We start from the raw sequence: 41,906 nt of genomic DNA, 5'->3' as shown, positions 1-41,906 counted from the left end.
GAGTGCTTCAGCACTCCGGCCATGCGCACCCCGGGTGGGTTGACCTCCGGCATGCGGGCCCGAAGCCGTAGCTCACCTCTGTCCGGTCGCGCCTGCCGCATGGTGTTCGCGCTTCAGAGCGGCGGTTCTTCCGGTGAGGTGACTACGCCGACATCTTGGCCGCCACTTCCGGACCAGGATCCCTGATCGTGGGGGCGGTCGTGCTGTTGGCTTCAGGTGGGCCGGACTACCAGCGCAGCAGGACGAGTTCGGAGGCGAAGCCGGGGCCCATCGCCAGGAGCACGCCCGGTGTGCCCGGCGGTGGGCGGTGTTCGGCCAGGGCGTCGCGCAGTACGTCGAGCACCGATGCCGAGGACAGGTTGCTGACAGTGGCCAGGTGACGCCAGGTCACGTCGAGTGCGTGGTCGGGAAGATCGAGGGCTTCGGTGACGGCTTCCAGGAACTTGGGGCCGCCGGGGTGGCACACCCACGCGGTCACGTCCTTCGGCTTCCAGGCCGTGGTCGCCGAGGAACTCCTCGACGTCCTCGGCGAGGTGCCGGCGCACCACCTGGGGGACCTGCGGGTCCAGGACGACCCGGAAGCCGGTACGTCCGATGTCCAGGCCCAGGATGTGTCCGGTGTCCGGATACAGGCGGCTGACGGTGTCCACGATCGTCGGGCCGGTACTCCCGGCTGGGCGCTTGTGGCCGGCCGGGTGGCCGCCACCGTTCGCGACGACCGCGGCGGCGCCGTCGCCGAACAGTCCGGAGGCGACCAGGTAGGCCATGGAGGCGTCGTCGCGCTGGAAGGTGAGCGAGTTCAGTTCCACCGACAGCAGCACCGCCACGTGGTCGGGCCGGCCCAGCAGATAGTCGTGCATACGTGCCAGCCCGGCGGCGCCACCGACACACTCCAGGCCGCACAGAGGCAGCCGTCTGACGTCCGGCCGCAGCCCGAGGCGGCCGACCAGCCGGGCGTCGATCGACGGGGCGGCGATGCCGGTGACGGAGGTGAAGATCAGCAGGTCCACGGCCTCGGCGGTCAGGCCGGCGGCGTGCAGAGCGCCCCGAACGGCCTCGGCTCCCAGATCGGTGGCGGCGGCTATGAAGACGTCGTTGGCGGCGCCGAAGTCGGTCAGCTCCTCGTACCGTTCGAGCGGCAGCGTCATGTGCCGCGAGTCGACCTTCGCGCTGCGGTGCAGCCGGTCCAGGACTGCGCGGTCGGCTCCTTCGGGCAGACAGGCGAGGGCCACCATGTCGGTGATCTCCGACTGGGTCTGACGATGCGGGGGGAGTGCACCGTGAACCGCGGCGATCAGCGTCACGCGATGTCCGTCCGGTTGCCGGGTGGGGCGAAATGCTCCCCTTGATCCGCACTGGATGACGCCTCGACATCAGTGATCGCCTGTCCGGCAGTTCCTCCCCGGGCGCGTCCCGGGCCCGGTGGGGCGGCAGCACCCAGAATCGGCAGGGTGGGAATCCCGAGCAGCCGATGGCCGGTGGCCCGGCGGTGCCACAGGGCCGTCCGGGCGGGTGGCCTGGCCTGACTCCTGCCACGCCTGGCCTGTGGTGGTCACCGCCCTGACGGTCGCGACGGCCGTGACCGCCGGTCTAGAACACTGCGTGCTGTGTACTTTCGTCCGGGCCCACCGACACCCGCACCGAAGGCGGCTCCGGCCTGGTCCAGGACCCTGGGATCGGTGGGAGCCACGCGGGCGAAGGGCCTGGTCCAGGACCCTGCGGTCGGTGGGAGCCACGCGGGCGAAGTCGGTGCCGGCCACGACGCCGGCCTCCAGACGCTCCGCGACCTCGGCCAAGGATTCGGGCGCGATCTGAACGGTGGTCCCGCCGGAGGTGCCGACACCGTTGAGATCACTTGCCGGCGATGCCGGACCGCACGGGCAGGGGAGCAGGGCTCTTGAGCCAACCAGCTCTGCCCGCGGCTTGGACGCCGCGGTGGAAGGCGTCTGCCATCTTCTGATAGCCCGAGTCGTTGGGATGCAGTGCGTCAGCCAGGTCGGCCGTGGTCAAGCCGCTCATGTCGACGTACGCGACGCGCTTGCCTGCGCCCTGGGCGTCGCTGACGACTTGACGGACTGCCTGGTTGTACGCGCCCCGCCACTGCTCCTCCGTGCTGCTGGTGGACACGATCAGGGAAGCGACGAGGACGGTTGTGTCGGGGACGCGGGCGGTGATCCGGTCGACCAGCAACCTCAGCCGGGTGACAGCGGTGTCGACCTCAGAGGCCCGGCGGAGGTCATTGGTACCGATGTGCAGCGTCACGACGTCGGGCCGGTAGCGCGCCAGCGAGGCGTCGGCGAGTGCGGCAATCTGGTCTATGCGATATCCGGAGTGGCCTTCGTTGCCGGGGTCGGCCATCGAACCGTTGCGCACCGAGCCCACGAAGTCCAGCGGATGTCCGTCCGCCGCAAGCTCCTTCCACAACGGTCCCCGGTAGCCGTTGCCCGTACTGCTGCCCACACCCCACGTTATCGAGTCGCCCAACGGCATGACCCGCAAAGGCGTGTCGTAGGCAGGGGCCACATCTGCCGCTGCCACCGCGAGCGTGGCGGCGACAAGCGTGATCAAGGGTAGAGACCAACACTTTCTCATGGAGTTTCCTCCCTTTCGCGAGTGGTTGAGGAGTCAGCGGAGCTGAGACGACGGCCCTATCGGCTTTCCGGCTCTCCGCACACGAGGAGCAGTGCGGCCATCGCCGCTCAGGAAGCCGCCGCGGGCGGGTGTGGCTCCCGCGTGCAGTGGTCGGCCGCGTTGATCGTGGTCATGGCCGCAGCACTGCCAGGCGTACCGGCCGAAGGGCACCCGTCGGTGTCCCAGTCCGTTGTGAGCAGGTCGTGGTGGGTGCCAGGCACCTCGACGGTCACCGGCTCGCGGCCGTGATCCCTTGGCAGTGGCAGTCGGTGCCGGAACCCCGGGGGCACGGCCCTGGACGCTTGCGCCGCTCCAGGCGCCAGGGGTCCGCGCGGTTCGAATGTCGTCGGGCGTAGCGGTCAGCGCCAAGAGGCGGACACCCAGTGACTCACCGCTGACATCGCCGGACTCCCGCGGCCATTTCTGCCGACCCGGACCAGAGAGAACAGGGGCTCCTGAGGACTGGACTGCGAAGCGTCGCCGGTCCGAAACGTCTTGAGGGCCGCCGGAGAACCACAGACCGTCCGTGCGGCCCGCGGTACGACCGTCCGCCGTACCCGGGCGAGGGAATCTTGTCGCGCTTCTGCGGATGCGTTCTACCGGATGTGACGGGCGATCCCGGTCGCTTTGCCCATGAGCCATTCGAGTGGCCCACGCTCAAAGAAGCGGGACCAGAGGGTGGCGAGGACAGTGATGGACGCGATGAAGCCGAGCAGGACGTACAGCGGCGGAACGGCTCGTTCCTCGGCGTTCAGGAGCCAGATGGCCACGATGTGGTAGACGTACGCGGTCAGTGACATCGAGCCGACCGCGATGACGGGCTTGGCCAGGCGGCGCAGCCGGGGGAAGGCGTCCATGGCGGCCAGACACGTGGTGATCACCAGGATCGCCACACCCGTGGCGGCCACGATGGACAGGGTCGCCTCGCTGTGCGGGGCTGAGGCCAGCATCCCGGCAGGGGTGTCGCCGAAGATGCCGATGCTGTCGGGCGAAACGGACGACACGGACGACATGCCCGATCCCTCTTCGGCTTTCCGGACGGCTTCGGCGGCACCGGGTACGAGACGCACCGCCAGCCAGGAGCCGCCGTAGCCGGTGACGGCGAGAGCGACGCCGGTGAGGGCGAGGCGTATCCGGACGGCCGTGGCAGTCAGGTCGCAGCGAGCGACAGCCATACCGGCGATGACGAACGGGACCCAGGTCAGGGCCGGATAACCGCCGGTGAAGAACAGGGAGACGGGGCCGTCGGCCTGGCCGTAGGAGAGGAACACGCGGCCGCCGACCACCGGCTTCAGCGCGTACAGCAGCTGCGGACCCACCAGGGCCCATGCTGCGGCGATCAGCGCCAGTGGTTTGGCGCCCAACCGGTACAGCGGCAGCACGAGCAGGAAGAACAGTCCGTAGAAGGCGAGGATCGGCACCACCGGGGTGCCGGTCAGGGTCAGGGCGGTGCCCAGGGCCACCAGGATCACGGCCCTGATGATCACCTTGGCGACGGCCTGCCGCCCTGCCAGGCCGGTCTTCGGAGTGCGGCGGCCGGTGATGAGGGCGACAGCGAAGCCGGCCAGGACGGCGAACAGGGCGGAGGAGCGGCCTTGCGCCAGCTCCATCAGGAAGCCGACGACCCCGCCCTGGCTCGGGGCGGGGCCCACATGGACCGCGTACATGCCGAAGACGGCCAGGCCCCGGGCCAGGTCCAGCCCGATCAGCCGGCCCACCCCGGGCGCACCGGTCGAGGGCTCGCCACGCTCGTTTTCAGAGGAGGCGGTATCGGCCGTGAGCAGCGTGGAGTCTGGGTGATGGGTCATGATCCCCAGGCTGGAGAACGGGCGGATCATGGACTATCCGGCAGAAGGCTGCCGTGTCCCTGCCGACTGGTGGGTGCTACCCCGCCGTGTGGCTGGAGCTGCCGCTCGCCGGGACGCAGGAGTCCTACGTGGCTTTAGGGTCGATTCGGCATGGGCCGGACGGACGAACGAGGGTGAGGCGGAGCGTGTGATCCGGGTAGTGGTGGTCGACGACGAGGCACTGGTCCGTTCAGGCTTCGAACTCATTCTGGGTGCGTCCGAGGACATCGAGGTCGTCGCGACCGCGGGCGGCGGCCACGCGGTGGAGACCGTCCGGCGGGAGCGGCCGGACGTGGTGCTGTTGGACATCCGGATGCCGGACGTCGACGGGCTCACCGTGCTGCGCGAGCTGCGGACGATGCCGGATCCGCCGGTGGTGGCGATGCTGACCACGTTCGATGCCGACGAGTACATCCTGACCGCGCTGCACTCCGGCGCGGCCGGTTTCCTGCTCAAGGACACCGAGCCGGAGCAGCTTGCCCACCTCGTGCGGACCCTGGTCGCGGGCGGTGTGGTGTTGTCGCCCAAGGCGTCGCGGACGCTGCTGCACAGTCACTCCGGTACCGGGGCGGCGGTCGACGAGGAGGCGGCCCGGGTCCGGCTGCTCACCGCGCGGGAGCGTGACGTCCTGGTCCTGGTGGCGGAGGGATTGTCGAACGCGGACATCGGGGCGCGCGTCCATCTGGGGGCGGGCACGGTAAAGGACCACGTCAGCGCGATCCTCAACAAACTGCGTGTGGCGAGCCGGGTGCAGGCCGCGCTGCTGGCGCAGCGGGCCGGGCTGCTCGACGAGAGCACCCGGTCGGGCACCGCCCGATGAGCCGTGCACGTGCCGTGTGGCAGCGGGTTCCCGCGCCGGTCATCGACATCGTTCTCGTGGCGGTGGCGGCCGTGGACGTACGGGTGGTGAGCATGTGGGAGCACACGCGTCTCGAGGTGGCGCTGGCCGCGGTCGGCTGCCTCGCGTTGGCGTTCCGGCGCCGGTTCCCGCTCGGCGTGTTCCTGCTCACCCTGCCCATCGCGCTGATGCAGGAGGTCGCCGTCGCTGTGCTCGCGGCGCTGTTCACTCTGGCCGTACGCTCCCGCAACCGCCGTCTCCTCGCGGTGTGCGTCGTCCTGGCCGCCGTCGCGAGCAGTACTCCCTGGCCCCTGGCCACGGCGGACCGGACCATGACCCTGGTCTTCTTCGTGTACGGCCTGGCAACCAGCGTCACCCCGGTCCTGTTCGGCCAGCTCCTCCAGGCACAACGGGACCTGTCGAGGCGGCTGGTCGAGGTCGAGGAGGCCAGGGAGCACGAGCGCACCCTGCACGCCCAGGCCGTGCTGGCCCGCGAACGCGCCCAGCTGGCCCGCGAGATGCACGACGTGGTCTCCCACCAGGTCAGCCTGATTGCCGTACGCGCCGGGGCGTTGCAGGTCGCCGCCAAGGACGCGGATGCCAAGGAGGCCGCCCGCACGATCCGTTCGCTGAGCGTCACCACCCTCGACGAGCTGCGCACCATGGTCACACTGCTGCGTGCCTCCGGCGGCAAAACCACCGAGCTCACTCCGCAACCCACCCTGGCCGACCTGCGCAAACTGGTGGCATCCAGCGGAACCCACACGGAGCTGACGGGTGAGCTGCCGCCCACCGTGGGCACACCCGCCCAACGCGCCCTCTACCGCACGGTCCAGGAAGCCCTGACCAACGTCCGCAAACACGCCCCCGGCGCCCACGCCCGCGTCGAGCTGTGGCAGGACGGCGACGGCATCGGGGTGACCGTCACCAACACCCCTCCCACACGCCCCTCCCTCTCCCTGCCCGGTTCGCAGCAGGGCTTGGTCGGTCTGCGGGAACGGGCCGACCTCCTGCACGGCACCCTGGACGCGGGACCGACTGCTCAGGGCGGCTACCGGGTACGGCTGAGGGTTCCTCTCAGCACGGACTGACATGCTGTTCCGTCGGCGCCGACTCGCCCGCGCACGGACGACGGAGCCTGGCGTGACAGGTGGTCGCCGCGTCACTTCAGCAGGGTGCTGACCACCGCCACGGCCACGCCCAGGAGCGCGTCGCCGCAGCCGATCCTGACGGCTCGCCCCCAGGTGCGGCCTGCGGCCCGGGAGGCGAGCAGGCCCCAGCTCAGGAGCAGAACGGTGTTGATCCCGAAGGCGACGTACTCGATGCCTGCGGAGCCCCACCAGCCAAGGCCGGCCCCCCACAGCAGCAATGTCGTGGGCAACGCCGCGACCACCCACGGCCATTCGGCGAGCACGGCACGCACCACACCCCGTATGCCGGGACGGCCCTGCGCGTCGCGGTGGGCGATCTGGTGGGCGTAGCCATGGGCCAGGGCAGAGGCGAGGGCGGTGAACACAGGGCGTCGTCCAAGGGATCTCGCCGGACCAACGGCTGCAACAGCCCTGCGGCGGCCCCGATCAGGGCGCACAGCAGACCGAGGGCGACGGCCCAACGGTGCGGCCGGACATAGGTGTACAGCGCTCGGACCGTCTCCCGGGCAGACAGGGACGTCTCATCCGTCGTCGGGGCGGATGCGGCGTTCACAGCTTTCCTTCCTTCTGCGGTCCGTCCGGCACCGCTACAGGGTGCCGGACGGACCGGGCGTGATCGTGTGGCGGCTCAGCGGACGAGTCCGGCGGTGCCCGAGGACAGGGCGCGCACCAACGCTTCGGGGAGCTCGGGGCGTACGACGAGCAGGACGAGGGCGCCCGCCGCCAGCACCAGGCCGAGGAACTCCAGGAAGTCGCCCCTGCGAGGGACCACGTCTCGCCCCGGTTCGTCGGCCGGTGAGGCGAGGGAGGCGTCGGGCTCCTTGTGTCGCGCACGGTGTGTCATGTCTCCAGCCTGCGAGCCCGTCGGTCCCGCGCCCATCCGGCAACCGTCGGGTCCACCCCCGCCGAGTGGCTGATCAAGGTCGCCTGCGGTCGCACGGCCGGGCGGCCGGGAGGGCTTTCCGCCGGTCGGCAGGGCGGTACCCGCCGATCGGCGGGGGCGTTACCGCAGCCTGCCGGATGGCCGCCCCCCTGACCTCCGAGCGAGGTTCTTCGTATGACGCAGACACAGCCGCCGCAGGAGACGTCAGCTCTCCCGGAGAACCCATCTCCACCGCCCCGCACCTCCCCCGAGTCCGCCGTGCCGGCCTCGCCCGGTCCCTCGATGGGACGCCTCGTCGGGGTGGACCTGGCCCGCGCGCTGGCGGTGTTCGGCATGTACGTCGTGCACATCGCGCCCCCGCTGTCCGCCACGAGCGGCGTCGCCAGCTGGATCCGGTACATAGCGGACGGTCACTCGTCGGTCCTGTTCGCCACCCTCGCCGGGTTCTCGCTGATGCTGATCGCCGGCCGACGCGAGCCGAAGACCGGCCTGGCCGGCCGGCAGGCGAAGGCCCGCATCGCGATCCGCGCCGTGGTTCTCTTGGTGCTGGGCACCGTGCTGGCGATGGAGTACGGGGGAGTGATCATCCTCGGCTTCTACGGGATCTACTTCCTCCTCGCCCTGCCCCTGGTCCGCCTGAGCGCCAAGACCCTCGCGATCATCGCGGCCGCGTTCGCCCTCGTCACACCGCAGCTGGCGTTCGCCCTCACCTCGCTGCTGACTCCCTCGGTCCAGAACGGCATCAACGCCTACGACCCGCTCACCCGGCTCAGCGAGGTGGGAGTGCTCGACCTGCTGCTCACCGGCTTCTACCCGGCGCTCACGTGGATGTCGTTCGTGATCGCGGGCATGGCGCTGGGCCGCCTCGACCTGTCCTCCGGCACCGTCCAGAAGCGCCTCGCCGCGCTCGGCGCCTCCCTCACCGCGGCCGCGTACGGCATGTCCCTGCTGCTCGCCGGATCGGGCGCGTTGCGGAGCATGGCGGAAGACGGGTCGTCGTCCAGTGGTTCCGGTTCGATGCCACTCGACAGCGCCTCGATGCCTTCCGGCGGCGGGTCGTTCCCCGACATGCCGGCGTCGACGCTGCTGACGGCCGGGCCGCACAGCGGCACCACGTTCGACATCATCGGTAGCGTGGGCGTCGCGATCCTCGTGATCGTGGGCGCGACGGTGGCCATGGACCGCCTGCCGCGACTGCGCCGCCTGGCCACACCGGTCATCGCCGTGGGCACCATGTCCCTGACCGCCTACGTCGGCCACTTCCTCGCGCAGTCGGCGCTGTCCGTGCCCGCCGGGACCGGCACCCAGCATTCTTGGGTGCCGCTGATCATGTTCGTCCTCGGGGCGACCGTGTTCGCCGCGATCTGGTCCCGGTTCTTCCGCCGCGGCCCCCTGGAATACCTCCTCAACGCCGCCACCAAGCCGGCGAAGCGCATCCGATGAGACCTGGCCGGGGTGGGACGCCCCCTCGCTCCACCCCGGCACCGAGATGCCCGAGCAGTTCCTCATTCCCTTCCCGGACTCCGGCTCCGAGCCTCGCTCGGCCCTCGGCAGGGCGGTACTGCGGGCCCTGAACAGCCCCGCACCGACATGGAGCACCCGATCTCACTGCCGAGCGGCGGCGCCATCAAGGCCCAACCAGAAGTGGACCTTCTCCAAGACCGGCGACGGCTGATAAGAGGTCAAGGGTGTGGGCGGCGGCAAGCGTCTGGAGGTCGCGGGTCTCTCCCGCGTCGACGGCGGCAACGTGGCCGACTGGGGGAGAGACCAACGCCGCCGGCAGCACTGGGCCGGCCCGTCCACAGGTGACGGCTACTTCTTCCTCATCAACCCGCCCAGCGGGCTCCGCTTCGCCGTCGACGAGGGCAGCACCGCCGGAGCGGACATCGAGCCACAGCCGTACGCGTCACTGACGCTGCAGCAGTGGTGCCGGCCACCGGTGGGCAGCATGGCGGCTCAGGTACGGGGCTCGGGGCCTGCGCACCACCCGCACGGAGGTGCGTCATTCCCCGAAACCGGAAGCCCCCGGGAAGAAGTCGGCACCCTGGACGTAAGCCATCGCCTGGGCCCACTTCGGGTCGCCCGTACGGCGTTCCATCTCCTCCCGGCCATGCGCCCAGGGTGGCCGTTCCGGATGCCGTCACGTGTCTGCCGAGCTGCCGGACCGCCCCCGACAAGTGACGGAGGCTCGCCGAGCCGATCGGCCATCACCGAGGGCAACTCCGGTGCCGAGAGCGGGAGCCGAGATGTGCCTGCATCGTGGCCTTCCAGCCCCTCCGTCCGGGCCGAAAGTTGCGGGCTTTCGTACACGCCGACGACCCGGACGAGCGGTGCCGTTCTCCCGCCCTGGGACAGCCGGCAAGGAGCCGGCGGCTCGGTCACAGTCGTGGTGGGGTCATGACGAAATGGGCTTCGACTTGGGCGGTGACGATCTGTCGTGCGGGTTGCAGGTGTAGGGCGTCCGGCGGTTCGGCTCCGTCGAGGTCCTCGGTGCTGACAGCGCCGTACGGGCCGTAATCGGCTGACGCCGGGGCGCCCAGGCTGCTGTCGGAGAGCTCGACGAGGGCGACAAGGGTGGCGTCGAGGGCTTCGGCGTAGTCGCGGGCGCGACGGACGGCGTCGTGGACGGCGGTGAGTCGTGCTGCGCGGTGGACGGGTGAGTCGGGGCGCAGGGCCCACCAGGGACCGTCGACGCTGGTGAGGTCGAGTTCGGCGAGGCGGGCGCTGAGTTCGCCGAGGGCGGTGAAGTCGGTGAGTTCGGCGGTGGTGCGGACGTGGCCATGGTAGGCGCGGACGCGTTCGCGGCGGCCGCGTTCGGTCAGTTGGGGAGTGATGGCCAGCGTGCCGGTCTCCAGGCGTTCGACGACGTTGCCGTAGCTTCTGACGAGGTCGAGGGCGGCGGTGTTCCGGCGGGTGAGGTCGCTGAGGGTGTCGCGGCGGTCGATGCCGCGGGCGGTGACGGTGATGCTGATACGGGCCAGGTCGGGATCGGCTTCGAGGCGGGCTTCGCCGTGGACGGCCACGCGGGGTGTGGTGGGGGTGTCGTAGGGGCGGGAAGGTTGTCCGGTCATGGTGTCAGCAGGTTCCGCCGCCGCCGCTGACGAGGCGAAGGTTGAGGTCCGGGCCGGCCGTCGGTGTGCCGTGGAGCCCTGCCTGCCACGTCCGGCCGAGAGGGTCTCCGCCGAGCAGGGTCGCGATACTTGGGTAGTACGCGCGGCCCATGTTGCTTGCGCCGTTGTGCCACCGAAGGACGAGTTCGTCGTCGAACGCCGCATGCATGGAGGGGTGCCGCTCAAGGACGATCTTGGCGGTGAACTCTCCGACGAGAGGATTCGCCTTGGTGCGGTTGAGCGGGGCGAGGCAGGAGCCCTTGGCGCCGCGGACGGCCCTGGTCGCGTTGGTGATCTTTCCGGTCAGTTCCCCGTGGACCGGTGACTTGGCGAGTTCGATACGGACGGGGAGCGTTGCCTGGGAGGCGTAGTCACCCTGTCGGGTGCGGACACCGATGGTGCCCTCCATGGCCCGGTCGGCGAAGGCGGACTGCAGGACGGCGTTCTCGTCGATGTCCGCGACCGGCCTGATCTTGGTGACGGTGGCCTGGGAGATCGTCGCGAGGTAGATCGTGTTCGTGTAGGCGGTACGGCCGTCATCGGCGTCCGCTTTCATCAGCTTGGCGACGGCGGCGGCGAGCGGAAGGTCGCCGCCGCGGGTGTGGAACGTCGTTCCGCCGCGCTTGAGGGCTCCGAAGCGCTGTGTGCCGGACGGGTCGTTCGGCAGCCGGATCGGCTTCTTTCCCGGAAAGAGTCTCGTGCAATGCACGATGCCGTTTCGCTGCGTGGAGGCAGCGCAGACTCCGGAGAGGGCCTTCGACGTGGGGTTGTTCTGGTCCGGGGCCATGGCGGCCTGGCTGGTCCCGCATCCGGTGAGCACGAGGGCGGCGAGCGCGCCGGCCGCCGTGAGACGCCTGGCACGGAAGCTTGAGGGGGTCGTTGTCATGGCGGCAAGCGTGCCGGGCGATGCCTGAAACGCTTCTGAAGGCCATCTTCAGGATTTTTTCAGCTCGGATGGCGGAAACTGACCGGATGCGCCTGCTTCTGGTCGAGGACGAACAACGACTCGCCGACGTCATCAAGTCCGGACTTGTGGGCAAGGGTTTCGCCGTGGACGTGGTCGGTGATGGATCCGAGGCCGTCTGGATGGCCGGTGAGCACCGGTACGACGCGATCGTGCTGGACGTGATGCTGCCGGGCCTCAACGGCTTCGCCGTGTGCCGGAAGTTGCGCGAATCCGGCAACTGGACACCGATCATGATGCTGACCGCGATGGACGGTGAACTCGACGAGGTCCAGTCGCTGGACAGCGGCGCGGACGACTACCTGGCCAAACCGTTCTCCTTCGCGGTGCTGCTGGCGCGACTGCGGGCCCTGGTCCGCCGCGGGGCGCAGGAACGGCCCGCCGTCATCGAGGTGGGCGATCTGCAGGTGGACCCGGCGGCGACGTGCGCCCGGCGCGGCGGTGTTCACATCGCGCTCACTCCCAAGGAGTTCGCGGTGCTGAACCTGCTGGCCCGCCGGGCCGGCCAAGTGGTCACCAAGGCGGAACTGCTTCAGCACGCCTGGGATTTCGCCTTCGAGGGCGATCCCAACATCGTCGAGGTCTACATCAGTGCCCTGCGCCGCAAGATCGACGTACCGTTCGCCGTCCGCACCCTGACGACCGTGCGAGGCAGCGGCTATCTTCTGGAGCTTCCGTGAACCGGCTGTCGGTGCGGATGCGGGTGACCCTGGCCGCGACCGTCATCGTCGCCACGGTACTGACCGCGGCCTCCCTCGTGCTGATTCTCACGATGCACGACAGTCTGGAAGGCGGCGTGGCCGAGGAGGCCGCCCGGAAGGTCAGGGCCAGTGCCGCCGTACTCAAGGAGGACCCGCTCCTCGACGCGGCTCCACCCGGCGAGGACGGCAGCGCGACGCCGACACCGCACAAGAGCGAGACCAGCGCCGAGGCGGGCGAGGAGAAGGTGGTCCTGGCCGACGGCTACGCGACCGCCAGCACGGTCGTGGACACCATCGACGGCCCAGTGACGGTGAAGGCCCGGGTCTCGCTGGCCCCCGTCCGCAACGCCCTCGACATGCTCGAACAGTTGCTCCTGGTGGGTGTCCCGGCGCTGGTGGTGCTGATGGCCGTCATGACATGGCAGTTGATGGGCAGGGTGCTGGCCCCCGTGGAATCGATCAGGGCCACCTTCGCCGACATCACCGCCAAGAACCTCCACCGGCGCGTGCCCGAGCCTGTCACCCGCGACGAGGTGGCACGCCTGGCCCGGACCATGAACGTCACCCTGGGCCAGCTGGAGTCCGCGGTCGATCGGCACAAGCAGTTCGTCGCCGACGCTGCCCACGAACTGCGCAACCCCGTCGCCACGCTGAGCGCCCGACTCGAACTCGGGATGACGCAGGCACCCGACCTCGTCACCGAAGCCCTGACCGACGTGGCCCGCATCAAGGAGCTGACCGGTGATCTGCTGCTCCTGGCTCGACTCGACGGCGGCGAACCGCTGATCGGCACCGATGTCGATCTGGCTCAGGTGGCGGCCGAGGCCGCCGCCCGCCCGGCCTCCGTGAAGATCGCGCTGGAGCTGGAGTCCGACGTCATCGTGACCGGATCCCGCGCTCACCTGGAACGCATGGTAGCCAATCTCGTCGCCAACGCGATCCGTCACGCCGCCTCCCAGATCACCATCAAGGTCACGGCCGACGGACTGGACGTCATCGACGACGGCCCGGGCATCCCGGCGGCCTCCCGCGAGCGGGTGTTCCAGCGCTTCCACCGACTGGACGAGGCCCGGGCCCGCGACGCGGGCGGATCCGGACTCGGCCTCGCCATCGCCCGCGACATCGCCACCGCCCACGGAGGCACCCTGACGGTCCAGGACACACCCCGCGGCGCGCACCTGACCTTCCGCATCACCGACACCGGACGGGCCGAACACGTCCACCGGGGCCGTGGCCGGGAGCCACGGCCCCGGTGGGGGAGTGCGGAGGTGTGAACCGCTTCCAGCCCGCCGCCGCAATCCGGGCAGATGTGCCCGCACCCTCGACCGACGACGCCAGGCACCCAACGAGACGAACGGACACGAGGTCCGGATTCGGCCGGCGGAGGTGGCCGACGATGCCCGGTTTGTCATCGGCGCCTGGCTCCGGCGGGCCAGAACCACAGGTCAGGCATGGGCGCGTGGTGCTGCGGGCTCGGTTCACAAAGGAGATGTCCGGTGCCGGTGCGCGACTGCCGTGAACGACTCCTCCTGGGGGTGGCGGCCGACGCGGACGAGCGCCAGGTAGACGACCGAGAACTGTCGCGCGACGGGCCCGACGTACCAGGCGTTGCTCATGGCCGGGATGCCGGACACCACGCCGATCAGGAAGGCGATGAGGACCTTGAGGTTGACCCCGTTGTGGGTCCACGTGGCCGGATCGCTCCAGTACTTTCCGCTGCGGACGTACATGCCGGGGACGTCGTACTCTCCGTGCTGGACGAGGTAGAAGTCCACGAGGTTCACCGCTCCCCAGGGAATGAGCAGCAGGAGCAGGAACGACAGGAACGCCGTCAGGTTGCCGGTGAAGTCCCGCGACGCCGTGACGGCCAGGCCCAGGCCGATGACGAGGGTCGGCAGCATCATCGCCGCACGGGTCCTGAACGAGTTCGGGATCTTGACGAAGGTCGATAGGCCGGTGATCAGGTTCAGCATCCCGCCGTAGAGGTTCAGCATGTTCGTCACGGCCAGGCCCAGGGCGGTCACCACCAGGACGACGGCCGCGAGGGCGCCCCCGCCGAGCGCGGCACTGGCGCTCTGGAAGACGTCCGCGGCCGCGAACTTGGCCGCGAGCAGCACACCGATGACGCAGCAGAAGGTGGAGGACAGGAACACCCCGGCCGCCGTCCACCAGAAGACCGCCCGGCCTGACGCGTCGCTCGGCAGGTAGCGCGAGTAGTCCGAGACGGCCGTCGCGTAGGTGAGCGCAAACGTCACGGCGACCCCGGTGCCGGCGAGGAACGACGCGAGCGACACCGGACCGGACGTCACCGCCACGCCATCCCCTCGGACGAGCGTGTAGCCGCTGAGACGATCAGGCTGACGGTGAGCGGCCACGTCGCGTAGCGGGCGACGACATGGATGGCCCGGTTGCCCATCAGTGCGGGCAGCACGCTCAGCGCGGCGACCAATGACGTGGCCAGGGGCAGCGGGATCCCGCCGTCCGTGGCCACCTTGAGCGCGATACCGCCCGCGAGCGAGACCGAGACCGTGAACCCGACATACATGACGGATCCCACCACGACGCGCACCAGGGCGCCGAGGTAGCCGAACTGGCCGCGGCTCTGGATCAGTTGCGGAATCCCCAACCTGGCACCCTGGATCGAGTGCAGGGCCATGAGGACGGTCCCGACCAGGTTGCCGATGACGGCGGCGAGCAGCGCCAGCGGGATGTTGCGGCAGACCGAGTAGATGATCGCGCCGAAGATGGCGTTGCCGACGTTGAGGTTGGAGGCGAACCACACGTGGAAGAGATCGCGGGGGCGCCCTCGCCGGTGGGATTCGGGCACCGGATCGACGTGGTGCAGTTCGATCCCGGCTTCAGAGGCGGGCGTTCCGGTCACGGGCTCTCATTCCTTTCACTGGCCTTGCCCGGTCGTGGGGTGCCGGTGAATCGACCGGGCCGAGGCCGTGCGGGACTGCGCCCGCTCCTCGAGCACCCGGGTGAACTGGGCGAGGAAGTAGTCGGCGGCCGCTGTGTCGAAGCAGAGGGGCGGCTTGATCTTCAGGACGTTGAGCTCGACTCCGGTGGGCTGGACGACGACACCGAGTTCGAGCATGCGTTCGCACATCTGGCTTGCGGCGGCGGGCGCCGGCTCCTTGTCGCTGCCCGGTACGACGATGTCGACCCCGCGGTAGAGGCCCTCCCCGTGGACGGCGCCGATCTCGGGGAAGCGCGCCGCCAGGGTGTCGAGCTCTCCGTCTAGGTACGCGCCGACCGTGCGCGCGTTCTCCGGCAGGCGTTCGTCACGGAGGACGTCGAGGACCGCCGTACCGATCCGGCACGAGACCGGGCCACCGCCGGTGGAGGAGAAGAACCCGGCTCGTCGGCCGAACTCCGCCGCGATCTCGGCCCGGCACGCCACGACACCGAGGGGATGTCCGTTGCCGGTCGCCTTCGCCGCGGCGACGATGTCGGGGGTCGCGCCCTGACCTTCGAACGCCCAGAAGGCCGGACCGGTCCGTCCCATCCCGACCTGGATCTCGTCGGCGATGCACACCCCGCCCGCCTCGCGCACGGCGGCGTAGGCCCCGGCCAGGTATCCCGGAGGCGGAACGATTCCTCCCTGGCTGCCGAGCAAGGGCTCGGACACGAACGCGGCCACGCCACCGCCCGGGCCGGCTTCGGCGCAGGCTCGCCGCACGGACTCCACATACGGCTCCGCGCGCGCACCGTGCCGTCCCCGGTACGGGTCGGGCGTCTCGGCGACGTGGACGTGTGCGCCGAGTTCCTCGCGCCAACGCGGGCGGTCATGGGGAAGCGTGTCCAACGCGAACACGTCCGAGGTCCAGCCGTGGTAGGAGCCTTCGACGACGACCACCGAGCGACGTGCGGTGTGGACGCGGGCCAGTTGGACGGCGAGATCGACGGCCTCGCTGCCCGAGTTCACGAAGAAGAAAGTGTGCAGTTCCTCGGGCAGGGTGTCGGCGAGCCGTTCCGCGTACTCGCCCATGGCGTCGTACAGGAAGCGGGAGTTGGTGTTGAGCAACGCCATCTGCCGAGCCGCCGCCGAAGTGAGCGCGGGGTGGGAGTGCCCGACGACCGCGACGTTGTTGATCATGTCGAGGTACGGTCGGCCCGCGCTGTCGTAGAGCCAGTGCCGCCAGCCCCGGACCATCTGCACGGGATTCTCGAAGTACGTCGACTGGGCGTCGGCCACGTACTTCGCCCGCCGCTCATCCACACGTTCCACCGCCCTACCGTGCTCCGCCCGGGTGGGCGTCCCGACCAGCGGCGACGGGTCCGCACAGAGCGTCAGGAGGGCCGCACGGTCCCGGACCCTGCCGCGGCCCGGCAGGTCGGGTGAGAGTCCCAGCTGGACGTGGACGTGGGCAGGCAGCGGGCCGTCGGTCGGCGCGACCACCGCGACCTCGGCACCACGGCGCACGGTGTGCCCGACGGGGAAGTGCGCGGCCACTCCGGCGAGCCGGACGAAGAACGTGGTGGCGTCGACGCGGCTCTGCAACACGACGGCTTGAGCCCCGGCCCGGACCACCGTGGCGTCGAACGGGGCGAAGACCTCCGTGCCGACGGGGACGAACAGATCAGCCCCCAGGTGCAGTGCGGCGGGCGCGTGGTCCGCGAGGTCCGGCCGACCGAGGCGGACCTCGTCGAAGCGCCCGACAGCCGTCTCCGTGTCGGATCCGAGCGAGGGGAAGGCCGCGTCATCCAGCCAGTTGCCCGCCGAGAACAGCTCCGACTCGACGCTCAGATCGACCGGCCGGAGCTGACCGAACTCCTGGTCGCGCAGGATCGGGCTCGGCGACTGCCGGGCGACGAGATCGGCCAGGTCGGTCTCCGGCGCGCCGAAGCCGCAGGCCTGGCGCACCACCGCCGTCGCGAGCGCCGGATCGGTCTCCAGCACGGCGTGCAACGCCCGCCAGTCCTCGGCGGCGACCTCGGCCGCCCCCTCGTCGTCCGGATCCTGTTGCGACGCGAGGGTCTGGAGCGCCGCGCAGAGCACGGCACGCGCGCGGACCAGCGTCCAGAGCGCGTCCGCCTCTGCCCCGGACAACGACTGCCGCTCGAGGTAACCGGCGAGGACGGGCAGCGCCGCTCCCAACGGGTCCTCGGGAGCACGCGCGACGGCGGCCAGCATCGGCGTCGCGATCTCGCCGGCCCGCCACGTCCACACCAGGTCACCGAAGTCGATGATCCCGGTCGGCACGAACTCTCCGTCGGCATCGAAGTCACCGACCACGTTGTGCTCGTGGATGTCGGTGTGCACGGCCTGTTCCGGCAGTCGCCCGGCGGAATCCCCGGCGATGAGCTCGGCGACCGGAGCGAGCGCCCGCTCGATGAGCGCGTTCTCCACGTCCGTGAAGTGATCGGTGAGGCCCGACACGGTCCTGACCGCGTGGCGCGGATCCCATGGAGAGCGGCGGTGCAGCCCGGGGTGGTCGAACCCGGCAAGTGCGGTGACCGATCTCGCGGCCAGTCGGCCGAGGCAGCGCAGCGCCCTCGGCGAGAGGTGCACGGCGGAGCCCAGCGGTGCGCCCGGAACCCAGTCCAGCAGCCGTATGCGGAGCCCGTTGAAGTCGACCAGGTCATGGTCCCGCAGCGTCGGGACGGCTTGCGGCACCACGAGACCCGGATCCCGGGACCGGAAGTGACGGATCGCCAGGTGTTCGGCGTCGGCCGTCTCGGCATCGCCGTCGGCCAGGGTCGCCCTCAGGACGTTTCGTCGCCCGTCCCCGGCGTTCTCGACCAGCATGATCTGGTCCTGTGTGCTGCCCAGGTCGGTGAGCCGGCCGTTGATTCCCCATTCCTCACGAAGGAGGCGGGTCGCGTCGTGCTCCGACAGGGTCGGGCCGGTGCACGGGGCGGCGCAGACGGTGACGTCGACCGTGGCTTCGCCGGTGGAAGACCGTTGCGTCTCAGCCATGGTGGGCCAGCTTCGGACGCCAGTCCGGGTCGCTCCAGAGACCGAGACGTGCTTCGGCGGCCGCCCCGAGGCGGAACGCCGTCAGATCGTCGAACGGCCGGGCGACTATCTGTACGCCGGTCGGCACCCCGTTGGCCGCGCGGCCCGAGGGCACGTTGAGGACCGGGTGCCGGCTCGCGATGTTGAAGAGCTGGGTCAGGCACTGGCTCACGAGGTTGGCGAACCGCACGCCCTCGGCAAGCTCGACGGACTCCGCAAAGGTGGCGTCCGCCGGGTAGCCGGTGGTGGCCATGGTCGGGCAGACGAGGGCGTCGTGGTCGCGGAAGATTTCAGCGAGCACCGCGTTCATACGGCCTTCCTCCTCCACGACCCCCAGCGCGCCGAGGTTCTCCAGGGCCGCCTCGCACGCCTCGACGACGTCGAGGACGTTCCGGGACCACCCCGGGTCGTCGGCCGGCGCCCACTCCCGTACGGACGGCGCGAGAAGGGTGCCGTAGTGCGCCATGGCGGTGGCCATGATCGACTGGCGGCTGATCGGGATCTCCACCGGCATCACCTCGGCTCCGGCGTCCCGCAGAGCGCTCGCGAAGCGCTCGATGTTGGCCGTGGCCTCGGGGACGACGGGGAAGTCACCGATGGTGACCGCGAGCGCGACCTTCAGTCCCGCGCACGAACCGAAGGCCGTCGGGAGCGGTGGAGGAGCCGGCACCGAGGCGTGGTCGACGGGATCCGGCCCGGCGATCACGTTCTGGAAGAGAGCACAGTCGGTGACCGTACGGGCCATCGGCCCGTCCTGACAGTAGGTGTCGAGACTGAGCGGCGGCAGCGACGGGACCCGCCCGTAGGGGGGCCGGAACCCGACGATGCCGCACAGGGCCGACGGAACCCGGATGGAGCCCGCGATGTCGGAGCCGGTGGCCAGGGGCGCGAGTCCGGCAGCCAGTGCCGCACCAGAGCCCCCCGACGAACCGCCGGGGCTGTAGTCGAGGTTCCATGGATTGCGTGTGACGCCCCACAGCTCGGAGTGGGTGGTCACGGCGATCGAGAACTCCGGCGTCGTGGTCCGCAGGTGCAGGACCGCACCGGCGTCGATCAGCCGCTGGACCATCGGCTGCGTCTGCGTCGCGACGGTGCCCTCGGTCAGCAGGGAGCCGAGGCGATGGGACCTGCCGGCGATCGGCATCTCCTCCTTCACCGCGACCGGGACACCTTCGAGCGCCCGGGGCGCAGGGCCCTTCCCCGCATACCTGGCCTCGGCGGCCCGCGCGACCTCGTGAGCCTCGTCGAACATCTCCTCGGCGACCGCATTGACCTCGCTGGTCTTGGAGACCCGCTCGATCAGCGAGTCCAGGACCTCCACCGGGGACAGCTCGCGCCGCCGAAAGGCCCCCAGCATCTCCTCGGCCGACAGATAGTTCAGGTCCATTCTTCGCTCCTCTGGGCAATGGGCAGTGGGCAGTGCGGCTTAAAGGTCATACGGGTATGCAAGGGGCTCATGCGAGAAAAGTGACAAGGGGTTGCCTGCCGGGCTCAGTCCGCGCTCCTCCTGGACGGAGTTGCCGCCGTCCACCACGAACAGTTGTCCCGTGACGTAGGACGACTCCGGCGAGGCCAGGAAGGCCACCAGTCCGGCCACCTCGTCGGGACGCCCGGCGCGACCCACCGGCGTTGCCGCCCCGAGAGCGTCGACGTGCTCGTCGAGCCCCCCGGTCGCGATCCAGCCGGGGGCGACGGCGTTGACCGTGACGCCCCGCGACGCCGTGTCCATGGCTGCCGAGCGGGTGAGACCGATCAGGCCGGCCTTGGCCGTGTGATAGGCGACGTCGCCCCTGTAGGCCATCACCGGACCGGACAGCGACGCCATGTTCACCACCCGGCCGTACCCGCGACTGAGCATCGGCTGGAGCGCGGCGCGGGTCATGTAGAAGGCGGTGTCGAGGTTCCGCGAGAGGGCCGAACGCCACTGCTCGTCGGATGCCGTCGCGAGGCTGGACGGGTCTTCGGGCTCGGCGACCGAGACCATGCCGGCGTTGTTGACGAGAACGTCGATCCGGCCGAAGGCGTCCAGTGCCTCGGCCACCACCGACTCGGCGAACCGGGGATCGGTGAGATCGCCCGCGACCCCATGGACCGGGCAGCCTCCCGCCAGCTCGGCCACCCGCTCATGGATCCGCGCGGTGGTCGAGGTGATCAGCAGTGAGAAGTCGTCGGCCAACCGCTTGGCGCAGGCGAAGCCGATGCCGGACGCACTGCCGACCCCGGTGACGATCGCGACGGGCCGGCCGTCGGCGTTGGTCGGGTTCATGTGGTGCTCACCCTCGGATCCCTGGACGCTCGATGGCGTGACTGAGTTGGACGTTCGTCACAGTAGGGACAGTGGTTGAGTTCTGGCAATGCCTGGCTACCTGCACATTCGGCCTCAGCGTGAGTTGTACGTTCGTTCAATTTATCTCTGGGGTGGTACGCTGCGACAGCCTCACCGCTCAGGCGGGCTGCTCCGCGATTGCTGCCGTGCGGCCACTGCGCCATGCACTGCCGTCGTGCGACGCCCGACGGTCACCCACAGGTGAAGAGGACGAGGAAAGACATGAGCCGGCCCGGCGGATCCGCCCACCGACGAGACACCCCTGTACTGACCGAGCGCGGTGGGGTCCGCAAAGCGGCCATCCTTGAAGCAGCCCTGCAGGTCATCGGGGACAAAGGGCTCACAGGGCTCTCCATGCGTGCCATCGCGACGCAAGCGGGACTGCCGCTCGGAGCTCTCGGCTACTACTTCAAGACCAAGGACGATCTGATCCTCGAGGCGTTCGAGCTGCACACCCGCCGGGAGGCGGACCGGGTCCTCGCGGCTTTCGCGGGTGTAGAGGACGGCGACCACGCCGACGACGTCGCCGAGCACCTCACGGCGTTCATCCAGCACGGACTGACCGAGGCACGAACGAGGCTGGTCGCGGAGTACGAGTTCCTGATCGAAGCAACCCGTAGGCCGGATCTCGCGCGCGTCTCGCGGGCATGGCGCCAGGCGCTGCAGATCCAGGTCAGTCACGTCGCGGCCCGGCTGGGCTCGGACGATCCCGAGACAGACGCAGAGATCATTCTCTCGGTCGTCGCGGGTCTGGAGATCGACCACCTCTCCGCACCGCTCGACCCGTCGACAACGCAGGCGATCCGCACCGCGCTCCGCCGCACGATCACAAGGCTCGGGCTCCGCGGTCACGCCGCGCGGCCGTAGATCCGACTGCTTCGCGGCCCACCGCGCCGAGTTGGTCGGCTGACCCTGGTGCCGAGGGGCCTCCGCCGTCGCGTGAAGCTCGTGGCGCACGGCGCCGGTGCTGCCGCGGGCGGCGGCGCGGAGTCGAAGGTGGTGGGCCCGTTGCATCCCGGTGGCGTTGCTCGGCTGCCCAGGTGAGGGCGTCCAGGTCGTCGGGGCGGTGAGTCGGAGTGGATGCCGCGCCATGTTGTGCGCGTCTGAATGCCTCCTTGTCCCGTGAAGGTGTGGTCGGTCACTGTCGTGGTGATCACTCCGTCCCGTCCGGTGACCGACCACCATCGGAGACCTCATGCTGCGGGTTCACTTCACCGCTGACGACCTCGCACGCGTACGCGTGGCGGCCGCCCCGGATCCCCTGTGGGAGATCACCAACAGTTTCCAAGCGCTGATCAGCAAGGACGCGCCGTTGCTGTTCGGGCAATGGCGCACGCTCGTACGGCCGCGGATGGGGCGGGCACACAGCCTGCTGGCCGCTCTACTGCCGCCCAAGGGGTACTCACCAGACTTCCTCACACCCGATCTGCAAGGCTCCTTCGACTTGGCGGGTGCGGTCGAGACCGTGCTCGGGACACCCCGGCTTCGGTTGCGTCGCGATCTGGCCTTGCTTGCAGCCTCCGCGCATCGCTCACGGCCGATGCCGCCACTGACTCGAGCTCTGGCCGAAGGTGAGCCCGCGGCGCTCCGCCTCCTCGGCTCCGCCCTGCAGGCTCAGTACCACAGCACACTCGGCCCGTTCTGGGCGCAGATCCGGGCCCATGTGGACGCCGACCGGGTCATACGTGCCCGGTCGGTACTGGACGGCGGCGTCGACGGTCTGCTGACAGGATTCCGTCCCGTGTTGCGCTGGCATCCGCCTGTGCTGGAGGCGGACTACCCGGTCCAGCGAAATGTCTACCTGGGTGGGCGGGGACTGCTGCTCCAGCCGTCCTTCTTCTGTCTGCGAAGGCCAGTCACAGTCGCCGACGGCACGCTGACGCCCGTCCTGGTGTACCCCATCCAGCACACGCTCGGCTGGGCCGTCGAGAGCTCCGACACCAAAGGCAACATGCCGTTGGGAGCGCTCATCGGCCGTACCCGCGCCGCCATCCTGGAGAACGTTGTCATGGGGGCAACAACCGGTGAGCTCGCCATACGCCTAGATATATCCAGTGCGGCTGTCAGCCAGCACACCGCCGTCCTGCGCCGCGCCGGCCTGCTGGTGAGCCTGCGCAGTGGCAGACACGTCCTGCACACCAGCACGTCCACGGGCCTCGCTCTCCTCGACGGTGTGCGGCCCTCCGTTTAAGGCACTGCTTCAGCGTGTGGCGCAGGAGAAGGCAGCGGTAACAGCCTTGAGGTACGCACCAACAACCAGGGGGTTCAACGAATGCGCACAGCACGTGCCCAGCGTTCTGTCCTTGGCGTCCTCGGCGCCCTGATTCTGGCCCTGGCGGCCGTGTTCGCCGCAGGCCCCGCACAGGCCGCGTCGCCCTCGCCTGGCGCCGCGACCAACCTGCTCATCGCCCCGCCCGCCCCGTCGGATGCCCAGGGCGAGGTCTCCCTCGCCGCGGCTTCCCCGGGAATCTCCCCGGCGGTCAATACGCAGCACGTACCGGCGGGCGGCTCGTTCAGCTGTGGCGACGGGAACTTCTGCGCCGCCGTGTGGGACCCGACGACGAGTGACTGGAAGATCTTCTTCCTCTTCGCTTGTCGGCGCTACTCCGTGTCGAACTGGCTCGGCGGGGGCGCCTACTACAACCAGCAGACCGGCAACGCCACGGCAAGCATCTACGGCCAGAGCGGCAACGTCCTGGTCAGTGCCCCGGCTGACGGCGGCATCTTGCACGACATCAACTGGGATGCCGTTTGGTCCATCCGCAACTGCTGATCCGTCGGCACACCAGCCATAGGCCAGGTGGCTCTCGGGAGACCTCTGACGGTCCTAGCCACACGCGGTCAGTTGTCCAGCCAGTAAGCCGTTTCTGCAGGCGCTCGGCTGGGGTTCCCAGCCGAGCGCCTTGCGCGTGCGGCGGTTGAGACGGTCAGCGACGGTGGCGAAATCTCGGATGCCGTGTCGGCCGGGAGCCACTCGGGCTCGGTGCGGCGATCGGCATGATGATGACCGAGCGGGGCATGGCCGCCCCGGCCACCGGCAGCAGCCTCCTGGCCCAGTTCGACGAGATCCTCGCCGCGGCCGCGCCCGAACTCGCCGGGCGCGGCCAAGCCATGAAGTTCGACTCGGACACCGGCCGCCTGGACGTCACCCCCGACGCTCCCGCGTACGGCACGAAGCTGCGCTGGGATCGCACCAATGCTGATCGCGACCGCCCACGGGTGCAGGCTGCGAACGTCCGGACCCTGCACGTCCGAGCGCGTCCGCGCCCGCGAAGGCCAGCACTGCCACGGCGGCGGCCGACCGGCAAGACGGCTCCCGACCGGGGAACAGACGGGCGCGCCCGTGCGATGGCGCCGGGGCCCGGACTTGGGATGGCTGTGCTCTGGCTGTTGAGGCCACCGTGCGGTCGGCGAGACCGGTGCGGCTCTGGAGTTCTCCCTTGGGACCTACCAGACGCAGGTGCGCTCCTGCATGAGCCACAACTCCCGTACAACCAGGCCTCTGTTTCGCGCATCTGAATCAGTGACCGCTTCGCGGTACCGGATTCCGACGATCAGGAGGAGAAAGTACGCAAAGCCGTACTCGGCGTGCTCGTGGCACTGGCAGCGGTGCTCGCCGTGACGCCCCTGGCCAGCGCCGACCAGACCGACACCGTCGCCTGCTGCGGCGGCACGCCCGGCCAGCCGTGATGGGCGATCATTGCTAGCTCGGCGTATGAGGGCCCGTCAGTCTACTGGCGGGCCCGCTCTCCCTTCGTTCGGAAGAACGCCGCCGATCCGCCACCGTGCGCCACCCTGCTGGGTTCGGTCCGTCACCTGAAAGTGAGTAACAGCGGGCCGACTCGAAGCGCGCCGCCCTCGACCGCCAGCTGGCAGCCCGTCCCGCTCGTGCGCCGGCGGTCGCGGAGGACGTCGCAGAAGGCGAGCAGCCCCACCGTGCGGGGGGCTGCCGTGTCACCGCCCGCACGGACCAAGAGAGAAGGGCTCGCCAGTGAACTGACGAGCCCTCACACAGAACTCATTCCAAACGGGGACACCCTTTACGGGTGGCCGGGCCCGCCGCAGCAGGAAGCAGTTTCGGTCTGATCGGCGTCGGCGAAGGGGGCTACCGCGAACAGCGCGGCCAGTGCCACGAGCAGGCCAAGTACAGCTTTGCGCATCACATCTCCTCGTTGAAGTAAAACCTGGTCCAGCCCTTCTACTGCTGGCGAGCGACCTCTACGGTTGGCCGGGCGGCGTGACGCCGCAGCAGGCGACGGTCTGGGTCTGGTCGGCGCCCGCGAGCGGTGTCACCGCAAGGAGCGCTGCCAGTGCCGATCCTGTTGGCTAATTCCGTGTCCGGTGTGGTGTTGTCGGTGGAACTTGGCTCTGGGCCACTTTCTGTGGAGGGCTCACCGACAGTGATGTCAGAGGCATGTGGTGAGATGGCCGCTCTCTATCGGCTGCCTGTGGGAGATCGTTCCGATGCCTGTGTACCCGTCGCTGACCCGCGCTCTGGCGGAGTCTTTGGTCGATGTCCTCTGGTTCGTTGAGGGGTGCACGGACGAGCAGATGGATCCGGATGACGCGGTGAAGGTCTTGGAGGGTGTCGCCCATGTGGTGACACAGCTGTCGAGTGATCAGCGAAGCGAGTTCATCGACCTACTGGGTTCGATGGCTGCAGAGGAGGCCAATCCTTCGCGCCGCGAGTTCTTGGAGGGTTTCCCTGATGGTTTTGGACTCGTTGAGGACGACTCCTGACCTGGGATCTATGGGTAGAGCAGGACGCGCTTGCGCAGGAGTTCGAATCCTGCGAGGCCAAACATCTGACGCTTGAGCATCTTGATCCTGTTGACATGGCCCTCCACCACGCCGGAGTTCCAGGGCAAGGTGAGGCCGGCGGTGACAGCGTCGAGATCGCGCAGGAGGTGCTGAGCGATGCGGCGGAGGCTGGGCAGTTCGGTGGTGGCGCTGGCCGCTTCGATCCATTCGGGGAGCTGGTCGCCGTGCAGGTGCGTGAGCATGTGGGCGAAGGAGTGCACGTGTTCGGCGAGTGCCGTCAGTTCGGGGCAGTTGGCCAGGGCGGCTTTGAGCTGGATCCGGTCGCTTTCAGGTAGGGCGTCGGGATGGGTGAGGATCCAGCGGGGACGGCGCGGGCGGATGGTGGCCGGGGGCCGACCGGTTGGGGCTTGCCGCGAAGGGTCCTGCTGACGTAATCGCGGACGCTTGCGTATCCGCGTGGATAGCCCTGTTCCTTGATCTCCTCCCACAGTTTCCAGGCGTTGGTGCAGCCTTCCTGCCAGCGCTGATCGAGGTAAAGCTAGTCGTCGAGCCTGGTCGCACGGCTTTGCCACTGACCGGTGAACATGTCCTCCGGAGTTGTGGCGCGGGAGAAGCGCAAGATGGTGTTGAGAGTCATGCCGAGCTGCCGGGCGACGGACCGCTTGCTGTGACCGGCGGCGAGGAGAGCGTGAATAGTGGCGTGCTTGGCGCGGGTGCGTTCGGCGAACCGGTGTCCTGTCGGCCAGGGCGACGACGCGGTCGGCTCCGCCTCTTCCTGCGGTTGCTCCGGCTGAGTCGGCGTGGGGCGCAAGCAGCCGCGGTGCCGGTAGACGCACTTCTCGGCGGCTTCTCCCAGGTTGTGCCAGAGATGCCATCGGTCGGCGACCTGGAGGGCCTGTGGGGCGCTCCGCGGGTGGCTCCTTCGGCGAAGAAGGTGACCCGGTCACGGCAGATGATCTCGATGCCAGGCCGGCGAGCGTGTCCGCCTCCCGGTCGGGAAGGAGGTCGACCGGCCGACGTGTCTCGACGTCGACGAGCACGGTTCCGTAGACACGGCCCTTGCGCTGGGCGTACTCGTCCACGCCGACCACGCGGGGTGCTGCGGCGGCGGGGTCCGGAAGCGAGGTGATCAGCGAAGGTCTTGCGAGGGCAGCAGTCCTCCGCGCAGACGAACCGCCGCACACGTAACGACACCACGACGAGCCTGCCCGCTGTCGGCAGGTCATGCGGAAATCGCAGGTAGGAGCCATGTATTCGGCCCAACCAGCACCCGCGCCCCGGGCAGGCCGCCCGCCCTGCGGTCGTACGAGCCTCGATCCGGATGGCCGTATCGGTCACCTCGACCGACCCCACCAACACGCCCTCGACCGAGGAGAACAACAGCTCATCCAGCTGTGGCAGCACTTCGTTCACGGCGAAGGACTGTCGACCACACCGCCGTCCAGCCGGGCGATTTTCGGGCGAACTCGACCGGCATCACGCGAAGATCAACGGTCACCCTGCGTACGCGCCCACAAGAAGTGGGCCAGAGCCCGTTGAAGGCTATGCAGCCACGAGGCCGTGACTGCCGAACGGCTGCGGATCGCAACGGGAGCTGCACGACATGGTCGCGCACAGCATCGGCATCATCGCCATTCATCGGTGTGGGCAGCCGGGTCATCCAGACCCAACCAGCGCAGGCGCGCGAGGCCCTGCGCGCCATCGAGGCCACCAGCAGAGAGACCCTGTCGGGCCTTCGGCGCACGCTGGTGTCGCTCCGTCAGGCCGACCGGGGCGCGACGGCAAGCAGTCACCGCTCGCACCCTCGCCGGGGCTGGCAGACATCGAACGGCTGGCGGCAGCGCGGGCGCGGGGGTACGCGTCGACGTGCGCTGCAGCGGGGAGCAGTGTCCTGTGCCGGTCGGCATCGACCTGTCCGCCTACCGCATCGTTCAGGAGGCGCTGACCAACGTGATCCGCCACGCAGGCACCGGACATTGCCGGGTGGCCATCGATTACGGAGACGAGGAACTGTCCGTGGAGATCGTCGACGACGGGCGCGGAGTCACCGGGAACGGCTCGGCCCACGGCTTCGGCGGGCCGGCCCACCCGCCCGCACCGCGAACGGGGGTGGCGCACTCGGTGAACGCGTGACGACTGCTCGTACAACGGTGGTCGGGGCCCGGGAGATCTTCCTCCAGGGCCCTTTCACGTAGGCTCATCGGGCTGATCAAGCAGGTCTCACCAACCAACGGGAGAACCCATGAACGACGCCTTGAGCCGCCGCACCCTGCTCCGCGCGGGAGGAGGTCTCTCACTGGCCGCGGTAGGGCTCGGATACGGCACGGGGGCCGCGTCGGCCGCGGTACCGACCTCTCAGCGGTTCACGCTGACCACGACCTCCTCAAACGACCTCTACCGGGGCCGGGCGCTTCGGGACGGCACGGTGATGCAGAGCTTTGCCTTCGACCAGACCAACCAGCGGTTGTTCGTGGCCCAGTTGCGCCAGGGCTCGGGGGCCAACTCGGGCGACCTGTGCATCACCGAACTCTCCTGGTCGACCTGGAACGCGATCGGCCACATGTACCTGACGGGCTTCGGCCACGCGGTCTCCATAGGCGCGCAGGCCGTGGGCTCCTCGACGTATCTGTGGGTCGACGCAGTCGCGGACACCAGCGGCTACGGACAGCGGCTGGGGCGCTTCAAGTACACCAACGGCACTACGCTGAGCGCCTCGTCGTCGGCGGTCACGAAGCACACGCCCGTCTCCTCGGCGAACCGGCACACCTGTGCCATCGACCCCACGCACAATCGCCTGATCGTGCGCTACCGGCCGACGGGCTCGGCCACCCACCGCTTCGCCGCGTACGACCTGACCGACGCCACCAACGGCAACTTCGGCAGCCGCCTGGTGGACTTCCAGGAACCGTCCCGGATCGACGCCGCGAACTTCCAGGGGTACACGGCATACGGCCAGTACTTGTACTGTCTCACGGGCCACAGCAAGGACGTCACCGGCGAGGCCAACACAGACGCGGTCCTCTGGAGCGTCAACATGAACACCGGACAGATAGCGGAGGAGTTCCTCACCGGGGCCGGCTCCACCCTCACCTTCCGTGAACCGGAGGGCATGGCCGTCTACACCACCGCCGGAGGAGAGCCCCGCCTCTTCTTCGGCTTCGCCTCCGGTGGGGGAGTGGGCGAACGCCTCTCCAACGTCTTCTACAAGAACGTCCTCGTCTGACGGTCGTCCGGATCGGTCGACCTGGCCGGACCGGTCAGACAGCTCGAAGCCGCCCATGCCCTCATCTGGCCGGCACGTCCGCGCCGTCATCGGGAGGGGCTCCAGCGTCATGGCGCCCCCTCCTCACATGGACCCTCGGCGACACGGGGGCAATCGGGGGGCGGGACAACGCAGCAAGCGCTGTCGCGCACCGCGCCACGCAGCCCTGAAGTCGCGTCCCCCACTGTGGACAAGGGGGGTCTCGAGGGATGTACGCAAGGCGGAATGGCCGATTTCCCGTGCCTCGTGCACCTGCCGTGACAGAAAAGCATTCTTGTGGTGAGTGGGAGATCGTGTGACGGTTAGGGAACTGACCTGTACATGCGGTCAATGCCTGACCAGTGGATTCACCGCATGCGCCGTATCGGAACGGGCCGGTCAACCATCGGCCCGGAATGGGGGAAAATATGAACGCATTGCGTGCCTCAGCCGGATCGGTTCTCGCTGCAGGCCTGTTGTTCGGCGGCGTCGTCGCCGTATCGGGACAGGCAGGCGCTGTCGAAGGTACCAATGGACACTGCGTGTACAACGTGTCCACGGGTGCTACGGCATGTCACAGCACCTTTCGCGCGGCCGTCGTCGACGCCACCAATGGGAAGGTGACCAACGCGTCGCCCGTAGCCCGTACAGCCCTTTCCGACACGTCGTTCCTGAAGCGGCTGGAGGGGCCCATGCCCGCGACGGAGGCCACCGCCGCAGCGGTCGACTACGTCCTATCCATCGAGTACGACATCGCCAACCTCAGCTCCTCCGGCGGCACCCTCACCATCACGGCGGACGGGCCCTGTGTGGAGGACGGGCAGCGGGACTTCACCGTGAACGACGTCCGGGACGCCTGGCCCTCGTGGAACGACCGGATCTCGTCCTTCCAGGGCTTCAACACCTGCGACGTCAACCACTACGAGCACCAGGTCCGCAACGGCGGTGACACCACCGGCCCGAAGCGCTCCATGACGACCATGGGCGACATGTCCAACAAGACGACCGGGTTGACCTTCGGCTGACCCGAGCCGATCGCCCGCAGGGCCGGTGGCATCCCTTGCCACCGGCCCGGCGCACGCATGTACCGCAGGTGCGAACCCGCGCACCACCGGACGGCCGGTCGGACGTGCCCCCGACCGGCCGCATCCCGAACTGGTCGGCATGGCGCTGTCGACGACAACACCGAGCCCGCATCAGCCGCTGCAAACGACGCGGACACAGCCCATGCCACTGCCCAGCAGTCAGAACAAGCACATGGCGGTACCAGTGCCGCGGCACTAACCTCGCGCTTTCGCGACCGTGAGTGTTCGAATAGACGAGGAGTACCTCTGACCTGGGACGATGTGACTTGTCTAGGGTCATGCCGTCGTCAGGAAAGCTGCACTCCTCAGGTGAAGAAGAGTCTCGGGTCCTACCTGCGCGTCCGCGTCGAGGACGGTGGCCGCGGAGCGGTCTCGCAGGCCGGGGCCGTGTTGTTGGTGGAGACGGTCCGCAAAAGCGGCCTGGATACGGTGATATCGAGGGCGTTGACGCCGTGCCGCAAGCAGCGAGCGGTGCATGATCCGGACAAGATCCTGCTCGATGTGGCGCTCGCGGTCGCGCTGGGTGGGGACTGCCTGGCCGACGCTGCCATGCTGCGGGCCGAGCCGGCGGTGTTCGGGTCGGTGGCCTCCGACCCGACGGGCTCCTGCCTCATCGACACGGGTGGGAAGCGGGCGCTGACTGCGATCCGCCGGGCCCGCTCCCAGGTCCGCGAGCGGACAGGTGATCGTGGACCTGGACGGGTGCTGGTGATCGCGCACTCCGACAAGCAGGATGTCACCGCGGCCTAGAAGCGGACATTCGGCCACCATCCGATCATGGGGATTCGTCGACCACGAGGCAGGCGGTGCCGGTGAGCCGGTCGCCTGCGCTCAGGGGAAGGCGGGCAGCAACACCGCCGCCGACCGCATCACCGCCACCGAACTGGCCCTGGCCCACCTCCCCAAGACCTACCGGCGCGGGCGCCGCACCCTGATCCGCACCGGCTCCGGCTGCGGCACCCGCGAGTTCCTCAACTGGCTCACTCCACGCGGCTGGTGGCTGTCCAACGCGGTCGGCACGACCATCACCGACACCATCCACCATGCCGTACTGAAGATCCAGGCATCGGCCTGGACACCCGCCGTCGATCCGGACTGCGAGATCCGCGACGGTGCCTGGGTCGCCGAACTCGCCGGGACTGCCTGACGGGTTGGCCGAAGGGGATGCGCCTGATCGTCCGCAAGGAACGTCCACACTCCGGCGCCCAACTCCGCTTCACCGACGCCGACGGCAGGCGCATCACCTGCTTGCTACCAACACCCCCGGCAAGGCGATCGCCGGGCTCGAATTGAGCCACCGCCAGCGCGCCCGCTGCAAGGACCGCATCCGCAACGCCCATGACACCGGCCTGCGCAACTTCCCCCTGCACGACTTCGCCCGGAACCAGATCTGGCTGGAGATCGGTCTGTTCCTATCCTTGCGTCCCGAAGGCGTCCAGGATGGACGAGGAGAACCCGGCTGCCCGGACGTTGCTCCAGTTCAGAGGGGTTCTCGGACTCCTCCGCAGCGGATCCCTTCCTCACTTCGGGCGGATGTCGGGATCCCGGCTGGGCGATCCGGCTTGGCACTGGCGGCGTCGGCGCGGGCGTCACGCGTCCAGTGACGTCATGACGTGCTTGATACGGGTGTAGTCCTCGAGGCCATACGCGGACAGATCCTTGCCGTAGCCAGATTGTTTGAAGCCGCCGTGGGGCATCTCGGCGACCAGTGGGATGTGGGTATTGATCCACACGCAGCCGAAGTCCAGCGTCTTGGACATGCGCATCGCGCGTGCGTGGTCCTTGGTCCACACCGACGAGGCCAGGGCGTAGTCGACGCCGTTGGCGTATTCCAGGGCCTGTGCCTCGTCGCGGAAGGGCTGGACGGTGATGACCGGGCCGAACACCTCGTTCTGGATGATCTCGTCGTCCTGCTTGAGGCCGGAGACGACGGTGGGGGCGTAGAAATAGCCCTTGTTGCCGACGCGATGGCCGCCTGCCTCGATCTTGGCGTGGGCGGGCAGACGCTCGATGAAGCCGGAGACCTGCGTGAGCTGGTTGGCGTTGTTGAGCGGTCCGTACAGCACGTCCGGGTCGTTGGGTCGGCCGGTCTTCGTGCCGGTGGCGGCCCTCGCCAGCGCCGTCACGAACTCGTCGTGGACCGATTCCTGTACGAGGACGCGGGTCGCGGCCGTGCAGTCCTGACCGGCGTTGAAGAAGCCGGCCACCGAGATGCCCTCGACGGCCTGGGTGATGTCGGCGTCGGCGAATACGACGACCGGCGCCTTGCCGCCCAACTCCAGGTGGACACGCTTGACGTCCTTGGCCGCGGACCCGGCGACTTGCCTGCCGGCCCGTACGGAGCCGGTGATGGAGACCATCGCCGGGGTGGGGTGTTCAACCATCAGGCTGCCGGTGTCGCGGTCACCGCAGACTACGTTGAAGACGCCCTTGGGCAGGATGGACCCGATGATCGCGGCCATCAGGAGGGTAGAGGCCGGGGTGGTGTCCGACGGCTTCAGGACCACCGTGTTGCCCGCGGCCAGCGCCGGGGCGAACTTCCAGACCGCCATCAGCATCGGGTAGTTCCACGGTGCGACCTGCGCACAGACCCCGACGGGCTCACGCCGGACGATGGAGGTCATGCCGTCCATGTACTCACCGGCCGAGCGGCCCTCCAGCAGGCGCGCGGCGCCGGCGAAAAAGCGGATCTGGTCCACCATCGGTGGCACCTCTTCGCTCGCCGTCAGCCCCAGGGGCTTGCCGGTGTTCTCAGACTCGACGGCGACGAGTTCTCCGGCCCTCGCCTCGAAAGCGTCCGCGATCTTCAGCAGCAGGCGCTGTCGCTCGGCCGGGGTGGTGTCGCGCCACGCCGGGAACGCGGCCGCGGCCGCGGCCATGGCGGCGTCGACGTCCTCCCGGCCGGACAGCGGCGAGGTCGCGTAGGACTCGCCGGTCACCGGGTTAACGATCTCGATGGTCTGCCCGTCGGCGGCGTCCAGGGACTCGCCGCCGATGTAGTTTCGCAGCGTGCGCAGAACGGTCACTGGGTCTCCAGTCGGCACATAGGTGGCTTCTCGCATGTTTCTTCGAATCCCGATCCGGCTGCTGGGGGCGATGTCGGACGACAGACGCTGGGCCACGTGGACGGGGACGACGACAGCACCAGCACGGCGGCGACAGTGATCGGCTGCCAGGCCCGTGCATCCCCGCTTGCCCCCGGCACCGGCTCGGTGCCGGGTATGTGGCCCCGCAGAGCGTGGTCTGCTCCTCTGCGCGTTTCGGTTTGCGCAGCCGGATTTCCGAAGGCGACCCGCTTCCGTCGGCGGAAGCGGGTCGCACACGGCAGCAGGGGCGGCCTACTCCAGCGGCTTCTCGTCGCGGAAGCGCCGCAGCACGTTGCCTGTGATCTTCGCGATGTTGTTGTCGTACCCGTTGTGGGACAGCGACCCGGTCCAGGCTATGGATCCGACCGAGAAGAAGCCGCCACCGCCCTCCAGCGCGCAGTAGACCATGTCAGCGCGGACCGCCGGCTGCTCGGTTCCGCCCATCCCCGGGAGCATCTCGAAGATCTCCTCGGTCACCAGCAGGTAGCTGTCGGAGAAAGGCCCGGAGGTGGCCAGGACCAGGGTTCCGGGCGGCGAGCCGAGCGCCGGGTTCCAGCAGTCGATCTCCGAGCCGGCCGCGCCGCCGCCGATGATGCCGAAGTCGCCCAGGAGCTCGTTCTCGCCGACGCCTTCGAAGATGAAGGCCGCCCGAGGATCCCGGCTGTCCGCAAGGCGCTCGTAGTAGGTGCAGCGGTCGAAGCCCTGGGCCGCCATCCCGACTCCCACCAGACGCTGCGGGGCCTTGCCCTTGTTGCGCCACAGGCCGCTGGCCTCGCCCGAGGTGGTATGGCGACGCTCGGCGAAGGGGGACTGGTGGGGGCGGGTGCCGCCGTCGGCCCGGCGCAGCTCCATCAGGTGCGGGGCGTCGGGGTCGTAGGAGACGGTCGCGAAGAACCCGTTGCCGCCCAGGTACATCAGCCGGCCGCCGTTCGCGGTGAACTCCTCCAGGGCGTCGAGCTCGCGCCGCGTGACGTATTCGGGGTGGCTTCCGGTGATCACAACGCGGTAGTCGCGCAGCAAGTCGTAGCCTTCCCGGTCGAGATCCTCGTCGGTGAGGGCGTCGAACTCGCACTCCGCCGTCTCCAGCCAGTGCACCAGGGACAGGTCGGCGGGCAGGCCCCAGGGACCTTCGCTCATGAACGAGGCCCGGTACCGCGGCTGCAGGCTGATCAGCGGGCGGCGGACGCTGCCGAACACCACACCGGACCCGTCATTGTGGATTTCGTACAGGGAGCGGCCGAACTCGGGGTGGTCCTGCAGGACCAGGTCTTCCTTGTGGACGATGGGCGTGTGGCCGAGGAGCATCTCGATACCGTCCGCCTCGAAGGCGATCCGGTCGTTGGCGTAAGCCAGGTAGGTGGCCGTGGGGAACAAGATGGCGACGTCCTTGCGCCGGCGGCCGGGCCCGACGAGGAAGGGCACGTGCTGCTCGATGCCCTCGGCCCGCAGCCGCACCGCGTAGACGCCGCTGGGCAGGTCCTCGGGCACCTCGAAGGTGAACGCCGCGGGCCACTGGGCGTCAGCGATGTCGTCGTCGTGGAAGTGGATGGCGTCGAACTCGTCCGGCGCGAGCCGGAAGTCCTCCACGACACCTTGGAACGTGGGCCCGGTGACGCCCCGGACGGGCGCGTTGACGCAGCGGCCGTGCAGCATGTGCGGGCCCTCGTCGACCACATCCCACAGCAGCAGCCCGTCGGGGCGCTCGCTGCGGCCGAAGTGCCAGGCAGCAACCGGCTCGCGCGTCCTGGAGGCGTCGTCGGTGGCGCGTTCGACGCGGATGCCACCGATCTTCCCGTTGAACGCGGTTGCCGCGAGCAGCCGGTCACCGTCCTCGCGAGCCAGCGCGCCGATACGGAACGGCATGGAGGAAGCCGTCCAGGCCGCCGAGGCGGGTGCGTTCGCCTGCTCGGGTACGGAGGCTGCGGCTGCCGGTGCCACCCGGTCCGCGCAGTGGTCCAGCGGGGTCTGCCGCAGGGTGATCTGCCCCGCCGATCGTGGAAGTTCGACCTCGAGCCGGTACCACTGGTGGGCCGTCAGCTCCTGTTCCAGGGCGAGGGTCCGCCGCTGACCGCCCTCGCTCCATACGAAAGACGGCTTGCCGTCGTCGAGCAGCAGGGCCCAGCCGGTCATGGTCGACGCGTCCCAGGTGCCCATGACCGCCTGGCGTTCGCCGGTGAAGCCGACCGAGCTCTGGCTGACCCGGTAGGCGCCCAGGTTCCCTGAGCGGTTGTTGCGTAGCAGCGTCGGGAAGACGGAGGCGCGGATGACCAGCGCGCCGGGGGTCGCCAGCAAACCGTTCGGGTCGGGGACTTCGACATAGGAGCCGGGCTGGCAGGCGTAGTACTGCCCCGGGTACGTGCCGTCGATGGTGGAGGGGACCTCGGTCTCCAGGAAGCCGGGCCCTGCCTGCCCGTCGTATCCGTGTCGCAGGCGCACCAGGGCGGCGTCGTAGGTCGCAGGGCCTTCAGAGCTGATGTGGAACGACAGTTGCTCGCCAGGGCGGGCGGAGAAGCGATCGGTGTAGCCGAAGACGTTCTGGGTCGTCGTGCGGCCGCTCGCGAGTGCCATGACCTTCTCGTTTCTTTCTAGTTCTGCTGCAGTGCCGCGGCACGCGCGGTGAAGATGTACCGCATGGCGTCTTCGTAGTCCTCGAAGGACTGTTCGGTCAGGAGAAGGTTGCCTGGCATACCCAGGACGATCTTCGACACGCGCCAGGGCCCGTCGGGGCCTTCGGAGAAGATGATGTGCTTGCCCGAGACGGGCAGGCTGCGCAGCGCCCGCAGCACGCGTTGGGTGCGGTCGTCGTGCAATCCCAGCGGAGCAGCTTCATGGGCAGCGACGACCTCGTCGGTGCACTCCTTGCGCAGGCGTTCCTCGCTGCGCAGACGGAACACTTCGAGCAGCTCGGCCGAGCGATCTGCACTGGTGCGCATCAGTTCACCTCCTGCTGCTGGGACACCGTTGCGCTGCGACGGGACAGGGACGATGGGCTCACTGAGGATGCCTTTCATGCTTGACGGGCTCGCGGGCGCCGGGCAGCGACTGTGGCTCGCGCCTCGGTGACAGTGCCTTGGACCGATGCCGAGTGCTGCCCGGCGGTGAGCGGGAGTGAGGTCAGGCGTCGGAGCCGCTGAGCGAGCGGCCGGTGAGCTTGAAGTACGCCGCCACGCCGAGGCCGATGAGGAGCCAGCACGAGCCGACGATCTTGGCGTGGGGGTCCGCGTTCCACAGCGCGACCAGGAGGAGTGTGGCGCCGAGGATCGGGGAGACCCAGTGGACGAAGAAGCTGCGGCTGCGGCCTCGGACGACGAAGTGGGTGAAGACGCTGACGTGGAGGAGGATGTAGGCGGTGATCGCGCCGAAGGTCACCAGGGTGATCAGCAGTCCCGCCTGCTCCACGCCGAGGATGCCGACTCCCACCGACAGGACTGCGATGAAGATCATCGCGTTGAGGGGAACCTGATGCTTGTCGCTGACCCGCGACAGGAACTTCGGCAGCTGCCCGTCGCGGGCCATGCTGAAGACCAGGCGGGAAGAGGTGGCGTTGGACGCGATGGTGTTGGCGAAGATCGCGATCAGGGCGGCGGTCAGCAGGAGGACCGTCTTGAACCAGTCCGCCATGGCCGTGCCCACCACGTTGTAGAAGGCGTTGTTGACCGCGTCGCCGTCGGCGAATTCCGTCCCGGTCGGAACCAGGATGCCCGCCACGAAGACCTGCACGACGAACAGCGCGGTCACCTGGTAGAGGACAATCATGGTGGCCTTGGAGACGGTTCTGCCGCCGCCCTCGGCCTCCTCGTTCAAGGTCGAGATCGCGTCGAAGCCGATGTAGCTGAGCGCGGCGACGGGGACCGCACCGAGGATCAAGGACCAGGAGCCGCCGTCCGCGGGGATGAACGGGTTGAGCGACAGGTGGGCCTGGCCCTGGAAGATGAGCACGGCAGCCCAGACCAGGAACACGGCCAGAACGGCCAGCTGGATGTAGAGGAAGATCTTGTTCATCGCCGCGGTGACGCTGATGCCCATGATGTTGATCAGGGCGGTCGCGGCGACGAAGATCACCACCCAGACCCAGGCGGGCACCCCGGAGACCACTCCGGTCATCGCGCTGGCCGCGAAGACGCACAGCAGCGCGGGCAGCAGCAGGTAGTCGAGCAGGATGGCCCACCCTGAGACAAACCCGAGGAAGCGGTTGCTGCCCATGCGCACGTAGCTGTAGACCGAGCCGGCGACCGGGAACCGGACCGCCATCTCCTTGTAGCTGACGGCACTGAACAGCATCGCGATCGCGGCCACCACGTAGACCGAGGCGACGGCGCCGGCGGACATGTTGTAGACGACGCCGAACACCGCGACGGGGGCGAGCGGCACCATGTAGATCAGGCCGTAGATGACAACGTCGGCCAGGCTGAGCGTACGGGCGAGTTCCTGCTCGTAACCGAGCTCGTGCAGCCGGCCGCGGTCGCCGTCCGCGACGTCGGGTCTTTCGGACACTGTTTTCGGAGCTTCTGGAGCGTTCAAGGCCGGGCCTCCTGAGGGGATGAACGAGCCCCGGTCGGCTGTCGATGCCGTGGCGGCGACAGGGGGATAGGACGACGCGGGGGTCGGGCAGCAGCCGGCTCGGCGAGTGGGGGCCGCCTTCAGCGCGGGCTTCTCTTCACCTCGAATATGGTGCTAGGCCACCTTGTGGCTCAATACGCATTCCTACCGACAGCGGCGGTCAGCGGTCCAGGCGCAGAATGCCTTCGCGCAGCGCCGACGCCACCGCGCCGGCTCGCGACGGCTGCCCCATCTTGTGGAGGATCCGCTCCACGTGCGTGGTCACCGTGCGCAAGGAGACGTCTCGCTGTGATGCCAGCTGCTGGTTCGAGAACCCTGCCGCCATCCCGTTCAGGATGTCGTACTCGCGCGGCGCGAGTGAATAGGGCAAGCCGGCCGTCGGAAGCTCCTGCACCAGTACAGCCGGCTCTGGCCGTCCCAGCGGATCGGCCACCTTCAGGACCTGCAGCGAGAGCCACCCTTCACTCGACGCCTGCAGCCCAGTGGCGGCGACCTGCGCCGAGGCCATGAAGCGACGCAGAAAGCCGGTGAACTCGGGCTGCGTGGGCGCGAGCGCCGGGGCGCACGACTCGACGGCCCAAGCACGGCCGGTGTGGTCGATCAGGGTGGCGTTCGCTCCCGGCGGTATGGCGCATCCGGTGGTCTGCCGTCGAGCCACGTCGCACATCTGAGCAAGCGCGGGCACCAGGGCCTTGAGGAGTTCGGCCGCGTCGTCCCGGAACGCGCCGCGCTCCGCCGCGGAGAAATGCAGCATGCCCGTGTACACACCGCTGTCCGAGAAGAGACACGCGGTCATGCCGTCCTCGAAGCCGGCAGGTCCCAGCACCTCTCGGTACATCGGGGACCGCCGGTAGTCGCCCGGCACGTCGTCGATCCGCAACGGCAGGCGCCGCTCCCGGACCAGCCGGTTCTCGGCGCTCGCCGCATAACGGTCACCCAGTGCGGCAACCGTTTCATCACCGTAGGTGACCACGGCGAGTGCGCTGTGCGCACGGGCCATCGGGTCCCAGAGCATGAGGGCGCCGGCGTCGTGATGAGTCACCGGCTCAAGCAGCCTCAGCACCGTCATCGCGGCCTCGCGCCGGTCACCGGCTCCGGCCGCGTAGGCCGCCTCGACCAAGACCCGGGTGTGGGATGGCTGCATCAGCGGATCCCTCTCGAAGCTGGGCTGCCCCACCTCACGATAGCAGCGTCTTTTTTCGGGACCTGAGGGTGCGAGCTGCGGTTGTACATCGCGCTCGTGGTGACCGCCGGGGAGAATGAGCCTGGGCGGTCCTGCTTCTGATCCCTTGGCTGTCGGGGTAACAGGATCCAACGACACGGTCCGGGCGGCATGCCTGTGCGGGCCGGTCGGGGTCTTTCCTCACGCACCAGCATATTGCGACGTCCTTGCCGAGCCCAGCAGGTCCGGCGTCCTCCCCCTGGCGGCTCGGCGCCGATGAGCTCGACACCGAACTGAGGGCGCGGATGGGCAGTCGCGGACGAAGAGCTCGCCGCCGGTATTCGCTCCGTCGCCGTCCCGATCCGCGACGGCGACGCATCGCAGCGATGAGCGTCACTGTGCATGTGGCGGAGACATCGCTGGACGCGCTCACCCAGCATCATGTCGACGACGGGTGGTCATAAAGCTGCAAGGGCCTCTGACCAGCGAGAATGAGGATTGTCTAGGTCCCTGTTCCCGCTCCGGCCGGAGGAACTTTCCAGGTGAGTAAGCGTGGCGGGTCGTACCCGCGTGTCCGCGTTGAGGGCAGTGGTCGCGGGGTGGTCTCGCAGTCCGGCGCCGTGCTGCTGGTCGAGACCGCCCGCAAGGCGGGGCTGGATGCGGCGATATCGGGGGCGCTGGCGCCGTGGTGTAAGGCGCGTGCGGTCCATGATCCCGGCAAGATTCTGCTGGACCTCGCGCTTACCGTGGCCCTGGGCGGGGGACTGCCTAGCCGATGTCGCGATGCTGCGGGCCGAGCCCGCCGTGTTCGGGCCGGTGGCCTCCGACCCGACAGTCTCCCGCCTGGTCGACACCCTGGCCTAGGCCGGCCCCGTGCGCTCGCGGCGGTCCGTCGGGCACGGGCCGAAGTCCGCGAGCGGGTCTGGCGGCTGGCCGGCGAGGCGGCCCCGGACGCTGGCGGCGAGGTCATCGTGGACATCGACGGCGTGCTGGTGCTGGCGCACTCCGAGAAGCAGGGCGCCGCCAAGACCTGGAAAAAGACGTTCGGCCATCATCCGTTGTTCGCGTTCGTCGACCACGGCCGCGAGGGGTCCGGGGAACCGGTCGCCGGCCTGCTGAGGCCGGGGAACGCGGGCAGCAACACGGCCGCCGACCACATCGAAGCGGCCCGCACGGCGCTGGCCCAGCTGCCGACGAAGTACCGGCGCGGCCGCCGCAGCCTGATCCCCACCGACTCTGCCGGCGGCACCCACGACTTCCTCAACTGGCTCACCACACGCGGCCGATGGCTGTCCTACTCGGTCGGGATGACCATCACCGAGGCCATCCACCGGGCCGTGCTGAAGATCCCGGCCTCCGCGTGGATCCCGGCCGTCGAACCCGGCGGCGAGATCCGCGACGGCGCCTGGGTCGCCGAGCTTGGTGGCGATGTCCTCAAGGGCTGGCCGAAGGGGATGAGGCTGATCGTCCGCAAGGAACGGCCGCACACCGGCGCACAATTGCGCTTCACCGACGCCGACGGCATGCGGCTGACCTGCTTCGCCACCAACACCGAGCACACGCCGATCGCCCAGCTGGAGTTGCGGCACCGCCAGCGCGCTCGCGCCGAGGACCGCATCCGTGCCGCCCGCGACACCGGCCTGCGCAACCTGCCCCTCCACCACGCCGCCCAGAATCAGGTCTGGCTTGAGATTGTCCAGCTCGCGCTCGACCTGCTCGCCTGGATGCCCATGCTCGCCCTGGCCGGTGACGCCCGCCGGTGGGAGCCGAAGCGCATGCGGTTGAGGCTGTTCTCCGCCGCTGCCCAGCTCGTCACCACCGGCCGCCGTCGCTACCTCCGCCTGGGCGACCACTGGCCCTGGATCGACGTGATCACCAGTGCGATCGCTCGCCTGCACGCCCTGCCGGACCCTGGCTGGCCAGCGGCATCGCCCCATCCCGACGAGCAGCAGACCAATTTCCGGAACTGTGGAGCCCGGCGCCCACCCGATACGACAGTCGGGCCCTCGATATTTCTACAGGCAGAAAACCCACCCCGGACAAGCAGAAACGGCCCGCCAGCCGAGCTGACGAGCCGTCATGCAAGATCGAGGCTAAGCCCCAATGCCGTTGCTTTTGCGGTGGCGTAGGCTGGTCGGGAGTGGGTCCCGGGGGTGGTGCGGGTGGCCGCAAGTGCGTTTGACTTATCGGGTCTTGGCCTGTTGACCTGGGTGTATCCGCCGGGTTTGGTGGATCGGGCGCTGGCCGCGTGCGGACATTCAAAGGGGAGTCGACGAGCGCGATCGCGTCCCGCTTGAACTCCTCGGATTACCGCTTTGTGTACTTGTTTCCCACCTGGTGCTACTTCCTCTGGAACCTCTGGAACCTCAGGTCCCAGTTTCCACGTGTCCACGATCAAGGGAAAGCTTCAGTGAGGTGCTTGACGGTGTGCGTGGACAGCGGAAGACGGCACTGGTAGATAAGCGGGCAGGTGTCCTCGGCGTGCTCCTTGGTATTCGTCACACGATTCCAACGGCCGCCGATGGCGTTCCGGTTACGGTAGTGCCGCAGCGCTTCGAGTGGCGGTGTTGCTGGTCAGCGGCGGGTGGTGAACCGGCCGTCGGGCAGTTTGCGGGGCCAGCCGCGATCAGCGAATTTGATCAGCTTGCTGCGCAGCGGTTCCAGCTTGGCCTTCACGCTTACTTCCACCCCCACGACCTCGCCGACCTCGCGGGCCATGACCGGTCCGGCGGCCTGTCGCACGGCGGCGATGATGCGCTGGTAGTCCCATGGCAGGGCATTCCCCTCCACGCCCGGCTCGCGATGCGGGACTAGTACTCCAGCAGTACTTCGTGGCTTGACCTGGGGAAACGTCGAGCGGTGGGAGTGTAGCGGGCAGGATGCCGTCACGGACGGGTTCTGCCCGAACACCCCTCGAAGGAGTGCCCACGACGGCAAGGTCGTCCCGGGCTCTGGGAAGCCTCGGGTTGTGATCACAGAACAGGCAGCCGAGACCTGGGACCGCGACCTGGACCACCTCTTCACCGCCATCGGGCACCGCTTCGGCCGTGTCGAACCCCGCCGCCGGATGCGGGACTACGTGCGCGCACTGCTCGCCCCGTTAGGCCGCAAAAACAGCTGGCAGCTCGCCGAACATGCAGGCCACGCCACCCCGGACGGACTGCAGCACCTGCTCTCCCGCGCCCGCTGGAACTCCGACGACGTCCGCGATGACCTGCAGACCTACGTCGCTGAACAACTCGGCCGCCCAGACGGGGTGCTGATCGTCGACGACAGCGGCTTCCTGAAGAAGGGCACCACCTCCGCCGGAGTCCAACGGCAGTACTCCGGCACCGCTGGCCGCACCGAGAACTGCCAGATCGGCGTCTTCGCCGCCTACGCCAGCACGGCCGGCCGCGCCCTGGTGGACCGGGAGCTCTACCTGCCCAAGTCCTGGACGGACGACCGTGACCGCTGCCGCGCCGCCAAGATCCCCGACGAGCGGGAGTTCGCCACCAAGAACACCCTCGCGGCAACGATCGTCCGCAGAGCTCTGGCCTCGCCGCTGCCGATCGCCTGGGTGACGGCGGACGCCGCCTACGGACAGGACAACCGATTC

32 protein-coding genes and 4 pseudogenes are annotated in these 41,906 nt (G+C 69.0%); 16 read left to right on the top strand and 20 right to left on the bottom strand.

Going from position 1 to position 41,906, the window contains the following annotated elements; translation table 11 throughout:
- Nucleotides 1-226: 226 nt before the first annotated feature.
- The 3 genes and pseudogenes from ACFU5F_RS33955 to ACFU5F_RS33945 all read right to left on the bottom strand — a co-directional run bounded on the left by ACFU5F_RS33955 (nt 227) and on the right by ACFU5F_RS33945 (nt 4,439).
- A pseudogene (locus tag ACFU5F_RS33955) lies at nt 227-1,304 on the bottom strand (type III polyketide synthase).
- 507 nt (nt 1,305-1,811) lie between these two features.
- A pseudogene (locus ACFU5F_RS33950) lies at nt 1,812-2,592 on the bottom strand (SGNH/GDSL hydrolase family protein); the annotation flags it as partial.
- A gap of 635 nt (nt 2,593-3,227) precedes the next feature.
- Nucleotides 3,228-4,439 carry a DUF418 domain-containing protein gene (locus tag ACFU5F_RS33945; protein ID WP_383895794.1) on the bottom strand — a complete coding sequence of 404 codons (1,212 nt, stop codon included), beginning with the start codon at nt 4,437-4,439 and terminating at the stop codon, nt 3,228-3,230.
- Between the two features lie 199 nt (nt 4,440-4,638).
- Between ACFU5F_RS33945 and ACFU5F_RS33940 the strand changes: the two genes are divergently transcribed.
- Entirely contained in the window at nt 4,639-5,298 is a 660-nt protein-coding gene (locus tag ACFU5F_RS33940) for a response regulator (protein WP_383895799.1), read from the top strand.
- Nucleotides 5,295-6,407, top strand: a complete 1,113-nt coding sequence (locus ACFU5F_RS33935) for a sensor histidine kinase (RefSeq protein WP_383895790.1) — start codon at nt 5,295-5,297, stop codon at nt 6,405-6,407. The genes ACFU5F_RS33940 and ACFU5F_RS33935 overlap by 4 nt, the downstream gene beginning before the upstream one ends.
- 71 nt (nt 6,408-6,478) lie before the next feature.
- Here ACFU5F_RS33935 and ACFU5F_RS33930 read toward each other — a convergent pair whose 3' ends face one another.
- The 3 genes and pseudogenes from ACFU5F_RS33930 to ACFU5F_RS33920 all read right to left on the bottom strand — a co-directional run bounded on the left by ACFU5F_RS33930 (nt 6,479) and on the right by ACFU5F_RS33920 (nt 7,311).
- Nucleotides 6,479-6,832, bottom strand: coding sequence for a hypothetical protein (locus ACFU5F_RS33930; RefSeq protein ID WP_383895801.1), 354 nt, complete (start codon nt 6,830-6,832; stop codon nt 6,479-6,481).
- Between the two features lie 8 nt (nt 6,833-6,840).
- A pseudogene (locus tag ACFU5F_RS33925) lies at nt 6,841-7,020 on the bottom strand (ABC transporter ATP-binding protein); the annotation flags it as partial.
- Nucleotides 7,021-7,095: 75 nt separating this feature from the next.
- On the bottom strand, nt 7,096-7,311 hold the full coding sequence (locus tag ACFU5F_RS33920) for a hypothetical protein (protein WP_383895787.1): 216 nt from the start codon (nt 7,309-7,311) through the stop codon (nt 7,096-7,098).
- A gap of 213 nt (nt 7,312-7,524) precedes the next feature.
- Between ACFU5F_RS33920 and ACFU5F_RS33915 the strand changes: the two genes are divergently transcribed.
- Both ACFU5F_RS33915 and ACFU5F_RS33910 read left to right on the top strand, forming a co-directional pair.
- Nucleotides 7,525-8,793: a DUF418 domain-containing protein gene (locus ACFU5F_RS33915; protein ID WP_383895785.1), complete on the top strand. Its 1,269-nt coding sequence runs from the start codon at nt 7,525-7,527 to the stop codon at nt 8,791-8,793.
- Nucleotides 8,794-9,040: 247 nt separating this feature from the next.
- Entirely contained in the window at nt 9,041-9,751 is a 711-nt protein-coding gene (locus ACFU5F_RS33910) for an RICIN domain-containing protein (protein WP_383895782.1), read from the top strand.
- Here ACFU5F_RS33910 and ACFU5F_RS33905 read toward each other — a convergent pair.
- Nucleotides 9,729-10,421, bottom strand: coding sequence for an SIMPL domain-containing protein (locus tag ACFU5F_RS33905; RefSeq protein ID WP_383895779.1), 693 nt, complete (start codon nt 10,419-10,421; stop codon nt 9,729-9,731). The genes ACFU5F_RS33910 and ACFU5F_RS33905 overlap by 23 nt on opposite strands.
- A 4-nt stretch (nt 10,422-10,425) precedes the next feature.
- Nucleotides 10,426-11,346, bottom strand: a complete 921-nt coding sequence (locus tag ACFU5F_RS33900; RefSeq protein WP_383895777.1) for a hypothetical protein — start codon at nt 11,344-11,346, stop codon at nt 10,426-10,428.
- An 86-nt stretch (nt 11,347-11,432) separates the two neighbouring features.
- On the opposite strand from ACFU5F_RS33900, the gene ACFU5F_RS33895 reads away from it, so the two are divergent.
- Together ACFU5F_RS33895 and ACFU5F_RS33890 are read left to right on the top strand one after the other, a co-directional pair.
- A complete protein-coding gene (locus ACFU5F_RS33895; protein WP_383895774.1) occupies nt 11,433-12,104 on the top strand; it encodes a response regulator transcription factor in 672 nt (223 codons plus the stop codon).
- Nucleotides 12,101-13,399: an ATP-binding protein gene (locus tag ACFU5F_RS33890; RefSeq protein WP_383895771.1), complete on the top strand. Its 1,299-nt coding sequence runs from the start codon at nt 12,101-12,103 to the stop codon at nt 13,397-13,399. Before ACFU5F_RS33895 ends, ACFU5F_RS33890 begins: the two co-directional genes overlap by 4 nt.
- Nucleotides 13,400-13,603: 204 nt before the next feature.
- On the opposite strand, the gene ACFU5F_RS33885 is transcribed toward ACFU5F_RS33890, so the two are convergent.
- The 5 genes from ACFU5F_RS33885 to ACFU5F_RS33865 are packed head-to-tail and all read right to left on the bottom strand — an operon-like array spanning nt 13,604 to nt 20,353.
- On the bottom strand, nt 13,604-14,440 hold the full coding sequence (locus ACFU5F_RS33885) for a cytosine permease (RefSeq protein WP_383895768.1): 837 nt from the start codon (nt 14,438-14,440) through the stop codon (nt 13,604-13,606).
- On the bottom strand, nt 14,431-15,006 hold the full coding sequence (locus tag ACFU5F_RS33880) for a cytosine permease (protein WP_383895765.1): 576 nt from the start codon (nt 15,004-15,006) through the stop codon (nt 14,431-14,433). Before ACFU5F_RS33880 ends, ACFU5F_RS33885 begins: the two co-directional genes overlap by 10 nt.
- Before the next feature lie 15 nt (nt 15,007-15,021).
- Nucleotides 15,022-18,048 carry an aminotransferase gene (locus ACFU5F_RS33875; RefSeq protein WP_383895763.1) on the bottom strand — a complete coding sequence of 1,009 codons (3,027 nt, stop codon included), beginning with the start codon at nt 18,046-18,048 and terminating at the stop codon, nt 15,022-15,024.
- Nucleotides 18,041-19,474 carry an amidase gene (locus ACFU5F_RS33870; RefSeq protein ID WP_383895761.1) on the bottom strand — a complete coding sequence of 478 codons (1,434 nt, stop codon included), beginning with the start codon at nt 19,472-19,474 and terminating at the stop codon, nt 18,041-18,043. Before ACFU5F_RS33870 ends, ACFU5F_RS33875 begins: the two co-directional genes overlap by 8 nt.
- A 39-nt stretch (nt 19,475-19,513) precedes the next feature.
- Nucleotides 19,514-20,353: an SDR family NAD(P)-dependent oxidoreductase gene (locus ACFU5F_RS33865; RefSeq protein ID WP_383895759.1), complete on the bottom strand. Its 840-nt coding sequence runs from the start codon at nt 20,351-20,353 to the stop codon at nt 19,514-19,516.
- 282 nt (nt 20,354-20,635) lie between these two features.
- Here ACFU5F_RS33865 and ACFU5F_RS33860 point away from each other — a divergent pair, with 282 nt between their 5' ends.
- From ACFU5F_RS33860 to ACFU5F_RS33845, 4 genes are all read left to right on the top strand, one after another.
- Nucleotides 20,636-21,280 (top strand): TetR/AcrR family transcriptional regulator, encoded by a 645-nt coding sequence (locus tag ACFU5F_RS33860; RefSeq protein WP_383895756.1) that lies wholly within the window; start codon nt 20,636-20,638, stop codon nt 21,278-21,280.
- Nucleotides 21,281-21,608: 328 nt separating this feature from the next.
- Nucleotides 21,609-22,604: an ArsR/SmtB family transcription factor gene (locus ACFU5F_RS33855; protein ID WP_383895753.1), complete on the top strand. Its 996-nt coding sequence runs from the start codon at nt 21,609-21,611 to the stop codon at nt 22,602-22,604.
- Nucleotides 22,605-22,685: 81 nt separating this feature from the next.
- On the top strand, nt 22,686-23,186 hold the full coding sequence (locus ACFU5F_RS33850; protein WP_383895751.1) for a hypothetical protein: 501 nt from the start codon (nt 22,686-22,688) through the stop codon (nt 23,184-23,186).
- A gap of 1,691 nt (nt 23,187-24,877) precedes the next feature.
- On the top strand, nt 24,878-25,153 hold the full coding sequence (locus tag ACFU5F_RS33845; RefSeq protein WP_383895748.1) for a hypothetical protein: 276 nt from the start codon (nt 24,878-24,880) through the stop codon (nt 25,151-25,153).
- An 8-nt stretch (nt 25,154-25,161) separates the two neighbouring features.
- On the opposite strand, the gene ACFU5F_RS33840 is transcribed toward ACFU5F_RS33845, so the two are convergent.
- A complete protein-coding gene (locus ACFU5F_RS33840) occupies nt 25,162-26,049 on the bottom strand; it encodes a transposase (RefSeq protein ID WP_383895797.1) in 888 nt (295 codons plus the stop codon).
- A 1,018-nt stretch (nt 26,050-27,067) separates the two neighbouring features.
- Here ACFU5F_RS33840 and ACFU5F_RS33835 point away from each other — a divergent pair.
- The 4 genes and pseudogenes from ACFU5F_RS33835 to ACFU5F_RS33820 all read left to right on the top strand — a co-directional run.
- A complete protein-coding gene (locus tag ACFU5F_RS33835) occupies nt 27,068-27,307 on the top strand; it encodes a sensor histidine kinase (protein WP_383895747.1) in 240 nt (79 codons plus the stop codon).
- 109 nt (nt 27,308-27,416) lie between these two features.
- A complete protein-coding gene (locus tag ACFU5F_RS33830; protein WP_383895744.1) occupies nt 27,417-28,397 on the top strand; it encodes a teichoic acid biosynthesis protein C in 981 nt (326 codons plus the stop codon).
- A gap of 710 nt (nt 28,398-29,107) precedes the next feature.
- On the top strand, nt 29,108-29,440 hold the full coding sequence (locus ACFU5F_RS33825; protein ID WP_383895741.1) for a hypothetical protein: 333 nt from the start codon (nt 29,108-29,110) through the stop codon (nt 29,438-29,440).
- Nucleotides 29,441-29,809: 369 nt separating this feature from the next.
- Nucleotides 29,810-30,903: pseudogene (locus ACFU5F_RS33820) on the top strand (transposase); the annotation flags it as partial.
- Nucleotides 30,904-31,089: 186 nt separating this feature from the next.
- On the opposite strand, the gene ACFU5F_RS33815 reads toward ACFU5F_RS33820, so the two are convergent.
- The 5 genes from ACFU5F_RS33815 to ACFU5F_RS33795 all read right to left on the bottom strand — a co-directional run bounded on the left by ACFU5F_RS33815 (nt 31,090) and on the right by ACFU5F_RS33795 (nt 38,323).
- On the bottom strand, nt 31,090-32,526 hold the full coding sequence (locus ACFU5F_RS33815) for a gamma-aminobutyraldehyde dehydrogenase (RefSeq protein WP_383895738.1): 1,437 nt from the start codon (nt 32,524-32,526) through the stop codon (nt 31,090-31,092).
- 312 nt (nt 32,527-32,838) lie between these two features.
- On the bottom strand, nt 32,839-35,154 hold the full coding sequence (locus tag ACFU5F_RS33810) for a N,N-dimethylformamidase beta subunit family domain-containing protein (protein ID WP_383895735.1): 2,316 nt from the start codon (nt 35,152-35,154) through the stop codon (nt 32,839-32,841).
- Nucleotides 35,155-35,171: 17 nt separating this feature from the next.
- Nucleotides 35,172-35,519: a hypothetical protein gene (locus tag ACFU5F_RS33805; protein ID WP_383895732.1), complete on the bottom strand. Its 348-nt coding sequence runs from the start codon at nt 35,517-35,519 to the stop codon at nt 35,172-35,174.
- A 181-nt stretch (nt 35,520-35,700) separates the two neighbouring features.
- Entirely contained in the window at nt 35,701-37,080 is a 1,380-nt protein-coding gene (locus tag ACFU5F_RS33800; RefSeq protein WP_383895730.1) for an APC family permease, read from the bottom strand.
- 226 nt (nt 37,081-37,306) lie between these two features.
- Nucleotides 37,307-38,323 carry a LuxR C-terminal-related transcriptional regulator gene (locus ACFU5F_RS33795; protein ID WP_383895727.1) on the bottom strand — a complete coding sequence of 339 codons (1,017 nt, stop codon included), beginning with the start codon at nt 38,321-38,323 and terminating at the stop codon, nt 37,307-37,309.
- A 527-nt stretch (nt 38,324-38,850) separates the two neighbouring features.
- Between ACFU5F_RS33795 and ACFU5F_RS33790 the strand changes: the two genes are divergently transcribed.
- Nucleotides 38,851-40,437, top strand: a complete 1,587-nt coding sequence (locus tag ACFU5F_RS33790) for an IS1380 family transposase (RefSeq protein ID WP_383895724.1) — start codon at nt 38,851-38,853, stop codon at nt 40,435-40,437.
- A gap of 445 nt (nt 40,438-40,882) precedes the next feature.
- On the opposite strand, the gene ACFU5F_RS33785 is transcribed toward ACFU5F_RS33790, so the two are convergent.
- A complete protein-coding gene (locus tag ACFU5F_RS33785; RefSeq protein ID WP_383895721.1) occupies nt 40,883-41,098 on the bottom strand; it encodes a hypothetical protein in 216 nt (71 codons plus the stop codon).
- A gap of 178 nt (nt 41,099-41,276) precedes the next feature.
- Here ACFU5F_RS33785 and ACFU5F_RS33780 point away from each other — a divergent pair.
- The coding region (locus ACFU5F_RS33780) for an IS701 family transposase (RefSeq protein WP_383895718.1) at nt 41,277-41,906 on the top strand (630 nt) is incomplete at its 3' end.

Source organism: Streptomyces sp. NPDC057438 (genome assembly GCF_042802995.1).
Lineage (GTDB): Bacteria > Actinomycetota > Actinomycetes > Streptomycetales > Streptomycetaceae > Streptomyces.
Note: the sequence above shows the minus strand (reverse complement) of the source record. Positions and strands in the feature narration are given on the sequence as shown.

Bases quoted from the DNA above. Each gene is read 5' to 3' on its own strand.
- ACFU5F_RS33850 (WP_383895751.1), top strand. From the start codon at position 22,686: ATGCGCACAGCACGTGCCCAGCGTTCTGTCCTTGGCGTCCTCGGCGCC.
- ACFU5F_RS33840 (WP_383895797.1), bottom strand. From the start codon at position 26,049: ATGGCATCTCTGGCACAACCTGGGAGAAGCCGCCGAGAAGTGCGTCTA.
- ACFU5F_RS33845 (WP_383895748.1), top strand. From the start codon at position 24,878: ATGCCTGTGTACCCGTCGCTGACCCGCGCTCTGGCGGAGTCTTTGGTC.
- ACFU5F_RS33810 (WP_383895735.1), bottom strand. From the start codon at position 35,154: ATGGCACTCGCGAGCGGCCGCACGACGACCCAGAACGTCTTCGGCTAC.
- ACFU5F_RS33935 (WP_383895790.1), top strand. From the start codon at position 5,295: ATGAGCCGTGCACGTGCCGTGTGGCAGCGGGTTCCCGCGCCGGTCATC.
- ACFU5F_RS33865 (WP_383895759.1), bottom strand. From the start codon at position 20,353: ATGAACCCGACCAACGCCGACGGCCGGCCCGTCGCGATCGTCACCGGG.
- ACFU5F_RS33830 (WP_383895744.1), top strand. From the start codon at position 27,417: ATGAACGACGCCTTGAGCCGCCGCACCCTGCTCCGCGCGGGAGGAGGT.
- ACFU5F_RS33805 (WP_383895732.1), bottom strand. From the start codon at position 35,519: ATGCGCACCAGTGCAGATCGCTCGGCCGAGCTGCTCGAAGTGTTCCGT.
- ACFU5F_RS33945 (WP_383895794.1), bottom strand. From the start codon at position 4,439: ATGACCCATCACCCAGACTCCACGCTGCTCACGGCCGATACCGCCTCC.
- ACFU5F_RS33905 (WP_383895779.1), bottom strand. From the start codon at position 10,421: ATGACCGGACAACCTTCCCGCCCCTACGACACCCCCACCACACCCCGC.
- ACFU5F_RS33825 (WP_383895741.1), top strand. From the start codon at position 29,108: ATGCCCGCGACGGAGGCCACCGCCGCAGCGGTCGACTACGTCCTATCC.
- ACFU5F_RS33870 (WP_383895761.1), bottom strand. From the start codon at position 19,474: ATGGACCTGAACTATCTGTCGGCCGAGGAGATGCTGGGGGCCTTTCGG.
- ACFU5F_RS33875 (WP_383895763.1), bottom strand. From the start codon at position 18,048: ATGGCTGAGACGCAACGGTCTTCCACCGGCGAAGCCACGGTCGACGTC.
- ACFU5F_RS33900 (WP_383895777.1), bottom strand. From the start codon at position 11,346: ATGACAACGACCCCCTCAAGCTTCCGTGCCAGGCGTCTCACGGCGGCC.
- ACFU5F_RS33860 (WP_383895756.1), top strand. From the start codon at position 20,636: ATGAGCCGGCCCGGCGGATCCGCCCACCGACGAGACACCCCTGTACTG.
- ACFU5F_RS33920 (WP_383895787.1), bottom strand. From the start codon at position 7,311: ATGACACACCGTGCGCGACACAAGGAGCCCGACGCCTCCCTCGCCTCA.
- ACFU5F_RS33915 (WP_383895785.1), top strand. From the start codon at position 7,525: ATGACGCAGACACAGCCGCCGCAGGAGACGTCAGCTCTCCCGGAGAAC.
- ACFU5F_RS33855 (WP_383895753.1), top strand. From the start codon at position 21,609: ATGCTGCGGGTTCACTTCACCGCTGACGACCTCGCACGCGTACGCGTG.
- ACFU5F_RS33895 (WP_383895774.1), top strand. From the start codon at position 11,433: ATGCGCCTGCTTCTGGTCGAGGACGAACAACGACTCGCCGACGTCATC.